Below are 56,862 nucleotides of genomic sequence, written 5' to 3'. Positions count from 1 at the left end.
ATCGAGCTGCGCTATTAAACCGAGTCGCGCAGATGCTGGTTAAATAAAACCTGAGAGAATGATACATGTCCGAGCATAAACTGCTGATACTGGATGATGATGAGCTGACTGGAGAAACCATCCGCAATGTCGCCGAATATGCAGGTATGTCGGTTCAGGTAACGACCACGGCCAAGGATTTTTTTGTTTCACTGCAAGCGTGGCAACCCTCTCACATTGCGCTTGATTTAATCATGCCTGATATGGATGGTGTAGAAGTCCTGGGCGCATTAGGTGAACAGCAGATCACTGCCAAAATCATTATTACCAGCGGTGTCGGGCATCAGGTTTTACAAGCTGCTGCTCGCTCTGCTGCAGCGCATGGATTAAATATAGTCGGAATTTTACCCAAACCGTTTAACCCCAAAGCGTTCCGTGAACTGATCGATTTGCCTCCACCAAACCTCATGGATTTACTCGATGGGCAACAATTGCAAGCCAGATCCAACGAACCGGCCATTACATCCGATGATGTATCTCAGGCCATTAAAAACCGGGAAATCACGCTGGCTTACCAACCTAAAGTCAGTTGTACCAGCGGCGCTTTAATGGGATTTGAGGTATTGGCTCGCTGGCATCATGCAGAATACGGTTTTATTGCTCCCGACGTATTTATTGCGATTGCCGAACAGAAAAACCTGATTGATGACTTAACTCTTTTGGTTTTCGAGCAAGCTCTCCCCTGGTTTAATCAGTTTTGCCTGCAACAGCGACAGAACCCAGTGACTGCCCAAACCAGTCAATTACTTTGTTCCATCAATATTTCTGCCTTATCGTTACCCAATATCAATTTGTTCAACCAGATTGAGGAATTGTGTCATTTACATAATGTGAAACTTCACAGCATCATGCTTGAGCTCACCGAAACCGGTGCCATGGATGATCCGGTCGCTTCACTGGATATCCTGACCAGATTGCGGATGAAGGGCTTTCAACTTTCCATCGATGATTTTGGTACGGGATTTTCATCCATGTTGCAGCTGGTGCGCATGCCATTTTCCGAAGTAAAAGTGGATAAATCCTTTGTGATGACGGCACAGCAGTCACGTGAATCAAGGCTGGTCATTCAGGCCATCATTGAATTAGCACATAGCCTGGATATGAAAGTGATTGCTGAAGGCATCGAAGACTACGCCACGTTACAGTATCTGCAACAGCAGGGATGTGATAAAGCGCAGGGTTATTTCATAGGCAGACCGCTTCCGGCGGATCAGATTGATCAATGGCTACAGCAACGCAAACTGGCTTTGGAGCAACAACGCTTAAAAGCGCTTGAGTCTATTAATATTATGGATACCCCGGCAGAACAACGTTTTGATCGGATAACACGCCTGGCAAAACGCATGTTTGATGTGCCGGTTGCACTGATTACCTTTCTGGATGATGAGAGACAGTGGTTCAAATCAAAAATAGGTTTGGACGTCAGTGAAACACCCCGAGAGTATGCCTTTTGTAATTACACCATCGAACAAGAAAATAGTTTTATTGTGAACGATGCGACGATTGACCCACGATTTTCTGATAATCCACTGGTCACAGATCCCCCGAATATCCAATTCTATGCGGGTTATCCTTTCAAAGCCCCCAGTGGCGAAAGGCTTGGCGCTATTTGTTTGATCGACCAGAAACCGCGTTATATGAGTGAACGGGATTCCCGCCTGTTACGGGAACTGGCCAAAATGATTGAAGATGAGATCGCCACCAACCAGTTACTTTGTGAGGATCATTTAACCGGGTTACTTAATCGGAAAGGCTTCGAGTTTCGGGCAAGCCATATTTTGCAAATGTGTCGTTCTCAGAATTATGAAGCCTCATTGATATATTTTGATCTGGATAATTTCAAACAGATCAATGATCTCCATGGTCATCAGGCTGGTGATAATGCACTGCTGCAGTTTTCGCAATTGTTAAGCAGTACTTTTCGCGATTCCGATTTAATTGGCCGAATTGGTGGTGATGAGTTTGTCGTCTTAATGGTCAATCAGAATGACACCGATCAATCGGTGATTCTGCAGCGGCTTTCCAGCACTGTGGCGACTTACAATGAATCGATACCTAGCGATATTGATTTACTCTATAGTTTCGGTATTACCACGACAAAATCGTTAAGTGACTATGATCTGCAGCAGCTATACACGCTTGCTGACGAAGCGCTCTACAGTAACAAACGCAACGGACAACAGTTGAATATGGCCATTAATATTAATAGCCAGCCATCTTAATAATCGTTTTTTACGATTAAAACAATCTAAACAAGTTGTTTTATTAATCAATTCCATTTCGTTACACTGCTCGCAACTGAATTATTGTTCAGGTCACATTAACCCTTCAAAGGAGATTAACAATATGACTCAACGTGTCCCTAATGTTGTATTTAAAACCCGTGTCCGTGATGAAAGCATTGGCGGTGATAATCCGTTCCGCTGGCAGGATGTCACTACTGATGACATTTTTAAAGGGAAAAGCGTCATCGTTTTTGCACTGCCCGGCGCTTTCACACCCACCTGTTCAAGCACTCACTTGCCAGGCTACGAAGAACACTACGATGAACTGAAAGCCAAAGGCATTGATGAAGTTTACTGCCTGTCGGTCAACGATGCGTTCACCATGTTCCAATGGGGAAAACGTCAGGAAGTAAACAAGGTCAAATTGCTTCCGGATGGTAACGGTGAATTTACCCGCGGCATGAACATGTTGGTGAAAAAGGAAAATCTGGGCTTTGGTGAGCGTTCATGGCGTTATTCCATGCATGTGGTAGACGGTGAAATCAAACAACTTTTTGCTGAGCCAGGTCAGATGGATAATTGTCCTGATGATCCGTTTGAAGTCAGCGGTGTGGATACCATGCTGGAATATTTGAACAAACAGTAATTGAATACGTCAGCCATGCTTCACCGGACCTGCAGCCATTCAGGTCCGGTGTTTTTTTGCGACATTCAGTGACGAACAGGAGTTTTTCTAGATGCAATATGATTACGATTTATTTGTTATTGGTGCCGGCTCCGGTGGTGTCAGAGCCAGCCGAATGGCGGCATCTTATGGTGCAAAAGTCGCTGTGTGCGAAGATCGTTATCTGGGTGGCACCTGTGTCAATGTAGGCTGCGTGCCTAAAAAACTCTATGTATATGCCTCTGAATACTCAGCTCACTTTACTGATGCCAAAGGCTTTGGCTGGCAGATCGGTAAACCGGCTTTTGACTGGTCAACTCTACGGGATAACAAAACTCAGGAAATCAGTCGTTTAAATGGTGTCTATGAAGGCATTCTGGATCGAGCCAGCGTCGAAATCATTGATGGCAGAGGTAAAATCCTGGATGCTCACACGGTTGAAGTCGATGGTAAAAAATTTACCACTGAACGCATTTTAATTGCGACCGGTGGCTGGCCGTATGTTCCGGAGATTCCGGGTAAAGAACATGCGGTGGATTCAAACGGCATCTTTGATTTAGCTGAGTTTCCAAACCGGTTGGCTGTAGTAGGTGGTGGTTATATTGCCGTGGAGTTTGCCGGTATTTTTCATGGTCTTGGCTCACAGGTCACACAGATCGTCCGTGGTGGCGGGTTATTAAATGGATTTGACAAGGAAATCGCAGAGTTTGCGGCCGAGCAAATACAGCAAAATGGTGTGCATATCCGTTTCAACACTGAAGTCACAGCCATTGAAAAACAATCGGATGGCAGCCTGTATTTAACTATGAGTGATGGTCAGCATCTCACGGTTGATGCGGTATTGTTTGCCACGGGCAGGAAGCCTCATCTTGAAGGTTTGGGGCTGGAAAATGTTAAGGTTAATATTGCTAAAAGTGGTCATATTGAAGTGAATGAGACTTTCCAGACCTCTGAACCGAGTATTTATGCTCTGGGCGATGTAACGGGTGGCATGGAATTAACACCGGTGGCGTTGGCAGAAGGTATGGCATTAGCAGGTTATCTGTTTGATGAACAGCCATGCAAAATGGATTACAGCAATATTGCCACGACCGTATTTTGCCAGCCGAATATTGGCACCGTTGGTATGACCGAAGAGCAGGCTCGCAAGGAATATTCAAATGTGTTGAAATTCCGCTCAAACTTTCGCGCGATGAAAAATACATTAGGCGGTTCGCAGGAACGTACTTTAATGAAGATATTAGTGAATGGTGATAACGATAAGGTTTTGGGCGCGCATATGGTTGGCGAGTCAGCCGGAGAGATCATGCAGGGCATTGCGATTGCAATTAAATGTGGTGCCACCAAGGCTGACTTTGACGCCACCATCGGCATACACCCGACGGCTGCTGAAGAGTTTGTCACCATGCGTACGCCGGTCAGCGATTAATCAGGAAAATCCTGAGTGCTATCGGGTGTTTCACTGATGTTTTAGTTGTCTGATAACGATAATCTACACCTAAGTCAGCAAACGCTGATACTAAATAAGAGGAGAAATATTATGTGGACTAAACCAGAATATTCAGACATGCGTTTCGGTTTCGAAGTAACAATGTACATCTGCAACCGTTAATACGCAGTAGCTAAATCAAAAAGCCTCAATCTTCGGATTGGGGCTTTTTTTTGCCTGCAGGAAACCCCGCCTCATCACATTGGTCAGATTGCCAAATTCATTTCACAACGGATCACCATGAGCAAAATCGCCATCATTGGCAGCGGATTAGCCGGCCTGACTCTGGCCCACCAGCTGCAGCCATTTGCCGAGATCCAACTATTCGATAAAGCTGGACATGCTGGTGGCAGATTAGCCTCCCGTTCAGTTGACCAATTTAGTTTTGATTCCGGGGCTCAATTTTTCACTGTTAAAACCGGGCGTTTTGCTGACTTTATTCAGCCGTTAATCAAACAGCGGGTGATACAACGCTGGGATGCCAATTTTGTGGAGTTCTCCGGTAGCAAACAGATTTCCCGACGCACATGGAATGCAGATTATCCACACTATGTGGGTAGCTCCGATATGCAGGCGATCGGACAGACTCTTGCAGCAAGCTTAAATATTCAGTTTAACTGCAAGGTTACTCGTCTTGAACAATACAATGAGAAATGGCAGCTATTCAGTGACGATCAACTTGTTGCAGAGAATTTAGACTGGGTGATCTGCTGCCTTCCGGCTAAACAAACCGCAGATATGCTACCAGACAATTTTCAGAATCTTAATGTCATTCAGCAAACACAGATGCAGGCGTGTTACGCGCTGATGCTGGGATTTGATGACGCGCCAGAACTCAATTGGCAAGCCGCCCTGGTCAGTGATGCCATCATCAGCTGGATGTCGGTGAATAGCAGCAAGCCATCGCGTCCTGAAGGATTCTCCATGGTGATTCAGGCAAATAATGCTTGGGCCGAAAAACATCTGCAACAGGCAAATGAAATTATTCAGCAATTGATGCTCGCAGAGGTTCAGCGTGTCAGTGGTATCAATACTGCCGAAGCCAGCCATGTGGACTTGAAGCGCTGGGTCTACGCTAACCTTCCCCCCCAAACCGGTCAACCGGCCTACCTTGACACCCAATTAAAACTGGCGGCTTGCGGTGACTGGTGTATTCAGGGTCGTGTTGAAGCAGCTTTCAGCAGTGCAGATGCTTTGGCAGAAAAGCTTATTCCACGATTAATTTAGTTTCTGTTGCTCTTTCATAGCCGCCCTCCGTTGTGAAGGTGGAAAATTAACAACGCTGTCACCGATGCTTCTCAACAAAGTTGACGATAGGCCTAAGTAGCGCCCCATCGCCACGCAACGGTTTTGCCAGTTTGGCAACCATCGCGACATGACCGTAATTGTTAAACTCGACCAATTCGACTGAATTGCCATGTTTTTTCAGCTTCTCAGCCAGCCGATAACTGTTACGTGGCAGCACCGTACGATCATTTTTGCCCACCAGCAGTAATGTCGGTGGATGATCTTCGCGGATGAAATTGACCGGCTGACTTTGCCATTGACTGGCATCATCACCAAAGATCTGCTTTAACGTATTACTTTTTAACGGTAAAAAATCATAGGGGCCGGCCAGACCAAACATGCCACGTAGTTGCCGGGGCTGAAGACCAACTTGCTGTAAATATTCTGGATTAACGGATAACATCGCCGCAATATGTGCCCCTGCCGAATGCCCGCCGATAAACAGCTGGTCGGGATCTCCTCCAAACTCAGCAATATGCTTTATAGTCCAGGCGACAGCCTTGGCAGCATCCTCAATAAATACCGGAAACAGCACTTCAGGGAAGACCCGATAATCTGGAATAACCACGATAATGCCCTGCGATGTGAGCGCTTCTGCCACAAATTTATAGTCTGCTTTTTCCCCGGCCTCCCAGCCACCTCCATAAAAGAAAACGACCGTAGCGGGGTTTTGAGTATCCATCAAGCCGACTGGCTGATAAATATCCAGTTTGAGCCGTTCATGATCGCCATAAATGATATCAGCCTGATGTTGATAACCTGACTCTGGCACCATTGCATTTAACATCGTCACCGGTGCACAGGCGCTGAATGAGAGTGCTGACAGACTACCTAATAAGGTTTTAGTAAATTGGCGAAGCACACACTATTCCTGAAGTTAACCGCCTATCCAGACTGAATCAGCCCGTCAGAGGTTCCTTTAATCGGATCGCTACGCATGGAAACGAAGTTTATTGCAGACCTTTTCTGCATCGCTCAGATTCCGTTTGGCTTTTTGAACACGCTTGTCTTCAATCATCGCGATCATGCCAATCACACCGACGATACTGGCAATCGCTCCGGCAATGCCTCCGGACAACCAGGCTATAAACATTGCCAGACTGATTAGGCCAAACACCTGAACCACCATAAATTGTGAAGCCAGTTTTTCTTTTTGACAGGTGACTAATTTTTGCTCCCAAAGCTGAATCAGTTCGCCCAGCTCATCCTCGGTCAACACATTAAAATTAACATAGTATTCAAGACCAATAATCTCATCGTTATCATTGCGTGAACTCAGATCAATGGTTTCAGCCATTATTTTCAGCGCACTATAGGTATCTTCGTCCTTTTCCATAGTTTCTCCATCAACATTGTTAATTCACTATTACCCAAGCTCCTGTGCGGCTTCCAGAGCGATTTTTCCCAAAATAAGTTTTCACGATATTTTCACCATCGCGGGAACAGACTTATGATTGAATTAACACGTCAAAGGTGATTGTGGTTATGTACCAAAATCGTTATATAACATTGGGATATATACTGTCAGCGCTGACATTGATGTTTACCGGCGTCACTGCCAGTAATGCCTACCAGCCTACCATGGCTTATGTTGAAAATCTGAAGATTGATCTGATATTTGATGATGCCGGCAGTTTTAAAAATGGCCGTGCGGCGGTAATGATTGCCAATCAGGGACGAGCACAATTTGCCATGATCAATTCTGATGGTGACATTCTTTTCACTGCCGATGAAATCAATGATTTAGACAGTGGCGTGACTGCCTACCGGAAAGATAGCTTGTGGGGCGTCGTTGATCGTGATGGACGTATCATTCTGCAGCCAACTTATCCCAGAATTCAATCCTTCAAACAGGGATATGCCGCCTTTATCAAAGACGGTAAATGGGGATTTCTTAATGATGCCGGAGAGGAAATGATTCCAGCTCATTATGACAAAGTCGGCGTATTTTCCGAGGGATTGGCCGCCTTTCAGCAAGATGGGAAATGGGGTTACCTGAATAACCAGGGGCAAGAGGTCATTGCGGCACAATTTGATGAAATTCATATCTTCAGCGAACAACGTGCCGCTGTCAGAATTGATGAAAAATGGGGTTATATTGATAATGAAGGCAAGCTGCTGATTGATATGCAGTTTTCTCAGGTCAGAGTATTTCGTGAAGGGTTTGCTGCGGTGTTGGACAACGGGAAATGGGGCTACATCGATAAAAACGGAGACTGGCTGATAAACGCACAGTTTGAAGAAGCCAAAGCGTTTGGCGAAGGTTTTGCGGTCATCAAACAGAATGGACTTTACGGTTTTATTAATCGTAGCGGTGAAATTGTTATTAAACCCTATTTTGATGATGCCTGGAATTTCAGTGAAGGACTTTCCAGAGTGGAAAAAAACGCCAAGGTGGGTTATATCAATACTACTGGCAAGATGGAAATTGCACCGGAATATGTCTGGGCCTATTCATTTTCAAATGGATTGGCCGTTATCACCCATAACTACCGACAATATGGCTTTATCAACCGGCAGGGTGACGTCGTGATCGAACCACAGTTTGAGCACGCCCATCCGTTTAATGAGGGTTTGGCCGCGATAAAAATCCGCGACAAATGGGGTTATATTTCCAAGGATTAAGCTGACTCTTCCGTTTCGTCACTTTCCTCATCCAGCCAACGATATAAAGTACGGCGGCCAATACCCAGTAACGCCGCAGCGCGGCGTTTATTACCATCGGCTTCTTGTAATACCATGCGGACATACCGTTTTTGCAGCTGTTCCAGAGTAGGTAAAACGGCGCCCGACAATAATGTTTCGTTTCGCGGATCATCCACCGGGTTTGTCACTGACGGCGCAGTTGCAGATTGATTTTCCAGTAGTCTTGCCGGTAAATGTTGTGGCTGCACCCAGTCTTCCGTACAGAAAGCAAACGCTCTTTCCACTACATTCTGCAATTCTCTGACATTCCCCGGAAAAGCATACTGACGAATGATCTCCAAAGCTTTGTCACTGAAACCTTTAATGTTTCGACCTTGTGTTACCTCTAATTGCTGTAAAAACTGTTGGGCCAGAATTTCCCTGTCTTCTTCACGATCCCGCAGAGGTGGAACCGACAAAGCAAAGGTTTCCAGACGATAAAACAGATCCTCGCGGAAACTGCCTTCAACCACTTTTTGTTTTAAATCACGATGGGTTGCGGCGATGATTCGAACATCCACTTTCTCCTCAGTATCCTGCCCCACCGGGCGAATTGAGCCATCCTGCAAAGCCCGCAACAGTTTTGCCTGTAATGCCATTGGCATTTCACCAATTTCGTCCAGTAACAAACTCCCGCCATTGGCTTCCTGCAACAGGCCTTTACGGGATTTCTTGGCGCCGGTAAATGAGCCCGCTGAATGGCCAAAAAATTCGCTTTCTAACAATTCCTGCGGAATACCCGCACAGTTAACCGCTAAAAAAGGCCCGTCGGCACGATCACTTTCAGCATGCAGAGCTTTGGCAACCAGCTCTTTGCCCGTTCCACTTTCGCCGTTAATCAGCACCGGACCTTGCGCACGGCCAATCACTTTAATCTGTTCAAACAGATTACGCATCGCTTCGCTGCGACCAAACATCTGATGAAAACTGGGTTGACGGTTAAGTTTGCGAAACTGAAATAATTCATCATGCAATTTACGTGTCGCCACCACACGTTCAACCGCCAGCAGAAAATGCTCTAAATCCAAAGGCTTGGTAAGAAAATCATCCGCCCCCGCCTGCAACGCCTGAACTGCCTGGCGTACACTGCCAAATGCGGTAATCACAATCAGTCCTGGTCGCTGTTCTTCCGGCCAATGCCTGACCACCTGTTCAACCACGTTCATGCCATCGCCATCAGGTAGCCGCAGATCGGTGACAATCAATGCAGGCTGGTTGATATTAAGCCAGTCAATAGCGGATTGAACCTGGTGATGAACTGCCAGACTCCAACCTTCCGCTTCCAGTTCATCACTAATCAGTCTTGCCAATGCCTGGTCATCTTCAATTAACAGGATTGGTAAGTTTTTGTTCTGCTTCATCTTCATGCTGTTGGTCCAGAATCGTTAGATGGGTTTAAGGGTAAAATCAGCGTGAATCGCGCGCCGCCCAGCGGACTGTTGCTTAATTTCACTTCTCCCTGATGCTCACGCATTATTCTCTGCACAATTGCCAGGCCCAGACCGCTGCCTTCCCCCGGAGCTTTAGTTGTGACAAAAGGCTCAAATACCTGATTCTGCTGATCATCGGTTATGCCTGACCCGGCATCATCAATATGAATATGAAGTTGTCCATCCTTTTGCCAGGAGAGTTCAACCGGCCCCTCAGGACAAGCCTGACAGGCATTACGTAATAAATTGATTAAGGCTTGTTCCAGACTTAACGAATCGCCATTAATTTTAGCCTGCGGTCCTTTGATAAGACTGATTCGATAACCCTGGTCAGCTAACAGGGATTCAGATCTTTCGATCAATGAAGTCACATCCAAATCGCGCATTTGTGCACGAGATGAACGACCAAAGCTGAGTAATTGCTGAATAATCGAGGTCATTCTGGCCGCTTGCTGGCGTATTTCATTTAATTCAGCAATGTCTTTTTCATTCTCCATACGTCTTAATAAACGATTGGCCCGTCCATCGACTACGGTTAACGGCGCACCGAGTTCATGTGCGACGCCTGCAGATAATTGTCCCAGCGCAGCCATCGTTTCAGTCTGTCGCAGTCTTTCAGCCATTTTTTCCCGGGCAGATCGCTGTTGAGCCTCACTGTTTTCTGCCTGTTCAATCGCATCAAGCATTCCATTGAGTCCCTTAGCCAGTTGGCTGATTTCAATAGGTCCTCGTTCTGCTGCCCGATGATGACGATCACCTCGACTGACCCGTCGCATACTCTCAACCAATCGTTGCAGTGGCGTTTCGATCGCCCGCTGATGCGAATAGCTGATGACCCCTAAAATAATTAAAGAAACCAAACCAAAGCCACCCCAGGCCCAATATTTTAATTCGGTCAATTCGCGATCAATATCACTGCGTCGCCGGGTCACTTGCAGCAATCCATTTGGCTGACCGGTGGCATCAAATAACGGCATAAAAAAGGAATACACATGGCGACCACGAATCCGTTCATACTGTGCAAACTCACCCTGCACAATCTGTTCAAGTGCATCGGTAGCCTGTTCCTGAGTGGGATTCACCACACCAAAGCTGCTTAAGCGTTTTCCTTCAGCATCAAATAGGTACGCACCATACACTTCGGTTATTCCAAATACCGAAGCCATACTGTTTTGAAGCTGATCCAGATCCTGCCGCTCCAAAGCTTGCGACACCGGCAGATGAATTGTTCTGGCGACTTGTTGCAAATCCCGTTGCATCCGTTCTTCAATAAACTGGCCCACCATGGATAAACCTATCACCAGAATAACGGCCAATACGATGAGTACTGGTAAAGCAACCTGCATAATCAACACTAAACGCAGGTTGTTGAAAATTGAGGGAAATCGCATTGTTAATGCCTCTCAATGGATGGCTTTATGACACATGAGCCAAAATGACACATGTTATGGCACCGGTCAAGAGAACTCTCTGTTCATCAGGCACTATGAAAAAAAATAAATATATTTAAAATCATACACTTAATTTTTAAGTTCGTTCTGGCATAGAACTCGCAGTGGTCACAGTGTGTTTCACAACCAATAAAGGAAAACACCATGAAAAAAACAGCTACGTTAGTTTCAATCTTAATGGCATTAGGTCTAAGTAGTTCTGCGATGGCAGAACAGGGGTACGGCTCACCGGAGCAGGCTACACCTCAAGCGCCTATGCCTGAAACTGCTCCAGCTGCTGATTTCAGTGATGCAGATCTGCAAAAATTTGCTGATGTACAGGATGATCTTGAAGGAATCCGCAGCGAATATTCTGGTCGTCTGGAAAGCACAGAAGATCCAGATCAAGCAGCTCAGTTACAACAAGAAGCGAGCCAGAAAATGGTTCAGACCGTTCAGGAAACGGGCTTAGATGTTGAAACTTACAGCAATATTGCATTGGCTATTCAAAGCGATCCTGAATTGCGTGATAAAGTGCAATCCATGCTGAACTAAGGTTGTTTTAGCGTCATCTATTGTGAAAAAGCCGGGGTTACCCGGCTTTTTCATTTCTGCTCTACCTGGTTTTGAACCGATAGGCCAGGAGGTACAAAGCAGGCAACACTAATAGCGTTAATAACGTTGATGAGACAATGCCGCCAACCACCACCGTGGCTAATGGTCGTTGTACTTCTGCACCGGTCCCCGTATTCAAAGCCATCGGCAGAAAACCTAAACCTGCCACCAAGGCCGTCATCATTACCGGTCGTAATCGCTGCATCGCTCCCTGAAAAACCGATTCCATAAGCGCTAAGCCCTGTTCACGCAACTGTCGTATAAACGTCAACATCACCACACCGTTTAATACCGCGATGCCTGATAAAGCAATAAATCCCACCGCCGCAGATATGGATAACGGCATATCCCGCAGCATTAATGCAATCAAGCCGCCGGTTAAGGCCATTGGCACACCGGTAAAGATCAATAACGCATCTCGCAGTGAATTAAAGACACTGAACAATAACAGCAGAATCAGTAATAGCGTCACAGGTACCACAACCATCAGACGCTTACTGGCTGACTGCAATTGTTCAAATGTGCCGCCGTATTCCAGCCAATACCCGGCGGGCAAATCAAGTTGTTGTGCGTTCTGCTGAACATCAGCGATAAATGATCCCAAATCTCTGTCGACCACATTGGCACTGACAATCACATGTCTTTTACCGCTTTCACGATTTATCTGATTGGGACCACTGATTTCATGAATATCAGCAATTTCACCCAGTGGAACATACGACAGTTCCGGATCATCGCTATCCGGCAAAGCAATGGGTAATTTTGCCAGCAACTGTGGATTTTTACGTATCTCATCGTCCAGACGAACAACAATGCGGAAGCGTTTATCACCTTCATAAATCAGCCCGGCAGATGTACCACCAATCGCAGTCTGAATATTTTGTTGCAAACTGGCTATATCCAACCCTAATAACGCAAGATGATCACGCTGCGGCTCAATCGACAACATCGGCAAACCGGTAAGTTGTTCCATTCTGACATCTGTGGCACCAGCAACTTCTGACAACAGTTGCTCAGCTCGTTCCCCCAGTTGGTAAAGCGTATCCAGATTATCGCCATATATCCTCAGGGCAACGTCTGCACGCACGCCAGCAATCAATTCATTGAAACGCATTTCAATCGGTTGGGTAAATTCATAAAGATTTCCCGGCACCGCTTCAACACTGTCGCGTAATTTTGACAGGAATTCCGCTTTGCTCAATTGAGGATCAGGCCATTGCTCGATGGGTTGCATAATCACAAATGTATCGGCAACACTCGGTGGCATCGGATCGGTAGCAATATCCGGCGTACCAATTTTTGAATAAACATGCTTAACCTGTGGAAACTCCGCAATTACTGACTCCAGCTGGTTTTGCATCGCCACCGATTGTTCAAGCCCCGTGCCGGTAACCCGTAAGGCATGCAGCGCAATATCCCCTTCATCAAGTTGTGGCAGAAACTCGCTGCCTAAACGCGAACCATAATAAACCGTGATACTGACCATCAGCGTCGCCAATACCACGATTAAAATGGGCAGACGCAAAGACAGACTTAACACCGGACGGTAAATCCAGCGAGCCATTCGCATGAGGAGGTTTTCACGCTCGGCAACTTTGCCTGTAATCAAAATGGCCACCGCGGCAGGGACAAAGGTCACGGCAAACACCAAAGCACCGATTAATGCCGCCACCACTGTAAACGCCATGGGGTGGAACATTTTCCCCTCAACACCACTCAGTGCAAAAATCGGCAGATACACCAGCATGATAATGAACATGCCAAATACCGCCGGATTAAAGACTTCACGCGTGCTTTCAATTACCTCTGCCAAACGTTCCTGCACACTTAACATCCGGCCCAGACGCTGTTGCGCAAGACCCAGTCGTCGCAAAGCGTTTTCCACGACAATGACGGCACCATCAACAATCAGACCAAAATCAATCGCTCCCAGGCTCATCAAATTTCCCGATACCCGATTGCTTACCATGCCGGTAACGGCAAATAACATGCTTAACGGTATAACCAAGGCGGTTATCAGTGCTGCCCGAATATTGCCCAACATTAAAAACAACACCACGACAACCAGTAAAGCGCCCTCAAACAAGTTTTTCTGCACCGTTTTAAGGGTTCTTTCCACAAGTGTGGTTCGGTCGTAAACCGCTTCAGCCAGGATACCTTCGGGCAAACTCTGGTTCACCTGTTCCAATCGCTCGGCAACCGCTTTCGCGACCACTCGACTGTTTTCGCCGATCAACATAAAAGCCGTGCCTAACACTGTTTCCTTACCATCCCGGGTGGCTGCGCCAGTACGCAACTGTTTTCCATAAAATACCTTGGCCACATCCGCCACCCGAATCGGTGTGTCATCACGTTTGGTAATAACCACATTACGAATATCTTCAAGTGAGGATAATTGTCCGGGAGAACGTACCAGCCATTGCTCGCCATTGCGTTCGATATAACCAGCACCCGTGTTCTGGTTGTTGCGGATTAATGCCTCACCCAGCTCGGACAGGCTGACCTTGTAGGCCAGTAATTTAGCAGGATCGGGGGCCACCTGATATTCACGCTCATAGCCACCAATGCTATTAATTTCGGTGACTCCCGGTACTTTCACCAATTGGGGCCGGATAATCCAGTCCTGTATGGTACGTAAGTCTTCTGCCGAATAAGGTTTGCCATCTGCCTTCAACGCATCCGCTCTGGCAGTGACACTGTAGGTAAACACTTCTCCAAGACCGGTTGCTATAGGCCCCATCTGGGGTTCTATTTTCGCGGGTAACTCAGAGCGAACACCTTGAAGACGTTTATTTATCAACTGCCTGGCGAGATATATATCAGTATCTTCTTCAAACACCACCGTGACCTGAGATAAACCATATCGCGATAACGAACGGGTATAGTCCAGATTGGGTAACCCAGCCATCGCATTTTCAACACTATAGGTAATCCGTTGTTCAACCTCTAATGGTGAATACCCCTCTGCCTCGGTATTAATCTGCACCTGGATATTGGTAATATCCGGTACGGCATCAATATTAAGCTGAAAAACATTGTAAGCGCCCACTCCAGCTATAAGCACTGTTAATAAAAGCACCAGCCATCGGCGCTCGACAGAAAATCGTACAATAAAATTAATCATCTTCTGCTCCAAAGGTCTTAGTGATCATGGGTGGCGCCGGACTTGAGCACCTCCGCCTTGAGCAGAAAACTATTTGTTGTCACGTATTCACTGCCGGGTTTCAGGCCTGAAAGCACCTCGATATAGTCCTTATCCGGCTTGCCCAGTTGAAGCATTCTGACTTCAAAGGTATTTCCATAACGGACAAACACCACCGGCATATCACGATAAAGTTGAATGGCATTGCGTTTTACCGCTAATTCAGCAGGATATTGCTCCACGGTCACTTCAGCATTGATATGCATGCCGGGCCGCCAATGTCCTTCAGCATTAGTAATTTCAGCACGGGCGCGAGCAATATGTCCGCCTGTCATTTTGGGCGAGATATAGCTGATCTTTCCCTCAGCCGATTCATGTTGGTGTAAGTCCTTGACGACAACCGGCATACCGACACGTAACTGTTCGATATCCGCTGGAAACATCGACAACTCTATCCAGACCCGTGATAAATCACTGATTTCCAGCAAACTGCCCATATCACTGTGATCGCCTACATTGGCCATACGCTCGGTTATCTCACCGTTTGCAGGACTACGGATAGAATAACTTTGTAAAGTGGTTTGATTACGAACGGTCACTAACACCTGGTCTTTTTTGACCTTGTCGCCAGTGTTGACCAGCACTGATTCAATAATGCCGGGATAGGGAGCATGCACCCGATACTGGCGATCCTCCGCAACACTGACTACACCATAAAGAGCGTTGGTTATTGATAAGGTATGAGGCCCAGCCAGCTCTGTTTCTATTCCTGATAGTGTTATCATGCGATCCGTTATCGTGCTGCGACCTTCAAAACTGTCAAAATGCCAGTGATGTGAATTGCCCTGGTATTCTGCTTCCACAACCACTTCAAACGAATGGGGCTCTTCAATAACCGTATCCCCCAGCAGATAGTCTGCTTCGGCGATAAAGTCGATAAGATTCTGTTCATCATCCAGACGAGTTAACGTCACGGTTAAATTGATCTGCCCGGGATCGACCGGCTTTCCCTGTTGATAGGCATAAACCCGCATTTCTGGCGGCACGCCTTGTTCATAAATGGTTATTTCCAAGGCAAAATCGTCGTTTTCCAATAACCGTCCGCCATGTGGCCCTTCGATAGGTTCTTCATGATCATGTTGTTCGTTGTGATCATGCTCAGTTGCCGCTAGAACCACCGAACTCATCAGTGCCAGCAGGCTAAAACATAATGTGATTAATTTCATGAAGCTATTCCTGATAACTGGCAGTAAAGATTGAACGACTCAAGGGCATCCCGGTTAACCGCTCCAACTCAAGTAGCTGGAGATGCACTGCAGTTTGTGCCTCGATCAGGTCGCGCTCTACGCTGAATGATTCGATCTGTGCATCAATCCATTGCAACACGTTGTATTGGCCTGTTTGATAACCGGTTTCAGTCTGTTTCAACAATTCTTGGGTCAACGGAACAAGTTTTTCTTGCAACCTATCGATTTGTTGATGGTTATTCAGCATGGCCTGATAGATTTCCAGTAAAGCCATTCGCAATTCAGTCTGAGTCAGCTGTTGCTGCAGAATTCCAGCTTCATAGTCTGCATGGGCTGCAGCGATATTGCCCTGATTGCGATCGTATAACTGCAACGGCATCGAAAAACTGAACACCAGAGCGTTGTCATTTTGTCCTTCCAAACGCCGAATACCGGCACCAAAGCTGAAATCAGCTGTGGATTTTGCCTCACTCAGCCGTAATTGCGCTTCACGTAAGCGAATTAAAGAATGAGTTTGTAAAAAAGCGGGGGAACTTAGAATGGCCTGTTCCAGTGTTTCCTGTTCCGGCAATGATGGCAATTGCTGCAATTGCCCTTCCAACTGAGCAAAATCAACCTCATCTCCCCAGCTAGCGGCTAATTGCTGGTAGGCCAGTTTACGTTCTCCATTGAGCTGCTGCTGTCTGGACTCTGACCGTTCAAGCAAAAGCTGCATCCGTAATACATCAGCCTGTCCAACAGCACCGGCAGACGCGCGTTGTTGTATCACCGCCAGGGCCTGCTGCTCAATTTGAATACGCCGTTGATTCCAGGTTAATAACGCATCGACTCGTAATGCCTGCAGATACCTGGCGGCCACATCAGACAAAGTATCCAGGCGTTGCCGCTCAAAATCCTGTTGCAACTGACTGGACCGGGCGTCGACCAGATCAACGCGCTTCAAACGTTTATCGCCCATTTCAATCAGCTGACTTAACGATAGCGTTAGTTCTGCACCGGAAAGACCACGGCTCTGCCCCGTACCCAATACATTTTCCAAATCAGCCTGCAGTTGTGGATTAGGCGGCAAGCCGGCCTGCCGTTTCTGCGCTTCCAGTGCCCGCTGTTGATAGGGAAATTGTTGCAGTTGTGGGCTTTGCAGTAAGGTGCGTTCGATCGCCGTTGTCAGATTAAGACTCGGCTGGTTTTCTGCTCGTGCGGGCATGGCCCATAAAGTCAAAGCTAAGAGTAACGGGCAGATCAATAGCCTGTTAGCGAACAAATTCGATTGATAATTCATGATGAACTCCATAACACCACCCGCTGAGAAGCCGGCAGTAAAACATTAAGTTGTTTAAAACGTTATGGAATTAAGCGTTGGGGGGTGGTAACAGGGGCGAATAATACAAGGTAACCAGCTGACTGCTACTGGTTCGGCTGACAGCGTCCGCTGTCAGAGTATGAAGAATCATAGTGAAACTGACTAAATCAGCAATCAGATGCAGGTGCAACTGATGATCATGATCGACATTATCGTGATGCTGTCCATGATCTGCATGACTATGAACGATGCTCAAATGCGCTGAATAATGATCATCCGGCTGATGAGCGACAGACGCAGTCACACCACTGACCATCAATAAATTGATGATAACAAATACCGCAGTCAGCATACGCAGTCGTAAAGTCATCGATAAATCTTAGCTTAAAAACATGATAAAAGTCAGCCTTTTAACAGTACGGCATTCTCAGGTACATTCTGCTTGAGCTTGTCACAGTCACCCTGAGCAGGTTGCTGCTCAGGAGTACGGTTTTTATACCAGATGCGACAAAATCCCGGTGAAGGAATATATTCGGCAGGTACCGCACTGGATGAGCCGGAATACCGGTCAGTATTGACCACGCTATAGGCAGCACAGCTAGTCAATGCAACGAATATCGGCAAAGGCAGCAGTCGATAAAATCGCGGTGTCAATATTCTCATCGGTTTATCCTCACATATTGATTATCGAGAGATAATCAAACACCCATTAATTATGAGCGATCTTGGCGCTATTTGCAGCAGCTTTATCAACACTGGTAAAGGCAATCAGATTAGCAAAAAAACCAATCACTAATGCATCAATTTGCCACGGTTGCTGCAACATGACATTCCAGATTATGGCTGAACCGATACCTGCTACTACACCGGCAATAAACCGTTTACGACTCACATAACAGCCAAGAATCGCCATCATCAGAGGTACCAAAACCGTCGGAGCCCAGAAGTTATAGGCGTATATCAAAATATCAATCACGCTATCAATCGACAGGGCAAAAACCATCGACGCAATACCCACCAGCAATGTGACCACACGAGCGAGCATTAATTCTGCTTTGGCTGTTAATGGGATTTTACGCAAAGGCGTGACAATATCGTTACTGAAAGCAATCGAAGCTGAGTTTAAAAATGAATCTGCAGAAGACATGATAATCGAGACAATCGCAGCGGCCACAATACCCTGCATAATGGGCGGAACGGCCTGCTGAATGACATAAGGCATCGCTAAATTAGCATCTAAGGTCGGCTGCATGGCTAATGCCACCAGACCGATTAAACCGGTAACAGCAAAAAATGGAATTGAAAACAAGCCGCTCAATAAAGAACCACGGATAACATTTTTACTGCTTTTGCCAATTAATAAACGCTGCAGGTAAGGCGGCACTAATGTTTCACCCAGCATAAACGTCATAAATAATGATAATAACGCGATAATCGCTAATGGCTCCGTCGGCAGCGTCAGATGCGCTTCGGGTAAATTAGTTTGCATGGCCTGCCAGCCACCGACATGCTGCAAACCAAAATACAGTGTCATCGGAATGCCGACGGCAAGCACAATAAACTGAATAATATCGGTCCAGACCACCGAGCGCATACCGCCGACTGTTGCATACGCAATAACAATACCGCAGCCAATCAACACTCCCCAGACACGATCTACATCGAGAAACAGATTAAACACATAGCCCATCGCACCGATTTGTGCGCCGAGAATACCTGCGCATAAGGCCAGAGAAAATACGCCACTGAACAGACGTGCTCCCTTGCCATAATGCTCATCCATAATGTCACCGACCGAAATGGCATTGGGATAACGCATCATTTGTGGCGCAATATATTTTGCAACCAATATTTCTTTTACGCTGAAACCCCATAAGGCCACAATATTACTGATACCGACCAGAAATACTTTTTCGGCATTACCCATTGAAAATCCACCGCCGATAAATGAGGCTGATAACGTGGCAAAAATCACCAGTGTGCCGAAGGATTTACCAGCCAGAGCATAATCACGCATGTTTTTTATGCCACGTCCCGCCCATAAACCAATAAGCAAAACAAAAAACAGGTAGACAATTACAACCAAAGTTTCCATATTCAGTTTGTTCCATTGAGTGAGGTCTGGAATGAAGCTTACGTGGTTTTCAGGCATTAAAAAACCACCCGAGCACATTGGACTGGGGTGGTTTGAATGATTCTTCCGTAAAAGCGTTAATTAAGCCATTAAACTTTTACATTAACGATGTTACCCAAGTTGCCCTGTGGCATCGGAACAGCATCGAGTAGCTTTAATACTGCCTGACCCTGAGCTTCAATCTGATCATTGCTTAATTTAAGCGTTGCGACCATTTGTTGCTGGGCAGATTGCTGTACGGACAACTGGGTTGCCATTGCAGCAACGTTCGTTGTTTCCATAATCGACTCCCTTGTGAACTAAAACTGTTATCGGCAGCTTACTTCAAAACTTTATCGGCAACTTGTTCAATAACAAATCCCAATGTCTGCCGTATTTCGTTTCTCGGTTGCTCTTCAAATTCAGCAATTTCAGCAGCAGAATGGCCTTCAGACCAATGCTGTCGCGCGATACGCATTTGATCTATCGTTAATGAACTGAGGACTTCGGCTGTCATTTTATCTTCAATAAACTCAGGATCAACTTCGCTTATTTCCAATTCAAACGGCGCTGGCACTCTTTCCTGCTGCCCCCATCTTTCAAGCAATAGCCCTGCTTTTGTGAGCCGTTCCTTACGTTGATTTTGTAAGGTTTCTATCCGCATTTTACCTGCGGTACGGTTCAGTTTTTTCCCCACAGCACACCTACCTGATATCAACGAACTGAAAGCGAATGTTAATTCACGACAAACTATTATGCTGGATATCAAAAAGCTTTATTTTTCGTCAAAAAAACGTTTAAAAACGTTCTTTGCAGCATTACGCGTCTCTTCATTGTAACCGACAAACAGCCCGGCAAGTAAAGTAGCCATAACGGATTTTCCTGGATGTTGATGAATCATCTTACTTACCGCTGGGGTTATTACGGCTTGCAGAATATTTTCAATATCATCCACATTCGGTGTTTTATCTTTGGGTATGGCTGGCGAAGCTATTTTGGTTCGATAAACAGCAAATTTCGCTATTAATATCACCAAAATAGCTGCCAAGGCATATCCTCCTGCTGTGATAACTGCAGCGATATTGGGAGGGTAGTGAACCAACAATGCCAGATAAACTGCAAAGCCTGCGAACCCGAGCGCAAATATGCCTAACAGCGTTGCCAATGATAATGCCACGGTATTAATTTGTACTCTAGAACGCCAGCTCATGCTTATCTCCTGCTACTCATTTCCACATATATTTTAAGCCAGCTTAACGATCCAGAATTTTTCCAAGAACCAAACCAATACCAAAAGCAACAGCCATGCTGCTATATGGATGGCTTTCAACTTCACCTTGAACTTTGGTAAAAGACTCTTTTACTTGATCCTGCGCCTGTCCTGCAGCGACTTTGACACGATCCTGACTTTCCTTGGCGTAAGCCGTCGTCATTTCTCGTAATGTTTTTGTCACTTCTGCAAAATCTTTACGCAATGTATCCAGTTGTTCCTGAAGTTCCTGATTAGTAGCTTGAGTTGTTGCCATTGAACTATCTCCTTGTAATAAAGTTATCTGCCACAAAAGAAGGCAGTTACAAATCTGACAGCTTAGTTAAGCTGATTACTTCAATCGATTAATCTGTTGCATCCTCAATAGCATCACCTGCTTCTTCAACACTCTCATCTATCGCTTCACCCGCTTCTTCCGCAGGGCCCTGGTTATCACAAGCCGTAATAAAACCAACACTTGAGAGAGCAAAAGTCATCAGTAAAATTTTAGCTAAAATCCGAAAAGAATTAGAATCCGTATTGTTTAACATAATTATGTTCCTCATTTAATAGCGTTTATGGATGTTATTTTACGGAAACGCTGTTAAATATTAATCAGCGTTTGAAAAATGTATATTTTGTCACTTTGACTAGTGTACTCCCAAGCTAACTTTTTAAGTTAAATTTTGCTTTAACCTGTGTTAAGGAGCTTTTTTTATAATCGTCCTATCGTGTAAATCCATTCAACATTAAACAAGGACATACCATGATTAGTTGGGCGTTAACATTTCTAATTGTTGCAATCATTGCAGGTGCTTTAGGACTATCGGGTGTTGCCGGTACAGCAAGTAGCATTGCCTGGATTTTATTTGTTGTTGGGTTAGTCCTTGCACTGATATTTTTTATAACTGGACGCCGACCTCCTCTCTAAAATAATTCAATCTGAATAAATAAAAATACTAACCCATAAATAACTTTTTCGGGTCTGTTTATAAATTTAACACGTATATTGTTACCAGATTGAAATGAAATAACTGTCACCCCAATCATTTAATATTATTTTGAAACGGGTCCCGTTCAAATTAATTTAAATGATTTCCTTTGACACTGCCCGTTTAATGGGTGGTGTCTTTTTTTTGAATCATGCTTAAACCTATATAGATTGACTTAAGCTGGTTCAGGGGTATATTTCACTTCCATCATAAATTCTTAGTGGATATAAGGGACGCTTATGAGTTCATCTTTGCCTGGCAGTTGTATTGTTCATCAGTTTCAAAAGTTTGCAGATCTTAATGAACACGAAATCAGCTTATTAATGGCATTGGAAAAAGATCCTCGGGAGTTCACCGCTGATCAGCCCATGGCAATTGAAGGAGGCAAAGCAGAACGTTTTTTTACCCTTCAGTCAGGCTGGGCCTGTGCGACACGAACACTTGCAGATGGTCAGCGACAGGTTCTGGATATTTTTCTGCCAGGACAGATCCTTGGCCTGCGTGAAATCAGTTTTGATCGCAATCTTTCCGAGTTTCGGACATTAACCGAAGTAAAAGCCTGCCCGTTTCCTCGCCAGCGTTTAACCGAAATTTTTGATCAGGCGCCTCGTTTAACCGATCTGTTTTTCCTGATTCTTGCCCGTGAACAATCCATGCTGATTGAACGGGTAATCAATATTGGTCGTCGCAGTGCAGTTGAGAGACTGGCGCATTTTATTGTGGAAATGAAAGTCAGGCTGAATGTCGATACCGACCAGTTTGAACTGCCAATGAACCAAACGGTTATCGGTGACACGTTAAGTCTTTCATCAGTACATGTCAGCCGCACATTTAAAGTATTACGGGATGAAGGTTTACTCGAATCCCATAATGGCAATATTCAAATCCTGGATCTGGAAGGCCTCATTGAAATATCCGGTTTTGACCGAAATTACCTGGACAGCCACTCTAACTGGGCCAGACAGGATTAAGATTTACTGAAGCGCTCAATCATACTCACATCATTCACATAATCAATATCAGCTAACACACCCTGATAATCCGTTTTGATTTTGTGAATCTTTTCAATATCCCTTTCTAGCAGTTTTTTGGCACCGGAATCTCCCTTCAGTGCCAACAACTCATCCTTATAACAAGCTTTAAAGCCAACAGGATGGCCTCGCCTATGCTCAAAATAAGGTGCTGTAATATCGGCACCCAATATTAAATTCTGATGAACCTGCGTTAATACCGATCTCGGGATTAATGGCATATCTGCCAGACCAATCACCCAGCCATCAGCATTTACATTAGCTGCAATTGCGGCGCTCAGGCTATGCCCCATGCCCAACGTCGCGGTTTGGCATTCAATCACGTTAATTTCAGTATTATGAAATTCAGCAACGTTCTGAATAGTTTGTCTCAATAACGGTGTATCCGTTCTGATAACAACTGATAATGTATCTAACGCTGAAATCCAGGCTGACAAAGTGTGCTGAATTAAAGGCTGTCGTATACCGGCAATGGTTAACTCATATAACAGTTTGTCTGGGCCAAAACGGGATGACTTTCCGGCGGCTAACAGGATTCCTGAGATTTTCGACATCTAAGGCTCGGTTAACTGCAAACTGATTGTGTTTTCGGCAAAAGCTCTGTGGACTTAGCAGGATGATTCCGTCGCAACGCTATTAGCTCGGCCAAAATGGCAATGGCAATTTCCGGTGGTGTACGACTGCCAATCGGCAAACCCACCGGTCCATGTAAACGTTCAATTTCTGTTGCTGATAAATCAAACATCGCCAGGCGTTTACGGCGGTTGGCATTATTTTTTTTGCTACCCAGCGCTCCAACATAAAAAGCAGCTGATTTGAGGGCTTCGAGTAAGGCCATATCATCAAGCTTCGGATCGTGGGTTAACGCCACAATGGCAGTATGCGCATCAGGTTGCATTGCCAAAACGGCATCATCGGGCATCATATTAAGCAGCACTACATCATCAGTATCCCAACTTTCACACATGGCTTCTCTCGGCTCACAAACGGAGACCTGATAATCCAGCGCCTGTGCCATATTGGCCAGGTAAGCCGAAGTCTGTCCGGCACCAATAATCAACAGCCGCCACCTTGGTCCATACACAACCGAAAGTTGCTTTTCGTTTATTTGTACAACCACATCCGTCGCATTGGCATCAGTACAATGACTCACCAATGTAGAAAGCTGTAAATCACGTTTAATCAAACGATGACTGTTTATCGCATGGCGTACTTGATCGACCCAGAGGGTGTCGGTAACCGGTTCAACAACCAGTTCCAGTGTACCGCCACAGGGTAAATTAAATCGCTGTGCCTCTTCCCGGGTCACACCATAGACCATTAATTCGGCTTGATTGCGAGGTAATTCGCCAGACTGAGCCTTGCTAACCAGATCATCTTCAATACAACCGCCTGATACCGAACCAACTAACACGCCGTCTTCGCGTAAAACCAGCATCGCTCCAGGTTGACGTGGACTGGAACCGAAGGTTTTCACAACGGTCACCAGCCATAGAGTTAAATCGGCTTCCAGCCATTTCTGCATTGCTTTAAAAACCGATAAATCAACACTGTCCATGCTCAGCTTTCCAATTGATAACGGATCGGTAAATCGCGGATGCGCTTACCGGTGGCAGCAAAAATGGCATTACATAAAGCAGGTGCAATTGGCGGCAGTCCCGGCTCTCCAACCCCGCCTAGCGGCGTATTGAAATCTTCGGCCGGTAACAAATGCACATGAACTTCGCGAGGCGACTCATTCATTCTGGAGACTTGATAACTATCAAAATTATCTTGCTGAACCGCACCATCTTTAAAACTGATTTCACCTACCATCGCCAGGCTGATACCCATGATGCAGGCACCTTCCATTTGTGAACGTATTCGCTCCGGATTTACTTGTGGCCCACAATCTACAGCAATATCGATTCGTGGAATGGTTAAGTCGCCATCCTCAGAGACTTCTACTTCAACAATTGCCGCAGTATAGGTGACAAAACTGTAATGGGTCGCCAGTCCAAGGCCTCTGCCTGCAGGTAAATCACGTCCCCAGTTGGCCTTTTCACAAACCGCCTCCACAACACGGCGTAATCTTCCCGTATCCAGCGGATACTCCTCTGGTGATTCGCCGTAGTTCCACTCATCTTTTAATTCAACCGGATCAATTTTTCGAGCAGGGCCAATCAGATCCAATAAAAAGGCTTTATGGTCTTGTCCTAATTCATCAGCCATTTCCGCAATAAACGATTGGATAGCAAAGGCGCGCGGAATATTGGCCACCGATCGGAACCAGCCAATACGGGTATGCGCTTTAGCGGCAGGATTTTCCAGTTGAATATTATCAATGGCAAAGGGAATATTCATCACCCCCATGCCCAGCTCAATGGGCATCTGATGCACGGAAGACGCATCAAAAGTCGAAGAAATTGACGGCGCCACAGTGCGATGTAACCAACCTGTGGTTTTACCATCAGCATTTACTGCCGCTTCAAGATGTTCAATCGAAACCGTGTGCAGGTAGCCATTATGTAAATCGTCTTCGCGACTCCAGGTGACCTGTACAGCACGCCCATCCATTGCTTTGGAAAGCAAGGCCGCTTCGACCAGATAATCGGGCTTGGATTTACGGCCAAAACCACCACCCAGCAATGTGACATGAACGGTGACATCATCAGAAGATATATCCAGCCATTTAGCGACTGTGTCTTTACTGGCTTGGGGCGCCTGAGTCGGGGCCCAGACTTCACATTTTCCATTCTGAATTCTTGCAGTGGCAACCGGTGGCTCCATCGGTGCCTGCGATAAATGCGGGATGTAATAATCTGCCTTGAAGGTTTTATCAGCGGTTTCTAATGCTTTGCTCACATCACCACTGCTGCGCAACACTTTGCCGCCGGAAGATGAAGCGGATTTAAGCATCTGCTGACGGTATTCATCAGTGTTATAGCTGGCATTTTCGCCATGTTCCCACTCGATTTTCAGTTTTTCACGGCCCTGCATGGCTGCCCAAGTATTTGCAGCAATGACGGCAATGCCACCAAGAGGATTAAAAACTGCTGGCGGTGGACTGCCTTCCAGTGTCACTACCTTAATAACGCCCGGGACTTTCATCGTCTCAGAGTCATCAAATGACTTTACCTTGCCACCATAGACGGGAGGGCGGGCAATCACCGCATGCACCATACCGTCAACCTGAACATCAATACCGTATATAGCCTTGCCAGTAACAATATCTTCACCGTCAATCAACTTGGTGGATTGCTTACCGATATAGCGAAACTTATCCGCTGGTTTTAACTGCAGTTTTTCACGTTCAGGCACATCCAACGCCGCTGCCGCTTTGGCAAGTTCACCGTAACCGATAGTTTTGCCAGAGGATTGATGTTTGATCTGATGATTTTCAGCAAATACTTCATCTACCCCAACCCCCCAATGTGCGGCGGCGGCAGCTTCCAGCATCATTCTGGCGGCGGCTCCGACATTTCGCATCGGCATAAAGAAGTGTCTGACGCTGCGGGAGCCATCCGTATCCTGATTACCATAGCGTTCCTCATCACCGGGCGCCTGGATGACCTTTACCCGATCCCAGTCGGCTTCCAGTTCATCAGCCACCACCATCGGTAAGCTGGTCCGCACGCCCTGCCCCATTTCTGCACGATGACAGACGATCGTGACCGTACCGTCCTCCGCAATTGCCACAAATACCAAGGGATTATCCACCCAGCCATTTGGCATCGCATCACGACCATATTTGGGCGTTTCTTCATCTTCTGCAAAACCGGAAAAAGGCATACCGACAGCCAGCACAAAGCCTGTCAGGGCAAATCCTTTTAACAGATTGCGACGACTGATATTGGTGATTTCAGTTTGCAGACTTTCGTTTTTAAGTGGCTTGTTCATTGTGCACCTCCGCTTTTTGTGGCGGCTAATTTAATGGCATCACGTATTCGGTTATAGGTGCCACAACGACAGATGTTGCCACTCATCGCATTATCAATATCGTCATCACTGGGGTTGGAATTGTTCTGTAGTAATGCTGTTGCGGAGACCACTTGACCCGACTGACAGTAACCACATTGCGGTACCCCAAGCTCAACCCAGGCCTGTTGAATGGCCCGGCCGATTTTATCTTCACTTACCGCTTCAATGGTAACGATCTGTTTGTCTTGTGCAGCACTGATCGGTGTAGAGCAAGAACGGATGGGCTGGCCATCCAGCATTACTGTACAGGCACCGCATAATGCTTTGCCGCAACCGAATTTAGTACCTGTCATGCCCAGCACATCTCGTAAAGTCCAAAGAATCGGCATTTCTTCAGGCAAATTGACTTCATGACTTGCGCCATTGATCGATAATTTCATGGTGAATTTCCTGTTGTGATCTGAAACTGGAGGTCCTTCGCAGACCATTTATAACTGACAACGCTATCAGCTAAAGATTATCGTTTGATTAAGGACTTTTTCCTGTCTGAAAAAAGACAACAAACACCTGATTTTAATCGTTAAGATTTGTTTACCATCGACTCAACCATCCCATTCACAATCCGGGCCGCTTCATCTGTCTTGGTTCCACGGAACGTTGAAACCAGAAGTTTGGCTTCATTATAGGCAGTATCAATTTCCTGCCGGAACAATTCACGAAAACGTTTTCCGCCCATAATAAAAGAACCCTGCTGCTGAGCAATCTGATCGAAAATCTGGCTTTCTGTGGCATTGTGACTTTGTACAATTAACTGGCCAGCCAGGCGACTGAAAACGGGAACCGCCATAACAAAAGTAATCAGTTTATTCACTTCTCGAGGGTTTCGCTGTTTCCAGTATTGTGCATAGGATGCGATCTTACGAAAGGTTCGCCAATCCACTTCCGTCAGATGCGCTATTGGCCCTGATGGCTGGGCACCATTAAACAAATGATCCAGATCGACGCAAAATGCGTGATAGTCAGGTAAAGCCGCGGAAGCTAACTGAGTAGCAATATTGGCAATATCAGCCTCAAGCTCTTCGCGTGGTTCTAATGTTCTTTCATAGAAGATAACTGCTGAGTGATATTGCTGGGTTATGCCATCCTGCCAAAAACGAATAGCCTTGAGCTTCGGATGAAATTCAGCAATAACCGCCACGGATGCAAAAAGTTGATCTAACTTGTCCATATCACCCAATCATCGTCAGAGTTAATGTCATCATTATCCTTTGAGACTAATCATGGCAAACAATGTTCAGATTACATATAAAAAATCCCGATGGAAACCACCGGGATTTAAGGAGCTTTCAAGCAGTTTTTTTTAGTTTAAAGCACTTAAGGCGGCTTCATAATCGGGCTCATCCGCGGTTTCTGCAACCTGTTCGGTATAGATGACTTTTCCGTTTTCATCGATAACAACAACAGCACGGGATAACAAACCTTTCAGCGGACCAGTTTTGGCTGTCACACCATAGTCTTCCCCAAAGCTGGAACGAAATGCTGAGCCAACCTCCACATTATTAAGACCTTCAGCACCACAAAAACGGGCAAGAGCAAAAGGCAAATCTTTCGAAATACAAACAACTTTGGTGTTATCAAGCGCTGTGGCTTTTTGATTAAATTGACGCACTGACATCGCACAAGTGTCTGTGTCTATCGATGGAAAAATATTCAGCACAATTCGACCATTCAGATCGGATAAATTCAAATCCGACAGGTCATCTTTTACCACTGAAAAGCCGGGAGCCTTGTCACCCACTTTTGGCAGATTTCCAACGGTTTCAAACGGATTGCCTTTCAAAGTTACGGTTGCCATGTTGTTTCTCCTTTTTTTGTTATCAAACAGATCGGCGAGCCTACACCCAAGCCGAGAGAAGTCAAATTAACCAGGGCTTGTTGATCTTTCATAGCCGCCTCTGTTGTGACTGAAAATGCACCAATCAAGGCGCAAGGAGTGTAGTTTGTGAGATACATCCGTGTATCTCACCCCTTCGGGGCTGACGCTCAAAAACGTTTATCTCCATGGATGGAGTGTATGCAAAAGCAATGTCTGGAACATTGCTTGTCCCGGCGGTTTTGTAGTCGTTCTAAATAAACGACGAGCAACACAGGCCGGCGCGCGCCTCCCTGGCGCGCCGGCATACAGTCCATCCGTGGACATAAGTGTTGCATTTTCAGCCACAACAGAGGCGGCTATGAAAGATCAACAAGCCTTCGGGTGAAGCTAACATATTCCTATGAATGATTGATTAATACAGGATAAAGACCAAAAAACCGAGTATAAACAATGTTATATATTTTTATATTTTGGCTAAATAGCGGGCAAAATTCCCGTTCCAGACTGATGTATAGTCATAAAACTTGTTGCAGATGATTTCGGGAGGCAAATTGTTATGGCCAGTGTATTGAAAACCACTCATCACGGCGGTTGTCCACATGATTGCCCTGATACCTGTTCGATGGTCTATGAAGTTGAAAATGGTCAGTTAATCTCTGTCCGGGGTAATGCTGACCATCCAATGACCCGTGGCGGCTTGTGCGTCAAACTCAAAGACTACGAAAAACGTCATTACCATCCCGAACGTGTTTTACATCCCATGCGTCGAACCGGCCCCAAGGGCAGTGGCCAGTTTGAACAAATCAGCTGGGATGAAGCACTCACCGAAATCACCGATCGCTGGAAAGCGATTATTGATGAATATGGGCCTCAGGCCATCATTCCTTATAGTTATCTTGGTAATCAGGGACTGGTTCATGGCCTGAATGGCGGCGATGCTTTCTTTAATAAAATGGGCGCGACCGTTTGTGAACGTACCTTTTGTGGTGAAGGCTCGTGTACCGCCTGGCTGTTAACCGTTGGTCCAACTGCTGGCGTGGATCCGGAAAGCTTTATTCATTCTAAATACATCATTATCTGGGGCTGCAATTCCGTCAGCACTAATCTGCATCACTGGCATATCGTTAAAGATGCTCAGAAACGCGGTGCCAAAGTCATTGTTATTGATCCTTACAAATCCAAAACAGCCAAAGAAGCCGATTGGCATATTGCCCCCAAACCGGGCACTGATGGTGCGCTTGCTATGGCAATGATGCACACCATCATTGAGGAAGGATTAGTCGATCAGGATTATGTAGATAACTATACTGTTGGATATGCCGAACTGGCTGAACGCGCTAAACAACGAACACCAGAATGGGCTGAAGATATTACCGGAGTAAGCGCTCACGATATTCGACAGCTTGCTCGCGAATTTGCCACCACTCAACCTGCAGCCATTCGTCTGGGGGTTGCCTTGGAACGTAATTATGGTGGAGGTCAGGCCATTCGGGCTATCAGCTCCTTACCGGCATTAGTCGGCGCATGGCGACATGTTGGGGGTGGCGCTTTACAATTCCCGGTATGGGAACACCCCTATAAATTTGATGTTATCTGTCGTCCCGATTTAATTCCGGAAGGCACTCGGGTGATTAATGCGATTCAGATTGGCCGGGCCTTAACCAATGAAATGAATCTTGATATTCCGATCAAATCGATGATGTGCTGGAATGCCAATCCTGTTACTCAGGCGGCTGAAACAGACAAAATCGTGGCGGGACTCATGCGGGAAGATTTATTTCTGGTATCGGCGGAACATTTTCTATCTGACACCGCTTCATTTGCCGATATCGTTTTGCCTGCATCAATGGGTGCTGAAATGGAAGATATGGTGTTGTCATGGGGTCATCTCTATCTCACCTACAATGAAAAATGTGTTGATTCGCCCGGTGAAGCCATTCCGAACAATGAAATCTTCCGCCGCCTTGCTGCCAAAATGGGCTATGAAGAAGAAAATTTCAAATGGAACGATAGTGAATGTCTGGAAAACTATGTGGACTGGGACTCTCCAGCCTGTGAAGGCATTGATTTAGCCTATCTGCGTGAACATGGTTTTGCACGACTTAATGTGGGTACCAGAGACAATCGGGCACCACATAAGGTCGGAAATTTTCCAACAGCTTCCGGCAAATGTCATTTCCGTATTGATGATGCCACCAACTTTGTTGCCGGCCCGTTCAGACAGATGTATGACGGCTTTCAACCTGGTGAACCGCTGGATAGCCTACCTGACTACGTGGCTTCAAGAGAAACGCCTCAGTCTAATCCTGAACTGGCTAAACGTTTCCCGCTGAATATCATTTCTCCGAAGAGTCATGGCTTCTTGAATTCCTGTTACGCCAATATGGATAATAAACTCAAAGCACAAGGCGATCAGTTTGTGATGATAAGTGCTGTAGATGCCGATCTGCGGCAGATCCAGCAGGGAGATACTGTTCGGGTATTTAACGACCGGGGTGGTTTTGATGCCAAGGCACAAATCACTGAAGATGTCGGCCCGGGAATTGTTGTAGCAACCCTTGGGTACTGGCGGCAACGAAATAACGGTACGGTAAACTGCGTCAGCTCAGCTGAGTTTGTTGATATGGGGCATGCACCCACCTTTACCGATAACCTAGTGCAGGTAGAGGCAATTAGATAAACCTCACCCTAGAAGTTCAGCGGATGTCCTGATTAGGATATCCGCTTTTATTTATTCTGTATCAGCATCCTGATTGGCTACTGTAATCGCTTCTTCACGTTGTTCGATAGCCATTGTTTCCAGCAGTTTTCCCATTGATTGCATCAGCCAGTAACAGGCATAAATCCGGTCATAATAGACTTCGGTATAGTCAATTCCGGCGCTAAGCAATTCATTCTCACTATCCAATAAATCCAGTAAGGTTCGTTGTCCTACGCGAAATTGAAGCGCATAAGCCTCACGGGTTTTTTCTGCAGCTTCAACACGCTGTTCTAATCCGGGTAACCGGCGTTCCGCGTTTTCAAGTGCATTCCATGCAAGACGAACATCCAGTTCAATTTCCCGTTTTGCCCGGTTAATCAGTTCTTTCTGCTGTTCACTTAAATGTTCAATTTGCTCAACCCGAGCCTTGTCCGCACCACCATTCAGCAAATTATATTGCAGCCGGAACATCGCATAGAGGCCTTTATCCTGGCCAGATACGCCATCAAGATTATTGTCTGCAGAAGCACCCAAGTCCAGATCTATTCGCGGATGAAACGCCGACTTTGCAGCGTTTTCCTGTGCCAGAGAAGCCTCATGATTCGCCAGCGCCGTCCGCAAGGTAGGATGTTGGTTAAAAGCAATATTAACCGCATCATCCAAAGTGGCTGGTGCTTTGTCACAGCAGTCATCACCCGGATTGGTAATATTTTCGGGCATCACGCCAACAACTCGCTGAAAGTTGGTTCTGGCATCTTCGATATTACCAAGCTGTGATTCGAGATTGGACTTTGACAGAGCCAATCGTGCCTGAGCCTGATCAACATCTGCCCGACGGCCTACACCACTCTCGGAACGCTGTTGAATTTGTGAAAAAATCGTTTCATGTGATTGCAGATTGGTTTGCGTCAGTTCCAATAGATCCTGCCGACGCAATACATCCAGATAGGCCCCAATCGCCTGCAAACTGGTTCGTTCGGAAATATCGGTTACCGCAAAACCCGCTGAATCAGCAGAAGCGGTAGTACGGTCAACTTCGCTTTTGGTATAAAACCCATCGTACAACATTTGCTTAGCTGTAATGCCAGCCTCACCACGAGTCAGTGTTTCGCTTCCCGGGCGTGTAGCAGGATTTTTGGTATATTCACGCCCATACCCCAAATTCAGGTCAACTTGCGGAGCGTAACCGGCACGGGCTTGATCAATCGTTTTATCAACACTCAGTCGTCGATTGGCTTCGGCCAGAATTTCCGGATTACTCTGTATCGTCTGCTCAACTGCCTGAACCAAAGTCTGTGCCATAAGTGGCGCGTGAAATACCGTCAAGCCGGTAAAGAAGGAAGTACAAAGCGCCAGTAATTTAAAGTTTTTGTTCATTTATCCAACACTCCATCAGCGAACGTCGATTTCAACACGTCGATTCCTTGCCTCAGCAACTTCATCGGCTGTTTCAATGAACAACTCTGATTCGCCCATGCCTTTAGTGGTAATAATATTTTCGGGTATACCCCGACGGATAAGCTCTTGCTGAACTCGTTGCGCGCGACGTTCTGACAAACCTATATTGTATTTTTCAGCGCCCATAGTATCAGTATGTCCGATTACAATCGCCTCAGCAATTTGGCGGGATTTTATTTCATCAAACACTTTTTGAGCAGCTCTTTCTGATTCCGGGGTAAACGTGCTCGTATCAAAAATAAAATATAAACGAGCTCGATATGGTTCTGCGGGTAAGGCCGCCATCGCTGGCGCCATAACAGGATCTGGTTCAACCGGTTTGGCGCAGAAAGGTGATTCTCCCTCTGCCAGCTCCAGTGGCGCTTCAATCTGCTGTCGAATTTCAGAGGTGGGCGTTTCAGGCCCAAATGTATTGACCGCACTACTGTATACGCTACACCCTGAAATCATTGCGTAAATGAACAGTAAACATAAGGTTCGAAATATATTTGTCAGCATCATGGCGCTTCTTTAATGAGTTGATTAACTTTTACGGATAATGTTGAACATGAAGCCGCCAGCATCGTGGTTGGAGTATGCACTTTAATGGCATCAAGGTTTTTTGCCGTTAATTTCCCTCCCACTAATGCGAGTGTTCCATTTTCTACAGATAAATCTGCCAGTCCCCTTTGGGTGACGTTATCAAACTGATAAACATCAATTGAGAACAGGGTATTTGGACCTGCACCCAGGCGGGTATCGTCGCTAAACAAAATCCCCACACTACTATCGCTGTCCGTTTGCAGTTTGTCAGCAATGTGGATTTCATCGCCCAAAACAACCTTAACCGGTTCACCCGCTCGGATCAGTTGTACGTTTCCCACTAATGTCTTTACGACTCCTACACTTTGCGCGTGCAATGCCGACGAAAATAGCAGTGAGCATGATAATAGAGTTAACGCTATTTTTTTTGACAACATCATTCTTTAACCATCCATTGGTCAAACCAGTTTGAGTTTTCAGCTAAAGCTTATGGCGAAACAAATCCCATTAATTTTATTGCTCAGCCTTGTATGAGGCCTATGGCTCGAAAGGCTATCGCCAACACTATGTGAACTCTGTCACATTTTTTAAGATTTGAACACATTCTAACAACAAAAATTAGCTTTGGATTTACTTGTTAATTTTGCGGCATCTTCTTATCTAGCAAAAAATAACTCTTTTGATTTGACTGCAACCAAATTGATCGGCATTAATAGACGCAGGGTGAAGAAAATACAATAAACAAATGTAGCTATAACGTTGGGAATGACTGAAAGCGATGTCCCACCGCTCGATCTATACATTAAAGATTGAACTTTGCTTCAGTCTTTTTTCAACTCCATTTCAATTGAATTAAGGAAATATGTATGAAAATTACAGCAGCATTTTTATCGTTATTTTTTATCTTCGGCTTATCGGCCTGCAACACCATCGAAGGTGCAGGTAAAGATGTAGAGGCAGCAGGCAGTGCAGTAGAAGAATCAGCAAGAGAAAATAAAAACTACTAGGTTTTGTATAATGATAAAGCCCGGCTGACACTTAAAGTTAGCCGGGCTTTTTTTATGATTGCTGATTAATGCTTCAGAATAACGTACAGGGCGTGAATAATGCCTGGAATGAACCCCAGCAGTGTGAGCAAGATACTTAACCAGAAATGCCCTTTAAAGCCAACTTCCAGAAATACCCCTAAAGGCGGAAGTAAAATAGCAAACAGAATTTTGATTGGATCGGTCGCGGTAAAAGCCATTGTGTTTCCTTTGATTTGCTTTGTTGATTACTCCATTGGGTTTAATTATAGACACACTTCAGTAATCCACCTTAACCTGTGTTTAATCAAAGCATAAATGACTTCCCACCTGGCTGTTGCTTAACCTATCATGATCAGATTTGTATCTGACAAATAAATGAAGGATTACCCCGTGGATAAACCTGAAGAAACACAAAAGCCTTCACTAGATGATGAAACTCTGGCACTGGCGCAACAGCTGTTTGACCTCGCCCGCCAGGGTAATGTCGAAGCATTAAGAAAACCGCTGGAACTGGGCTTGGCTCCCAATATTCGTGACAGAAATGGCAACAGCCTGTTAATGCTGGCCGCCTATAATGGGCATGAAACGATGACCCGACTTTTACTACAACACGGTGCCGATCCGGAACTGGCTAATTTACGCCACCAATCACCGCTGGCAGGTGTCGCTTTTAAAGGATATGTAAATATTGCTCGAATACTGATAGAACATGGTGCTGATGTTAATGCCACCACCCCAGATGGAAAAACATCTCTGATGTTTGCAGCTATGTTCAATCAAACAGCAATGATGGAATTATTACTCTCTCATGGTGCTAATGCTGATTTTCAGGCGGCCGATGGCATGACGGCCATGAGTCTGGCTCAATCAATGAATGCTCAGGACAGTATTCAGCTATTGTCCAATCGTTAGTCATTGTCCATAAGCATAACTTTTTCTTATACGCTTCATAAAAATATCTAACTTCTTTTTATCAAAAAAATATGCCTAAACTGCCTATGGTTTTATTCAGACAAGGTCGATGCTGACTTAAATTCAGTTTCAGCTCCAGTCCTCTTTAAGAAACCATCAGATTTGCAAAGATAAAAAGGTAGGCTTATGGCGTTAATATCAATGCGACAACTGTTGGATTATGCTGCTGAACAACAGTTTGCGATTCCAGCTTTTAATGTCAGTAATATGGAACAGGTCCAGGCTATTATGCAGGCAGCCGACGCCGTCGACAGTCCTGTCATTCTGCAGGGATCGGCTGGTTCACGTTCTTATGCCGGCGAACCCTTTCTGCGTCATCTGATTCTGGCTGCGATAGAACAATATCCACATTTGCCTGTGGTGATGCATCAGGATCATGGATCCGAGCCTGCAGTCTGTGCACGCTCTATCCAATCCGGCTTTAGCTCAGTGATGATGGATGGCTCTTTGATGAGCGATATGAAAACACCTTCGTCTTTTGACTATAACGTCGATGTTACCCGAAGAGTGGTTGAAATGGCGCATGCCTGTGGTGTTTCTGTGGAAGGCGAACTTGGCTGTCTGGGTTCCCTGGAAACCGGAATGATGGGTGAAGAAGATGGCCATGGTTCTGATGACAAACTGGATCACAGTCAGTTATTGACTGATCCGGATGAAGCTGTTGAATTCATCAGACAAACGCATGTCGATGCGCTGGCTGTTGCCATCGGTACCAGCCATGGTGCCTATAAATTCAGCAAGCCACCAACAGCTGATGTTTTAGCCATCAGTCATCTGCAAAAGCTTCAACAACGCCTGCCAAATACGCATTTTGTCATGCATGGTTCCAGTTCAGTCCCGCAGGACTGGCTGCAAATCATTAATAATTATGGTGGTGATATTGCTCAAACCTATGGTGTGCCGGTTGAAGAGATCGTCTCAGGCATTAAATTTGGCGTACGCAAAGTCAATATTGATACCGATTTACGTATGGCCACCACTGGTGCAATTCGACAGTATCTGGGCCAGCCGGAACATGCCAGCGATTTTGACCCCCGTAAATTCTATAAAGCCGCTACCACGGCAATGCAGGCTATCTGCCAATCCCGCTATGAAGCTTTCGGTAGTGCCGGGCATGCCAGCAAAATCAAAGTGATTTCACTGGAAAAAATGGTGAAACGTTATGCCTCCGGAGAGCTTTCCCCAAAAGGTATCTGATTTCTCTCGGTAACAAATCTCTGCCTTTTTACTTTGGCATTGGCAGTAAATGGCGTAACCGTTTTTTAAGGATAACAACCATGAAGCCACATATCAGCTTGACCCAATTTATCATTGAGCAACAACGCAGCATTCCCAACGCATCTGGTGATTTCACCATGTTACTGAGTGATATTGCCAGTGCTTGCAAGCGTATTGCACATGCCGTCAGCCGTGGTGCAATGACGGGTCAGCTTGGCAGTGCCGAGAGTGAAAATGTGCAAGGTGAAACTCAAAAACAATTGGACATTATTACCAACGACATCATGGTTGATGCGCTGGAGTGGACCGGCCACCTGAGTGGCATGGTCTCTGAAGAAATCGATGAGCCGATTGCCATACCCGGGCATTTCCCCAAGGGAAAATATCTTGCTCTGTTTGATCCGTTGGATGGATCCTCGAATATTGATATCAACCTGACAGTGGGCACTATCTTTTCAATATTAAAGGGTCGCGAAGGCTGTAATGCCAGCCTGGAAGATTTTCTCCAATCAGGCAGCCAGCAGGTGTGTGCGGGTTTTGTATTATATGGTCCTTCAACCCTGATGATTCTGACTACTGGACATGGCGTTAATGGCTTTACGCTGGATCCGGATATCGGGGAATTCGTGCTGACCCATCGCAATATGACCATTCCCGAAGATTCGCAGGAATTTGCCATCAATATGTCCAACCAGCGTTTCTGGGAAGCATCTGTGCAACGTTACATTGATGAATGCATGCAAGGCCGGCAAGGTCCCCGCGGCAAGGATTTTAATATGCGCTGGGTCGCTTCCATGGTCGCTGAGGCTTATCGAATTCTGACCCGTGGCGGCATCTTCCTTTACCCGCTTGATCAGCGTGAGCCAGATAAAGGCGGCAAATTGCGGTTGATGTATGAAGCCAATCCCATTGGCTTTATTATTGAGCAGGCCGGAGGTCTTTGCTCAACGGGTCGACAACGTATTCTGGATATTCAGCCTGAGAGTATTCATCAACGTGTACCAGTCATTCTCGGCTCAAAAAATGAAGTTGAACGGGTGATTGATTACCATCTGCAAAAGTAAACAGAACCATTGTTCAAAATCGTTTTATCTAAGGTGTAAACATTATGCGTAAACCACTGGTGGCCGGAAATTGGAAAATGAACAATCCAACCGAAAGCCCGCGAACATTACTCCAGAATATTTTACACAGCGCCCATATGCTCGACAGCATCCTGTCCAGCAGTGAGAACGCTTTACCAATAGATATCGCTCTGTTTCCGCCATCGGTGTATCTCAGAGAAGCACAGGAAGTCCTGTCCGGTTCCAGACTTCAATGGGGCACCCAAAATGTCTCAGCCTACGATGAAGGGCCTTATACCGGTGAGATTTCGGCTTCAATGATTAAAGGCTTTGGTTGTCACTACGTTTTAATTGGCCACTCGGAACGTCGTTGCCTGTATGAAAAGTTGGAACTCGATCAGTATGTTTTAGATCAGATCGTCGCTGAAAAGTATGCCCAGGCAATCAACAATGATCTCACCCCGATTATCTGTATTGGCGAAACCGAAGATGACTATGAGTCAGGCAAAACAGAAGAAGTGATTGCTCGCTTACTGGATGTTTTAATTGCTCATAAAGGTCCAAAAGCATTAGCCAATGTTGTGCTGGCCTATGAACCTGTCTGGGCTATCGGCTCCGGCAAATCCGCTACCCCGGAATGGGCTCAGAGTGTACACAGCTTTATGCGCCAACGAATTGCCAGACATGATGTAGCCAGCAGTGAAACTGTTCGAATTATTTATGGTGGTAGCGTTAAAGCCCATAATGCTGCAGCAATCTTCTGCCAAGCAGATGTTGACGGAGGCCTTATCGGTGGCGCCTCACTCGACGCTGAGCAATTTATTCAAATCTGCTTTGCCGCGACTCAATCCTACACTTGCCAGCCCGGCCATATTAGCATCCAATCAATAAAAAAGCCTTAGCGCTAAAATTAACGCTAAGGCTTTGATTTAATTGGTGGGCCCACCAGGACTCGAACCTGGGACCAAGGGATTATGAGAATTATGGGCCTAAACTTGAAATTCTTTGATAGTCTTTTAATATCATTCACTTAACTCATTTTCGCACGTAATCGAGTTTGACATTTTTTGCATAAAATCGCTATTATTTGAGCGCTACTGTCTACATAGTGTCTACATGGGGCCCAAAGGGATTTTTTACAAAGACTAGGATTCAAACACGTGCAAAAACCTTCATACACAAGCCATATCATATTGTTTTTAAATACAAATATCTCATGTAGACACACATGAGGATCACAAAATCATTTGTAGACAAGACGCTTCCACCCACACCAAAACCTGGTCAAGTGTCTACACAGAGCTTCTATCGAGACGATTCTATTCCTGGCTTTGCTCTGAGAATTACCAGTAATGGGGCTAAATCCTTCATCGTTGAAAAACGCATTAATGGCCGTGTTAAACGCATTACGTTGGGTCGCTACGGTAATTTAACCGTTGAACAAGCACGTACCCAAGCGATGAACATTTTAGGGCAAGTCGCCACAGGCAGAGATCCCCTATCAGAAAAAAGAGAAAAGAATGCTCGTTCCATTACCTTGATAGAAGTCTTTCGAGATTACTTAGCCACTCGTAAAGATCTCAGTGATAGCACTATTCATGATTACACCCGACACATAAATGCATCATTTGCTGATTGGCAGACAAAACCCATTGCTGAAATTACTAAAGATATGGTGGAAAAACGGCATAGAGAGTTAGGCAAAAAAAGCCATGCTAGAGCTGACGGATCTATGAGAGTTTTAAAAGCTTTTATCAACCATGCCAAAAACAAATTTGAAGATGCGAATGGTAACCCGATCATTTTGGTTAATCCGGTTGAACGTCTGAGCCAAATTCGAGCCTGGTACAAAGTTGAGAGACGTAAAACGCTTATTAAAGCTCATCAGCTATCGGCCTGGTATCAAGCCACGCTTCAACTAAACTATGAAACAACCAGAGATTATCTGCATTTTCTGTTGTTTACTGGCCTAAGACGCTCAGAAGCAGCAAAACTACAATGGCATCAAATTGATTTTGAAGACCTGACATTCACCATTGAAGAAACGAAGAATGGAGAAGCTCACACGCTCCCCTTATCTGATTTTTTAGAGGCATTACTTCGAAGAAGATACGAATCCAGACAAGGTTATTATGTATTTCCAAGTGACTCGAAAACTGGTTACATTCAAGATCCGCGTAAGTCTTTACTTCGCGTTTCTGAATTGTCAGGAGTAGACTTTACACTTCACGACCTTAGAAGAACGTTCCTTACGATTGCAGAAAGTATCGATATTCCTGCCTATGCTTTGAAACGATTAGTCAATCATAAAGATCCAAGAGATGTTACAGCAGGCTATATAATCAGTAATGTTGATAGACTAAGAGAGCCAATGCAAAAAATAACTGACTCACTCTTATCATTCATGAATAATAACCAGAATGGAAACCAAAAAAGAGGGATCTCTGATGACTTTTGATATTGCTTTTTACTCACTTCTAATTGGAATTGTTGGTTCGGTATTGGCTAAATATATTTCCCCGCCTATAGAGAAGCTATTGAGTAACCAATTTAAAAAGCTCAGAGGTAGGTTTATTGCTAAAAAGGAATTGAGAACACGACTAATTGAAGAAATTGCTTCTGATGGCACGCTTCTCCAATTGGCAGCCATGCGATCCTACTTCATAGATATGTTTTTTATGCTCGCATTCATCGCATATCTAGCACTCCCTCCGCTTAGTTTGGCTAACATGGTTGGCTCTCTTGGTTTTGGATTTATGGCTATGGCTGCGGCATATAAGGGTGGGAAATTACGCAAATTAGTAAATGAAGCAAAAAAACAATACCAAAAAAACCTTCAGGAAAGTAAGCAAGCTAATACAAATCTACAATCATGAATCCTTCATTAGAAGATCCTTTCCTAAACATTTTGTTCTTCTAAATTTTTGAGTGTTCTTCCAGAATCATCACACCAGTGATTTCGACCATTAATAGAATAGCCAACAATGACTGCCGCAGCTTGTGAAGGGCTAGTAAAAAGTTGATTCGAAGTAAAAATTAGTTTTCCGCCGTGTTCAGTAATTATTCCCGAAGAAACTAGCTCATCTCTAAGTTTTTTATAGCCATTACCAAGACTTTCTCTGGTATTACTGGATAACTGCGACCCTTTTAAGACAACAATTCCCTCATCACTAATTTCTGCGAAAGCTAATATTCCAGAAACATTCAATCTAAGTTTTAAATTCAAAATATCTTGCTCAGGCTTGGGAATAACAACTTGCTGAGCTTCATTTTCATGTCCTGCGGGAGCTTCGAGGACTTTGTGGCCAACCACTCCAAGCAGTGTTCGTAAATTACCGATAAATTCTTCCATCGAATCCCTATCACCACGAGGTAAAACTGGCAGTTGTGGGCCGTTTCCATTTTGAAGCACATATCGATTCGCTGATTTCGCAAGACTAAGCAACCTTGATTCGAGGTATTTCACATGAGCCTTAGTCAGATTTTCATCTTTGCTCGTGAAAAAAACTATTTCGTTCCAGAAGTCTTTATTAAGCGCATGGTTTTGTAGCCTGTCGTATACATTTTCAGCTTCTCCAATATATGCAGCCTGTCTACCTGATTCTTCGTCCACACCGAATAAGAAATAAACACCAGGCTTTTTAGATTCAGGCCACTCACTAAGCGTTTTAATTTGCGTTCTAGGAGATGAAATCGCTTGTCCTGTCCAATTCACAATCTCAGCATGCTTTATCCCCGTGATCGCACCATCGTCCAAATAAATTCTGATAGTACGTCCAATACCCATATTTTCTTCCTAGTGTCGAATTACTGCATATTATGCATTGTGCTAGTAGATCCCATTTTGCGCAAAAACATTTTCAAAATGGTCAAAAATTAACCAAAAATAAAAATAATTCCCTTATAAGAGATTTGAAAAATAACTGTTGGATCTAGTTGTTTTTCGATTGAGGATGTTTCCGTCAGTTTAATTCACACGGAGATAACCAGATGACAAATGAACAACTTTTAAATTCACAACAAGCAGCAGACTATTTAGGTGTTAGTAGAGCATTCTTAGAAAGGGATAGATGGGCAGGAGCAAAAATACCGTTTATTAAAATTGGAAGTAGAGCTGTTAGGTATCGTCAAAGCGATCTTGAAAGCTACGTTGAACAACAAGTTCGTTTATCTACCTCTCATCAAGGAGGTAAATAACTGTGCAGACCATGTTTCTTCATGAAATGAATGAAAGCCTGTTTAAGAAAGCTATAAACAAGCTACTTTGCTCATTTTTTCGAGTTGCTTATAAGCAAAATTTTCTTATAAGGGATTATTCCTCTCTAAAAGGGGGTATTTGTTATGCATTCCTTTAAAGAAAAGTCAGATGAATTTCCTTATATGGACTGGGGTGAACCTAATCCTATAGTGACCACGACACCCAGCGTGATGAGCATGACGGAAGAGCTTATGCCTGACGCTTTGAAAGATTGGTTAGTCGATGTGAGTCACAGAATGCAGACGCCTGCAGATTTTTCAACAATATCAGCCTTAGTTATTTTTAGTTCAGTAATTGGTTCCGGCTGCGGCATTAGACCAAAACAAGAGGATGATTGGGAGGTGATCCCAAATCTATGGGGTACATGTATTGGACAGCCTTCTGTTGTGCTCAAAACACCAAGTATGCAAGAAGCCTTGCGGATGCTTGAAAACCTACAAGCTAAACATGGTGAAAAATTTGAAAATGAGAAAGGCTTTTATAAGGCTGAAGAACTACAGAGGGAATTTGAAATAAAAGATATTGAAAAAAGAATTCAGAAGCTTTCTAAGGGAAACGGCGTCACCGGTACGGTAGATGCTGATGCAATGGCTGTATTAAAACATGATTATGCTGAAATTTATAAACAGTCTCAAGAACCACCTAAGAGGCGACTATTTAAGGCAAATGAAACCACCATTCAGGGCATGACCCTTATTCAGAAGCAAAATGAACGCGGTTTACTGGTTTTTAGAGATGAATTAACTGCTCTGCTTGTAAGATGGGATCGCGAAGAGCATGCAGATGAAAGGGCATATTTTCTAGAAGGCTGGAACGGAAATGGCAGTTACACCGACGTGAAAATTTCCAGGGGACTTACTGAGGTAAGCAATATTTGTATTAGCTTACTCGGAGGCATTCAGCCTGACAAACTTAAACGATACCTGTATCAAGCAACCCAAGGGAATAATGATGGGCTTTTACAGCGCCTTCAGCTAGCAGTATGGCCGGAATTACCTAAAACATGGATACTTGTCGATAGAAAACCTTATAAAGCAGCTAAGGATAAAGTACAGAACATTCTTGAAAAACTTTCTGAAATCAATTTTAGAGACCTTGGAGCATGGGCTGACGATGATGAAAGTAGACCGTATTTTCGTTTTGATATAGAGGCACAATCTGTATTTAACAAATGGTTAACTCGCTTACAAACAGAAAAAATTGCTAATGAAGATAATCCTTTAATGCAAGAGCATTTTGGAAAATACCGTTCTTTAATGCCCGCCTTAGCTCTTGTATTTCATTGCATAGATTGCATCGATAAGGGGTTTAAGGGCTCTATCAAATCAGCCACAGCTGAACTTGCTATTAATGTGTGTGAGTATTTAGAAACTCATGCAAGAAAAATATATGCAGTAGCTGAAAAGCCTGAAGTAGCTGCAGCAATTAAGTTGTGTGGCAAGATCAAAGATAAAGCTTTACCCAGCCCATTTACTGCAAAAAATGTATATAACAAAGGTTGGTTTGGATTAAAAGACAGAGAAGAGGTTGAAGGTGCTTGCCAGATATTAATAGAAAATAACTGGATTGCGATTGAAGTTCGTGAAACGAGTCAGCAAGGTGGCAGACGACCTCTACCATATTACAAAATTAATCCTGTATTTTTATAACCGACTCGAACGGGCCATCTAAACCATCAATACTTATTTAGGAGGTTTAGATGGTTTTTTTTGTCATCTTAGAGAATATTTTGTTCGATTTTCTTAACAACTAATTTCAATGAATCATTAAATTCACGAAAATCCTTCGCATGGTGTGCTCTCCTATGACAATTAGGGCAGAGTCCAATGACGTTAATAGGATGATCTGGTCCTCCATCAGCGAGCCTATGCAGGTGATGACATTCAATATATGGACCTTTTTTGGTATGGAAAGGAGATGGCATAGTACACCCTTCACAGAAGCCTTTTGACCTTCTACTAATATACAGCTTTAAAGCTTTTGCACGGTAATATGCTGATTGCCGCTTTTCTGATTTACTCGCTGATCTAGATGGCTTTTGAAGTGCTGCCTCCCTGAGCTCTTTAATAGACTTTTCTCTTAGGTCGCTTGGAGACCATTCCTTTTTAGAAACTGCTTTTCCAGGGATTTCGTTAAGAGATGAGTCAATATCTAGATGAAAAATTATGGCCATCCTGTCCTGGCCAAATTTATCTGGCCTAGTTTCTTCGTGGTAGCCTAAGCACTCTGCTTGCCCCAAGAACCTCACATATGCTTTTCTAGTGTACTCGAATGCATAAATGATTTTTCCGTCTTCTTTATGTTTTAATATTGCTCGATTACCACTTTTCATCTGCATATCCCCAACCTGTCCTTCGCCGGTATACCAAAATGTACCGTCAGGTCGATATTCATCCATGTAGCCGTTTTCTTCGCCCTCGGATGTAAAGATGAAAAGCAATCTATGATCTTTAGGGGTTGAAATTCCACCTTGAGCTTGCCCCTTGAACCGTTCATGGATTTCAGATTTTCGGTGATACTCTTTGCCTATCTCAAACATCAAACTTCTACATCTATATCAATAAGTTGTTCAAAAAATATTAGTTTAATTGTTCCCTCATATGGCTTGTTAGTTGTCACTCGAATTGAAGTACCATCCGATACTATGTTTAGGCCTACTGGAGAGCTTGTAATAAATGTGCAGATAGGATTATCGATTAAGTCATCCAGATTAACGATATATTCCGTTAAACCAGCATCAGTTACTGAACTACATCCCTCACTTTCAAGTATTGCGACGGTACCCGCAGTATCAAAGGTAATAAAGCCTCCAACTTGGTGAGCCCTGAAGCTTTCAGTCTGATCGACATAAACCTTATTTTCGTATAGATTAGGGGTGTCACCATAATAATTAGAGGTCCTGTTCAACTCACTGATAACAGATTGAGTGCTTAGCTGATTTATACCACTCATTGTGACTTGATATGAGACTGCTAATTCTGAAGCTGTCATTATGGATAAACCGATAATTGTTGAGAGTTTCGTGGGGTCAAGTTTCATAACAGGTAGCTCATCTATTTATTCAGCCTACTCAAAATAAGTACATCAACAAAGTAAGCCACTATTTGGCTGGTTCAGCTTAAAAAGCGTTCTCTACACTTTGTACAAGCTCCAGTATTTGTTAAGTAATTGCCGCATATTACACATTGGCCGTGCTCTTTTGATACGGTGAAGTTGTTTATCTCTTTCTTCGCTGCATCTAAAATACCAAGCTGACTCAATGCTAACTCGACGGCTCTGGAGGCCTCTGATACTGAACAACAAAATACTTCTCCAATAGGAGCAAGCTTATCGAGGCTCTCAGCTAGTATTTGATGAGTCTCTGACTCAACCTGTTCAGGGCGCTCAGTGTAATAAGCAGTGCTGAATTGCCACATACCTTTAGGCTGAATGTAATGTCTATAAAGACTAACTCGCTTCTCAAGAGAATTAATTTTTCTAGAGACTGACCCTTTTTCATTACCAGTAACTTTATTAATAAGTTTTTTGAGATCCCCCAGATACTTTTCAGCAAGCCTTACATCTCTCTCAATCGGAAGCCTATCGCCCCCGGGACATCCAACGCCACTTACTGCATGTTGAGGAACAAGCCCTTTGGAGTTGATGAAACGTCGACCTCCACAAACCTGACAAGTGACTTTTCTCCCCAGCCACATGTTATTGACATCCCTGAGTCGATCTAGAACATTTGTCGTGCTTAGAATTGTCATACCCACTTTTACACGCCGAGCTTTAGCGTTTTCAAAAATATATACAGCCCCGCGAGGATAACTTAATTCATGCATCCGTAGCATAACCGATGGTTGCTTTAGCTGGCCAATAAACAAACACAACCTTTCGAATAATAATGATGTTTATCTTTGAAATTAACCGTTTCTGTAGGGCCATGACTTGGAGTTCTTTCAATAACTGTACGAAAATGTTCAACCTAGAAAATGAGTGGTTCTTAAGATAATGATGTGAATAAACTTTTTTATATTCAAAGCAAACGATCGCTGATGGGCCGAAGAAGTGAATGTAGATTAGCTCTATCAACTTCACTATCTAACAACATTTTTCTTACCGCCTGCTCATAGTGAGACTTCGACTGAAAACACAATGCTCTGGAGACAGCTTCAAGTGCTGGTGTCTCTCGAACTGGATACCTAGAAATCAGCTTTGCGAGATCTTTTTCTAATATCAAGCTTTCGATATATTGGGCTTCTTCTTCATATATTTGTGCTGTTGAAAAGCCTATCTCAACGTTTCCAGATTTGATTTTTTGCCAGTTTGGCGCTTCAAATAGAAGCCGATCCCTAACCTTCCTCTCTACAATTCGTGCAGCCATTCTCTCTTTGTGTACGTCGATTGCTCCCACCGCTGCTTCAGTCAGGGCTTCCATTGTTGCGGCTGCATCTAAACCGTGTATTTCTGACACACGACTCAATACCCCCGATATAACAACTGGATGATAGTAAATCGATTCAACGGAATATTGTTCGATCGCTATGATTCCCTGAGCAGCAAGCATCTCACACTCATCCTGATCTCGGTTATCTCTATCGATTAAACCTATAGCGGTCAGCCAGTGCCCTCCTTCTGATAGGCATACCCCCTTCACTATCCGTTCAACATCTACACAACTACCTACGGGCTTAATTGATATTGAAGGAAATAAGATTTGATATATCTGCAAATCTAGGCTTGTTGGAGCCCCCTCAATAAATAATATTTTCTTTCTTGAGCCCAGAATTGCTTCAGCAATTTCCTCATCAATTTGATCAATGTCATGTAGGTAATCTATCTCCCAAAAGCGAGGATTGTGCCTGTAATTTCTTACTAAGAGTACCGATGCATTATCTTGATCTAAAGGTAAAAGGACATCATGAGTTGAAATTACGAATGCACAATCTGATCTATTTGCCAAGAGCGTGCTTATAAGTGGGGAAACAATTGATCTATGAAGGTGCCGCTCTGGCTCATCAAGCAAAATCAAGCTATCTTGTGGAGCTGTTAAGACACTTGCAATTATAAGTATTGCGTTTCTCTCACCATCTGAAAGCTCAGCTATACTATATTCAGGAACTCCATCCCTGGTAGCCATTAACTTTGTACCAGATGAAACTCGTATTTGAATCCCCAAGTTAGCTATTCTCAATATTTCATTAAGCTTTGAGAGTGGTGACTGGAGCATAGCTAGTCTTTCAACTCTCTCCATATCTCCAGCACGAGCAGCATTTGCTATCTCTCTTGCTTCAACATTTTCTGAGTCAATGAGATCAAATATTGTTATTTGTGACCGTGTGCTTGCGTTGTCATCCCTATAGCGTGCATCTTCTCTCTGCTCACTGGCGATCATGCTTCGTTCATGGTCATGCCTTCCCTGTGGGGTCAGGTCCATCGTGTTTGAATGAAACCACACTTGCCTGTGGGCAGTAATTCGACGGAATTTGCCTTGGTTAAGGGTCGCGAATCTATGCATCAGTGTTGACTTGCCAGTGCCGTTGGCACCAACCAAAAATGTCAGTTCACCAGAACTTATTGTCTTCGCTTCATGTTGTCCTTCAGCTACAGGGTAAGTCAAATTGAAGTCGCTCATACAAATCCTTTTAACGCTTTAAGAAATCTCATACAGATGATGAGAATGAAGACCTTTTCCATGAGAATCAATACTGCGTAATATTTTTGATGCGAGAATATAGCAGTCCTTATAGGCATCTCCGCTATTTTTTGTCTACATAGTGTCTACATGAGATAAAAACAAAAAAGCCTCAGCGCTAAAATTAGCGCTAAGGCTTTGATTTATATGGTGGGCCCACCAGGACTCGAACCTGGGACCAAGGGATTATGAGTCCCCTGCTCTAACCAACTGAGCTATAGGCCCGATTTTGTAATCAGCTATCTGAGTCGAGGAAGCTTCTCAGTTGATCCGAGCGTGATGGGTGACGCAGTTTACGTAACGCCTTGGCTTCGATCTGACGGATACGCTCACGGGTAACATCAAATTGTTTACCGACTTCTTCCAGTGTGTGGTCGGTATTCATATCAATACCAAACCGCATACGCAATACTTTGGCTTCTCGCTCGGTCAGACCGTTCAGAACGCCCTGAGTGGCTTCTCTGAGGCCTTCGATGATAGCGGAGTCTGCTGGTGACATCACGTTGATATCTTCAACGAAATCGCCCAGATGTGAATCTTCATCATCACCAATTGGTGTTTCCATCGAAATCGGTTCTTTGGAGATCTTCAGCACTTTACGGACTTTGTCTTCCGGCATTTCCACGCGTTCTGCCAGCTCATCAGGAGTTGGCTCACGTCCCATTTCCTGCAACATCTGACGGGCAACACGATTGAGTTTGTTGATAGTTTCAATCATGTGTACCGGAATACGAATAGTACGCGCCTGGTCGGCAATAGAACGGGTAATTGCCTGACGAATCCACCATGTTGCATAGGTAGAGAATTTGTAACCACGCTGATATTCAAACTTATCGACTGCTTTCATCAGACCGATATTGCCTTCCTGAATCAAATCGAGGAATTGCAGACCACGGTTAGTGTATTTTTTGGCAATAGAGATAACTAAACGCAAGTTGGCTTCGACCATTTCCTTCTTGGCACGACGCGCTTTGGCTTCAGCAATCGACATTTGACGGCTGATTTCTTTTATCTCTGAAATATCCAAGCCACGTTGTTCTGAAATTTCGGCCAATTTTGTTTGTGCCGCCAGAATTTCATCCAGATTTTTCTTAATGGTGGACGAATAATGTTTTTTGGCCCGAACAAATTTATCTGACCATTCGAGGTTGCTCTCATTACCCTGGAAGGCATCGATGAAATCACGGCGATTCATTCCTGCCTGCTGAACGACGATGTCCATGATAATTTTTTCTTGTTTACGTACTTCGGCAATGGTTTCTGCCATTAAATCGTTCAGGAAAATCAGCGTTTTTGGTGTTAACTTGAATTCCATGAACAGGTTACTGGCCTGTTCACGCGCTTCAATCATGGCATCGCCTTCGGCTACCAGGACATTATTGTAGGCTTCACGTAACGCGGTAAAACGGGCACGGGCTTCTTCCGGGTCAATTTCACCAGAATCATCTTCGTCATCGCTTACACCATCAACATCATCGTCGTCATCGCTATCACTGTCAGAGTCATCAGTATCTGTGCTGCTGGTCACATCATCGTCATCGTCATCCTCGGCAACGAGTTCTTCAGGAGCCACGAAACCACGAATCAGCTCATTCAGTCGCATTTCGCCCGCTTCTACAGCATCATAAAATTCAAGGAATGATGAAATAACGGGTGGATAGGTGGACAGCATTAACAGGCTTTCGCGCAAGCCAGCTTCAATGCGTTTTGCAATGACAATTTCACCTTCGCGGGTTAATAACTCAACAGAGCCCATTTCGCGCATGTACATGCGTACAGGGTCAGTAGTACGACCAAACTCTCCATCTGAACTTGCCAGAACGGCAGCCGCTTCATCATCAGAGACTTCATCATTTGATGAAACTGCCTCGGCAAGGCGCTCCATCTCATCGGTATCCATGCCATCTTCATGGACCATGATACCCAGATCACTAAACATACTGACGATGTCTTCGACCTGATCCGCATCGACCAAATCTTCTGGAAGGTGGTCATTGATCTCGCCGTAAGTGAGATAACCGCGCTCCTTTCCAAGGGCGATAAGTTCTTTAACGCGTGATTGCTGATCTTTCATTCGGCCTCTTTATGCATGGTGACGCTGTTTTTGGCGGTAACACTATATTATAGTGAAAGCACTTCGTTATTGCATCATTTTTGATTACAGAACACTTACTTAAAGGATTTTACTTCCATTTTTTCGGCCTCAGTTAATTGACTGAGCGGCTTACTCATCAGATAAGTTAAACGTTCATCTCTTGCTTGCTTGTTTAGACGACTCACAATCCCAATGAGTTCATGCTCCAGTTGTTCTGGCGACAAATTCAGCGGTTGCATTGCAAGTTTTTCCAGATATGGGGCTTGTTGAGTTTCTCGCCAACGCTCCAAAAGCTGTGCGGTTTTAAGATGGGGATGCTCACGCATGGTTTCAAGTAGCTGAATTAAAATCGCCAAACCTGGCATATCCAGCTGATGCAAATTATCTGTATCCGGAACAGCCTCATACAACTGTGGATGCTGTAACAGAATCATCACGGCCATACGCACAGGCGTCATATTGGCCATTGCATTTTGCTTGGCGTTTTTTGCTCGTGGTGGTGACGCAGGCTTTTCCAAGTGTTTGTTTAACGTGACAATATTGGTTTTAGCATGGTCTGCCAGCTGCTGCTCCAGCATATCGCGATACAAGCCTGCAGGGATATGTCTTAGATAGGGTTTGGCAATTTCAACCAGCCTGGCGCGGCCATCCATCGATTGACTATCCACCCGGGAAAGCAAGGTGGCAAAGAAAAATTCAGAATAACTTTGTGCCCGATCGACTAACTGATTAAAACCAGCGGCCCCCTGCTCCCTCACCATGGTATCGGGATCCTGCCCTTCAGGCAGAAACATAAATTTCAGCTCAAAATTGCCACCCAGTATTGGCATCGCATTTTCAGCCGCTCGCCAGGCGGCTTCTTTACCGGCACGATCGCCATCAAAACAAAAAACAATTTCCGGCGCGCTGCGCGTCAAAAGTCTTAAATGTTCGGATGTTGTCGCAGTACCTAATGTGGCCACCGCATTGTTAATACCAAACTGCGCCAGCGCGATCACATCCATATACCCTTCTACTATCAGGATCTTTTCCAATCGACGATTGGCTTTACGGGCCTGATACAAGCCATACAGTTCCTGGCCTTTATGAAAGATGGGCGTTTCGGGTGAGTTCAGATATTTTGGCGTGCCGTCGGCATCAATAACGCGACCACCGAAAGCGATAACGCGGCCCCGACGGTCACGGATAGGAAACATTAGTCGATCACGAAAACGATCGTAAGTACGCCCCTTGTCATTTTTAATCAGCATTCCGGCTTCGAACAGTTGATCCTGGGATTGCTGATTATTGCCAAAAGTGCGTAATACATTGTCCCAGCCGTCTGGTGCCATACCAATGTCAAAAGCGGCTACGGTTTCGGGACTGAGACCACGTTGTTGAATATAGTCCTGAAAGGGTTGGCGCTGCGGATGATTTTGCAGTTGATGAACGTAATAACGACTGACCTTATCCATCAGGTCATAAAGGTTTTGTCTGGCGGGGGTTAGTGCAGCTTGTTGTGTGACCGGGACTTGCATACCAACGGTATCGGCAAGCTCCTGAATGGCTTCCGGAAAGCTGAGTTGATCGTACTCCATCAAAAAGCCAATCGCCGTGCCGTGCGCACCACAGCCAAAACAGTGATAAAACTGTTTATCAGGACTGACTGTAAATGAGGGGGTTTTCTCGTTGTGAAAAGGACAACAGGCGTGCAGATTTTTACCGGCTTTTTTCAGCGGTACACGCGCATCGATAATATCAACGATATCGACTCGTGAGAGCAATTCGTCAATAAACTGTGGAGGGATTTGTCCGGCCATAAATCAATTATGGCCGAAGTCTGTCTTGAATGTTAACCACGTCTGAAAAAAGACCTGGTATGCTGGCTTAGGAACTGAGCGCGGCCTTGACTTGGCTGCTCACTGCGCCCATATCAGCACGTCCCTGAACTTTCGGACGCAACACATTCATCACCGCACCCATGTCTTTCTGGCTACTAGCGCCTGTCTCTTGAATTGCATCTGCGATAGCTGACTGCAATTCTGCTTCACTCAAAGCTGTTGGCAAAAATTCTTCAATAATAGCCAATTCAGCTTTTTCGATGACCGCCAGGTCATCACGGCCAGCTTGCTCAAACTGCGACAAGGCATCTTTGCGCTGCTTAGTCATTTTGGTCAGCACAACGATAATGTCATCGTCTGACATATCCTGGCGATTATCGACTTCAACTTGCTTGATGGCAGCGGTGATTTGGCGCAAGGTGCCAAGACGATCTCTGTCTTTGGCGCGCATTGCGTCTTTTACGCTATCTTGAATTCGAGCTTTGAGTGGACTGGCTTCTTGAGGCATTAGAATGAGATTCTAATCAGCAATTAGTACATGCGAACGCGGCTAGCGTTTTCACGAGACAGTTTCTTTTGGTGACGTTTAACAGCGGCAGCTGCAGCACGTTTACGAACAGTTGTTGGTTTTTCATAAGCTTCGCGAGCGCGAGCTTCAGCAACCGTACCGGCTTTTTCACAAGCACGTTTGAAACGACGTAAAGCTACGTCAAATGGTTCGTTTTCTTTAACCTTAACAGATGGCATTCAATACATTCCTAAACAGACAATTACGGAAAAGCCCTTAATTGTACGAGATCTATTTCGGAAAGAAAATACTAAATGCGAATTAGTTGGATGAGACCACCCCCAGCAAGGCATAATAATTGGCATTAATTTAATGCAGTCAGAATAAATTTATGCGTGTTTTAGGAATTGAATCATCTTGCGACGAAACCGGTATTGCACTTTATGATACTGAAAAAGGATTGTTAGCTCACGCACTTTTCAGTCAGATAGATATGCATGCCGAATATGGCGGTGTGGTGCCGGAACTGGCTTCCCGTGATCATATTCAGAAGGCGTTACCCTTAATGCAACAGGTTCTGGATGAAGCGGGTCTGCAACGTAAAGATATTGATGCAGTGGCTTATACCGCGGGTCCGGGTCTGGTAGGGGCTTTACTGGTGGGCGCGGCAATTGGCCGCAGTCTGGCCTGGGCGTTAAATATTCCAGCCTTGCCAATCAATCATATGGAAGGGCACCTTTTATCGCCGTTACTGGAAGCGAATCCACCGGCATTTCCATTTGTATCTTTATTAATTTCCGGCGGCCATACCTTACTGGTTGATGTTAAGGGCGTGGGGGAATATGAATTAATGGGCGAATCCATTGATGATGCGGTGGGTGAAGCGTTTGATAAAACCGCCAAAATGTTGGGGCTGGGTTATCCGGGCGGCCCGGCCTTAGCGGCTTTAGCGGAAAAAGGACAAGAGGGCGCCCATATCTTTCCCAGACCGATGACCAATCGTCCGGGTTTGGATTTCAGTTTCAGTGGTTTGAAAACATTTGCTTTAAACACCTGGCATAACAGTGATCAGAGTGAACAGGCCAAAGCCGATATTGCGCTGGCGTTTCAAACAGCGGCGGTGGAAACCCTGGTGATTAAATGTCGCCGTGCATTAAAACAAAGTGGTCATAAGCGTTTGGTCGTGGCCGGTGGCGTCAGTGCCAATAAATCTTTGCGCGCGGCTTTAGATGCATTACCGAAAGTGCAGGTTTATTACCCGCAATTACAATTCTGTAGCGATAACGGAGCGATGATTGCATTTGCCGGTGCTATGCGCCATCAGGCGATGCTACTTGAAACCGATGCTACGTTTAATGTGCGTTCGCGTTGGCCATTAGATGAGTTAACGCCGCCAGCTTCAGCCTGACTTCTTCTCTTCACCGGCCAGCAAACGCTGGATATTGCTACGATGCCGCCATAGCAACAATAAGGCAATGAACAGAATAACCGTACGTGCAAACACCGTATCAATAAGCCATAAGCTATAAACCGGTGTCATTGCCGCAGCGGCAATGGCGGATAAAGACGAAATCCGGCTAATGGCAAAAACCAGAATCCAAGTCAGTAACGCCGCTCCAGCCAACGCAGGTGACAACGCCAGAAATGCACCTAATGCTGTTGCGACACCTTTGCCACCTTTAAACTGGAAAAAGACAGGGTATAAGTGCCCAAGAAATGCAAAGAAAGCGATTAAAGCCAGGATATCAATATCAAAGCCTAACATTCGTCCGATTAATACCGGGATGACGCCCTTTAATACATCAATAAGCAGAACCAGTGCTGCGAGCTTTTTGCTGCCCATCCGCAACACATTGGTCGCGCCGGGATTGCCTGAGCCCTGAGTTCTGGGGTCAGGTAAACCTGAGACCTTGCAAAGCATGACAGCGCTCGATAATGAGCCTATAAGGTAGGCGCCGAGCAATGCAAGCAGCGCGATGGCAGTTAATTCAGGCATGTTATGATGCGACCTTTGAAAATGTAGCGGTATTATTCAGTACCATTACCACTTTTGCCAACATTGAAGCGACATCATGGATAAAATTTTTCTAAATGATTTGAAAATTGACACGATTATCGGCATCTATGATTGGGAGCGCGAAACACTACAAACATTGCGCTTTGATTTTGAAATGGATTGGGATATCCGTAAAGCCGCTGCATCAGATGATATAACCAATACATTGGATTATGGTGCGGTTGCCAATGTCGTTGTCGAGTTTGTCAGCAATAGTCGATATCTGTTAATTGAAAGCCTGGCTGAAGAGGTCGCGCAACTTTTACTCAAGACCTTTGCCATTCCGCGACTCAAACTCACCTTAACCAAACCTGTTCAATTGCATGGTAAAAACCAGGCACAAATTGTGATTGAGCGCTCCAGCGAATGAAACAGCGACAAGGTTATCTGCTTGGTTTAGGCAGCAACATAAATCCTCAGCAAAATACCGAAAAAATGGTCATTGCGCTGCTGCAAGAGTTTAAAGAACTAAAACTAAGCCGAGTATTAAAAATCCCGCCGGTGGGCATGAATAGTCATCGGGATTTCCTCAATGCCATCGTCTTCGTTGAAACCGATTTGTCCGAGATAGAATTAAAGCGCTTCTGCAATCAAATTGAAATTAGTTTAGGTCGGGATCGGGATGATCCGTTAAGCAAAACCAAAGATCGACCAGCCGATATCGATATTCTGAAAAAGCTGAGTTTGCCAGAAGAAGCTGATATCCCGGTCAGCAGTATTACTGATGAGTATTTTCTTTACCCCATTATTCGAGAGCTGCTCAGTTATCTAACTGACACTGCAGAAGTCACGCCTCCTGCAGGCGTTTTGATACAAACGTCTGACTTACGCTTTGGAGAGACGGCGACCACCATCTACCGGGATAGTCGCACCGGTAATAAAGGGGTTCTCTAGCAAGCTTTTTATGGCGAGATAAACTGGCTCGGCACCACCTTCACGAGCAAGCGGGGTTTCAGACAACATCTTCTGTCTAGCTTCCTGTGTATGTGACTCGGTGAATAAAACGGGTCCCGGAGCCACTGAATTCACCTTGATCTGCGGAGCAAGTTTTTTTGCCGACACCAGCGTCAGGTTATGCAATCCCGCTTTGGTTGTGCCATAAATATCAAAACGTGGGGTAGGGTTTTCAACATTGATATCGGTGATATGAATAATATCGGCCGGATCATTGCCTGGTCCCTTTAACAGCTTTGATAACGCCTGATTGATCAGAAACGGCGCTAACATATGTATGTTAAAAAAATGTTGATATTGCTCCGCAGCCTCAATCAAATCATCTGCTGTCGGTGTAAATGCTGAGGCATTATGCACAATGCCTCGATAAGCGGGACTGAATTGCTGCAGTTTGTCGATAAACCCCATAATGCTGGCAGTATCCTGCAAATCCGCCTGAACAGTCTGTATGCCTAATTGTTTTAGTTTTTGGACATCATCCGTTTCAGTACGGTAATGTGCCAATACCTCATAACCATCCTGCTTTAGCCTGGAAGCGATATGAAATCCGACTCGCTTTCCGGCACCTGTTACTAAAATGGGATTATTCACTGATATTACCGACTAAATGAAACATACCGCCAAGTTACCTGCACCTGACCCCATTGCGCAACAGCATAGCGATCAACTGTTGCAACTGATTTTTCAGACCATAGAAGACCGTAATGGTTGGCTGAGCTTTGCTGAATTTATGCAGATGGCTTTATACCAACCTGGACTCGGTTATTACAGCAGTGGATTAAGCAAGATCGGCGAAGCAGGGGATTTTATTACTGCTCCCGAAATAAGCCCGTTATTTTCACAGGCGCTGGGCATTCATATTGCTGATGTGCTCAGACAAATACCGGGGGCAGATTGCCTGGAATTTGGTGCTGGCAGTGGCCAGATGGCCGTGGATCTGTTGCTCTATCTGAGTGAGATCGACTGCCTGCCAAAACATTACTACATTATTGAAGCAAGTGCTCACTTACGTGAAGTACAGCGTCAAAAAATAAATAAAATTTTTGGTGTCCAGCAAAACCGGGTTGTCTGGCTGGATCAGCTTCCCAACAAGTTTACCGGCGTTATCGTTGCCAATGAAGTCTGTGACGCGATGCCGATACATCAGGTTCTGTTTGAAAAAGATCAGCTGCATGAGATCGGAGTAGGGCTCAAAAATGCAAAGCTTGATTGGCAGACACAACCCTTAACCAATACCCATTTAAAGTCTCGTTGTGAACAAATTCATCCTTTACTGGAACAATTCCCCTATCAGACTGAAATAGCGATGCAAGCAACTGCCTGGCTTGCAACTATTGCCGATATGCTTGAACAGGGTGGCATTTATATAATTGATTATGGTTATGAGGCCAGTGATTATTTTCATCCACTGCGTCATCAGGGCATGTTGCGCTGTCACTACCATCATCAGGCACATAATGATCCGCTGATTTTAGTGGGTTTACAGGATATCACTGCTCATGTTGATTTCACTGCGCTGGCTGAAACTGCTTATGAAAAAGGACTTCAGCTAGAAGGTTATCAAAGACAGAGTGATTTCCTGCTGGCAGGTGATATTCTTAATCTTAGTCAGGATAATGCAAATCCAGCCTTTCATCAGATGCAGCAGGCTGCAGCATTAAAACGCTTATTGTTGCCAGAACAGATGGGGGAATTGTTTAAAGTGCTCAGCATGGCAAAAAATATTGAAATGCTCCGTTCAAAATCCGCTGATCTGCGTTATCGGCTTTAGGGCTTATTGATTTATTCATAGCAGATGTCTTGTCCTGAAATAAGTT

60 protein-coding genes and 1 tRNA gene (1 of these 61 only partly in view) are annotated in these 56,862 nt (G+C 44.9%); 24 read left to right on the top strand and 37 right to left on the bottom strand.

Translation table 11 applies throughout. The features are described 5' to 3' along the window. The 6 genes from B2W60_RS10130 to B2W60_RS10105 form a co-directional block, all read left to right on the top strand. On the top strand, positions 1-47 hold the final stretch of the coding sequence (locus tag B2W60_RS10130; RefSeq protein ID WP_292360925.1) for a hybrid sensor histidine kinase/response regulator. It extends 2,917 nt beyond the left edge of the window; 47 of the gene's 2,964 nt are visible here — the last part of the coding sequence; its start codon lies off the left edge, out of view; its stop codon occupies positions 45-47. 18 nt (positions 48-65) lie between these two features. Next, positions 66-2,261: an EAL domain-containing protein gene (locus tag B2W60_RS10125; protein ID WP_292360927.1), complete on the top strand. Its 2,196-nt coding sequence runs from the start codon at positions 66-68 to the stop codon at positions 2,259-2,261. A gap of 124 nt (positions 2,262-2,385) precedes the next feature. Further along, entirely contained in the window at positions 2,386-2,910 is a 525-nt protein-coding gene (locus B2W60_RS10120) for a peroxiredoxin (RefSeq protein ID WP_292360928.1), read from the top strand. Between the two features lie 91 nt (positions 2,911-3,001). After that, positions 3,002-4,357: a glutathione-disulfide reductase gene (gene gorA / locus B2W60_RS10115; protein ID WP_292360930.1), complete on the top strand. Its 1,356-nt coding sequence runs from the start codon at positions 3,002-3,004 to the stop codon at positions 4,355-4,357. Between the two features lie 111 nt (positions 4,358-4,468). Then, the gene (gene pqqA / locus B2W60_RS10110) at positions 4,469-4,540 is read left to right on the top strand and encodes a pyrroloquinoline quinone precursor peptide PqqA (RefSeq protein WP_081443609.1); all 72 of its coding nucleotides are present in this window, start codon (positions 4,469-4,471) and stop codon (positions 4,538-4,540) included. 117 nt (positions 4,541-4,657) lie between these two features. Further along, entirely contained in the window at positions 4,658-5,644 is a 987-nt protein-coding gene (locus tag B2W60_RS10105) for an NAD(P)/FAD-dependent oxidoreductase (protein WP_292360932.1), read from the top strand. 58 nt (positions 5,645-5,702) lie between these two features. On the opposite strand, the gene B2W60_RS10100 is transcribed toward B2W60_RS10105, so the two are convergent. Both B2W60_RS10100 and B2W60_RS10095 read right to left on the bottom strand, forming a co-directional pair. Beyond that, the gene (locus B2W60_RS10100; RefSeq protein WP_292360934.1) at positions 5,703-6,566 is read right to left on the bottom strand and encodes an alpha/beta hydrolase; all 864 of its coding nucleotides are present in this window, start codon (positions 6,564-6,566) and stop codon (positions 5,703-5,705) included. Between the two features lie 69 nt (positions 6,567-6,635). After that, the gene (locus B2W60_RS10095; RefSeq protein WP_292360936.1) at positions 6,636-7,040 is read right to left on the bottom strand and encodes a hypothetical protein; all 405 of its coding nucleotides are present in this window, start codon (positions 7,038-7,040) and stop codon (positions 6,636-6,638) included. Between the two features lie 149 nt (positions 7,041-7,189). Between B2W60_RS10095 and B2W60_RS10090 the strand changes: the two genes are divergently transcribed. Further along, positions 7,190-8,329, top strand: a complete 1,140-nt coding sequence (locus tag B2W60_RS10090) for a WG repeat-containing protein (RefSeq protein WP_292360938.1) — start codon at positions 7,190-7,192, stop codon at positions 8,327-8,329. On the opposite strand, the gene B2W60_RS10085 is transcribed toward B2W60_RS10090, so the two are convergent. Next, the gene (locus B2W60_RS10085) at positions 8,326-9,756 is read right to left on the bottom strand and encodes a sigma-54-dependent transcriptional regulator (protein ID WP_292360940.1); all 1,431 of its coding nucleotides are present in this window, start codon (positions 9,754-9,756) and stop codon (positions 8,326-8,328) included. The genes B2W60_RS10090 and B2W60_RS10085 overlap by 4 nt on opposite strands. Further along, positions 9,753-11,210, bottom strand: coding sequence for a sensor histidine kinase (locus tag B2W60_RS10080; protein ID WP_292360942.1), 1,458 nt, complete (start codon positions 11,208-11,210; stop codon positions 9,753-9,755). The genes B2W60_RS10085 and B2W60_RS10080 overlap by 4 nt, the downstream gene beginning before the upstream one ends. A gap of 204 nt (positions 11,211-11,414) precedes the next feature. Here B2W60_RS10080 and B2W60_RS10075 point away from each other — a divergent pair, with 204 nt between their 5' ends. Next, positions 11,415-11,804, top strand: a complete 390-nt coding sequence (locus B2W60_RS10075) for a DUF4168 domain-containing protein (protein ID WP_292360944.1) — start codon at positions 11,415-11,417, stop codon at positions 11,802-11,804. 61 nt (positions 11,805-11,865) lie between these two features. Here B2W60_RS10075 and B2W60_RS10070 read toward each other — a convergent pair whose 3' ends face one another. The 11 genes from B2W60_RS10070 to B2W60_RS10020 form a co-directional block, all read right to left on the bottom strand. Beyond that, positions 11,866-14,988 carry an efflux RND transporter permease subunit gene (locus tag B2W60_RS10070; RefSeq protein ID WP_292360946.1) on the bottom strand — a complete coding sequence of 1,041 codons (3,123 nt, stop codon included), beginning with the start codon at positions 14,986-14,988 and terminating at the stop codon, positions 11,866-11,868. Positions 14,989-15,005: 17 nt separating this feature from the next. Beyond that, positions 15,006-16,232, bottom strand: coding sequence for an efflux RND transporter periplasmic adaptor subunit (locus B2W60_RS10065; protein WP_292360948.1), 1,227 nt, complete (start codon positions 16,230-16,232; stop codon positions 15,006-15,008). 4 nt (positions 16,233-16,236) lie between these two features. Beyond that, positions 16,237-17,532, bottom strand: coding sequence for a TolC family protein (locus tag B2W60_RS10060; RefSeq protein WP_292360950.1), 1,296 nt, complete (start codon positions 17,530-17,532; stop codon positions 16,237-16,239). 70 nt (positions 17,533-17,602) lie between these two features. Next, positions 17,603-17,923 (bottom strand): hypothetical protein, encoded by a 321-nt coding sequence (locus B2W60_RS10055; protein ID WP_292360952.1) that lies wholly within the window; start codon positions 17,921-17,923, stop codon positions 17,603-17,605. A 32-nt stretch (positions 17,924-17,955) separates the two neighbouring features. Next, complete coding sequence (locus B2W60_RS10050) at positions 17,956-18,216, bottom strand: hypothetical protein (protein ID WP_292360954.1); 261 nt, start codon at positions 18,214-18,216, stop codon at positions 17,956-17,958. A gap of 46 nt (positions 18,217-18,262) precedes the next feature. After that, the gene (locus tag B2W60_RS10045; RefSeq protein WP_292360955.1) at positions 18,263-19,648 is read right to left on the bottom strand and encodes a sodium:solute symporter family protein; all 1,386 of its coding nucleotides are present in this window, start codon (positions 19,646-19,648) and stop codon (positions 18,263-18,265) included. 128 nt (positions 19,649-19,776) lie between these two features. Next, positions 19,777-19,968 (bottom strand): hypothetical protein, encoded by a 192-nt coding sequence (locus B2W60_RS10040; RefSeq protein ID WP_292360957.1) that lies wholly within the window; start codon positions 19,966-19,968, stop codon positions 19,777-19,779. 38 nt (positions 19,969-20,006) lie between these two features. After that, entirely contained in the window at positions 20,007-20,363 is a 357-nt protein-coding gene (locus B2W60_RS10035; RefSeq protein WP_292360959.1) for a hypothetical protein, read from the bottom strand. A gap of 78 nt (positions 20,364-20,441) precedes the next feature. Next, a complete protein-coding gene (locus tag B2W60_RS10030; protein ID WP_292360961.1) occupies positions 20,442-20,876 on the bottom strand; it encodes a phage holin family protein in 435 nt (144 codons plus the stop codon). Between the two features lie 43 nt (positions 20,877-20,919). Next, the gene (locus B2W60_RS10025) at positions 20,920-21,192 is read right to left on the bottom strand and encodes a DUF883 family protein (protein ID WP_292360963.1); all 273 of its coding nucleotides are present in this window, start codon (positions 21,190-21,192) and stop codon (positions 20,920-20,922) included. An 88-nt stretch (positions 21,193-21,280) separates the two neighbouring features. Further along, positions 21,281-21,466: a hypothetical protein gene (locus B2W60_RS10020; protein ID WP_292360965.1), complete on the bottom strand. Its 186-nt coding sequence runs from the start codon at positions 21,464-21,466 to the stop codon at positions 21,281-21,283. A 215-nt stretch (positions 21,467-21,681) separates the two neighbouring features. Here B2W60_RS10020 and B2W60_RS10015 point away from each other — a divergent pair, with 215 nt between their 5' ends. Together B2W60_RS10015 and B2W60_RS10010 are read left to right on the top strand one after the other, a co-directional pair. Next, positions 21,682-21,846 carry a DUF1328 domain-containing protein gene (locus B2W60_RS10015; RefSeq protein WP_292360967.1) on the top strand — a complete coding sequence of 55 codons (165 nt, stop codon included), beginning with the start codon at positions 21,682-21,684 and terminating at the stop codon, positions 21,844-21,846. Positions 21,847-22,146: 300 nt separating this feature from the next. Then, positions 22,147-22,878 (top strand): Crp/Fnr family transcriptional regulator, encoded by a 732-nt coding sequence (locus B2W60_RS10010; protein ID WP_292360969.1) that lies wholly within the window; start codon positions 22,147-22,149, stop codon positions 22,876-22,878. On the opposite strand, the gene B2W60_RS10005 is transcribed toward B2W60_RS10010, so the two are convergent. The 6 genes from B2W60_RS10005 to tpx all read right to left on the bottom strand — a co-directional run bounded on the left by B2W60_RS10005 (position 22,875) and on the right by tpx (position 28,693). Beyond that, positions 22,875-23,492 (bottom strand): nucleotidyltransferase family protein, encoded by a 618-nt coding sequence (locus B2W60_RS10005; protein WP_292360971.1) that lies wholly within the window; start codon positions 23,490-23,492, stop codon positions 22,875-22,877. The two genes, B2W60_RS10010 and B2W60_RS10005, sit on opposite strands and share 4 nt — an antisense overlap. Positions 23,493-23,503: 11 nt before the next feature. Beyond that, on the bottom strand, positions 23,504-24,496 hold the full coding sequence (locus B2W60_RS10000) for an XdhC family protein (RefSeq protein WP_292360973.1): 993 nt from the start codon (positions 24,494-24,496) through the stop codon (positions 23,504-23,506). A 2-nt stretch (positions 24,497-24,498) separates the two neighbouring features. Then, positions 24,499-26,817 carry a xanthine dehydrogenase family protein molybdopterin-binding subunit gene (locus B2W60_RS09995; protein WP_292360974.1) on the bottom strand — a complete coding sequence of 773 codons (2,319 nt, stop codon included), beginning with the start codon at positions 26,815-26,817 and terminating at the stop codon, positions 24,499-24,501. Continuing rightward, positions 26,814-27,278 carry a (2Fe-2S)-binding protein gene (locus B2W60_RS09990; RefSeq protein WP_292360976.1) on the bottom strand — a complete coding sequence of 155 codons (465 nt, stop codon included), beginning with the start codon at positions 27,276-27,278 and terminating at the stop codon, positions 26,814-26,816. The genes B2W60_RS09995 and B2W60_RS09990 overlap by 4 nt, the downstream gene beginning before the upstream one ends. A 140-nt stretch (positions 27,279-27,418) precedes the next feature. Then, entirely contained in the window at positions 27,419-28,066 is a 648-nt protein-coding gene (locus B2W60_RS09985) for a hypothetical protein (protein WP_292360978.1), read from the bottom strand. Positions 28,067-28,198: 132 nt separating this feature from the next. Further along, the gene (gene tpx / locus B2W60_RS09980; protein ID WP_292360980.1) at positions 28,199-28,693 is read right to left on the bottom strand and encodes a thiol peroxidase; all 495 of its coding nucleotides are present in this window, start codon (positions 28,691-28,693) and stop codon (positions 28,199-28,201) included. 577 nt (positions 28,694-29,270) lie between these two features. Between tpx and B2W60_RS09975 the strand changes: the two genes are divergently transcribed. Then, positions 29,271-31,394, top strand: a complete 2,124-nt coding sequence (locus B2W60_RS09975) for a molybdopterin-containing oxidoreductase family protein (RefSeq protein ID WP_292360982.1) — start codon at positions 29,271-29,273, stop codon at positions 31,392-31,394. Between the two features lie 51 nt (positions 31,395-31,445). Here the strand turns inward: B2W60_RS09975 and B2W60_RS09970 are convergent, their stop codons facing one another. From B2W60_RS09970 to B2W60_RS09960, 3 genes are read right to left on the bottom strand one after another with little or no spacing between them, the layout of a single operon-like run. Continuing rightward, positions 31,446-32,792 carry a TolC family outer membrane protein gene (locus B2W60_RS09970; protein WP_292360984.1) on the bottom strand — a complete coding sequence of 449 codons (1,347 nt, stop codon included), beginning with the start codon at positions 32,790-32,792 and terminating at the stop codon, positions 31,446-31,448. 15 nt (positions 32,793-32,807) lie between these two features. After that, complete coding sequence (locus B2W60_RS09965) at positions 32,808-33,374, bottom strand: OmpA family protein (protein ID WP_292360986.1); 567 nt, start codon at positions 33,372-33,374, stop codon at positions 32,808-32,810. Beyond that, positions 33,371-33,835 (bottom strand): iron dicitrate transport regulator FecR, encoded by a 465-nt coding sequence (locus B2W60_RS09960; protein WP_292360987.1) that lies wholly within the window; start codon positions 33,833-33,835, stop codon positions 33,371-33,373. Before B2W60_RS09960 ends, B2W60_RS09965 begins: the two co-directional genes overlap by 4 nt. A gap of 426 nt (positions 33,836-34,261) precedes the next feature. On the opposite strand from B2W60_RS09960, the gene B2W60_RS09955 reads away from it, so the two are divergent. Beyond that, a complete protein-coding gene (locus B2W60_RS09955; protein WP_292360989.1) occupies positions 34,262-34,402 on the top strand; it encodes an entericidin A/B family lipoprotein in 141 nt (46 codons plus the stop codon). A gap of 65 nt (positions 34,403-34,467) precedes the next feature. Here the strand turns inward: B2W60_RS09955 and B2W60_RS09950 are convergent, their stop codons facing one another. Next, positions 34,468-34,641, bottom strand: coding sequence for a YqaE/Pmp3 family membrane protein (locus tag B2W60_RS09950; protein ID WP_014705602.1), 174 nt, complete (start codon positions 34,639-34,641; stop codon positions 34,468-34,470). A 172-nt stretch (positions 34,642-34,813) separates the two neighbouring features. Between B2W60_RS09950 and B2W60_RS09945 the strand changes: the two genes are divergently transcribed. From B2W60_RS09945 to B2W60_RS09920, 6 genes are all read left to right on the top strand, one after another. After that, entirely contained in the window at positions 34,814-35,335 is a 522-nt protein-coding gene (locus B2W60_RS09945; RefSeq protein WP_292360991.1) for an ankyrin repeat domain-containing protein, read from the top strand. A gap of 186 nt (positions 35,336-35,521) precedes the next feature. Beyond that, complete coding sequence (fba, locus tag B2W60_RS09940) at positions 35,522-36,592, top strand: class II fructose-bisphosphate aldolase (protein ID WP_292360993.1); 1,071 nt, start codon at positions 35,522-35,524, stop codon at positions 36,590-36,592. Positions 36,593-36,672: 80 nt separating this feature from the next. Then, the gene (locus B2W60_RS09935) at positions 36,673-37,677 is read left to right on the top strand and encodes a class 1 fructose-bisphosphatase (RefSeq protein ID WP_292360995.1); all 1,005 of its coding nucleotides are present in this window, start codon (positions 36,673-36,675) and stop codon (positions 37,675-37,677) included. 44 nt (positions 37,678-37,721) lie between these two features. Further along, positions 37,722-38,579 (top strand): triose-phosphate isomerase, encoded by an 858-nt coding sequence (gene tpiA / locus B2W60_RS09930; protein WP_292360997.1) that lies wholly within the window; start codon positions 37,722-37,724, stop codon positions 38,577-38,579. A 326-nt stretch (positions 38,580-38,905) separates the two neighbouring features. Next, positions 38,906-40,135, top strand: a complete 1,230-nt coding sequence (locus B2W60_RS09925; RefSeq protein WP_292360999.1) for a tyrosine-type recombinase/integrase — start codon at positions 38,906-38,908, stop codon at positions 40,133-40,135. Next, positions 40,125-40,553 (top strand): hypothetical protein, encoded by a 429-nt coding sequence (locus tag B2W60_RS09920; RefSeq protein ID WP_292361000.1) that lies wholly within the window; start codon positions 40,125-40,127, stop codon positions 40,551-40,553. Before B2W60_RS09925 ends, B2W60_RS09920 begins: the two co-directional genes overlap by 11 nt. A gap of 23 nt (positions 40,554-40,576) precedes the next feature. Here the strand turns inward: B2W60_RS09920 and B2W60_RS09915 are convergent, their stop codons facing one another. Next, positions 40,577-41,464, bottom strand: coding sequence for a GIY-YIG nuclease family protein (locus tag B2W60_RS09915; protein ID WP_292361002.1), 888 nt, complete (start codon positions 41,462-41,464; stop codon positions 40,577-40,579). 203 nt (positions 41,465-41,667) lie between these two features. Between B2W60_RS09915 and B2W60_RS09910 the strand changes: the two genes are divergently transcribed. Together B2W60_RS09910 and B2W60_RS09905 are read left to right on the top strand one after the other, a co-directional pair. After that, entirely contained in the window at positions 41,668-41,874 is a 207-nt protein-coding gene (locus B2W60_RS09910; protein WP_292361004.1) for a helix-turn-helix transcriptional regulator, read from the top strand. A 144-nt stretch (positions 41,875-42,018) separates the two neighbouring features. After that, positions 42,019-43,584 (top strand): YfjI family protein, encoded by a 1,566-nt coding sequence (locus tag B2W60_RS09905; RefSeq protein ID WP_292361005.1) that lies wholly within the window; start codon positions 42,019-42,021, stop codon positions 43,582-43,584. Between the two features lie 68 nt (positions 43,585-43,652). Here the strand turns inward: B2W60_RS09905 and B2W60_RS09900 are convergent, their stop codons facing one another. From B2W60_RS09900 to rpsU, 9 genes are all read right to left on the bottom strand, one after another. Next, the gene (locus B2W60_RS09900; RefSeq protein ID WP_292361007.1) at positions 43,653-44,474 is read right to left on the bottom strand and encodes an HNH endonuclease signature motif containing protein; all 822 of its coding nucleotides are present in this window, start codon (positions 44,472-44,474) and stop codon (positions 43,653-43,655) included. Further along, on the bottom strand, positions 44,474-44,974 hold the full coding sequence (locus B2W60_RS09895) for a hypothetical protein (RefSeq protein WP_292361009.1): 501 nt from the start codon (positions 44,972-44,974) through the stop codon (positions 44,474-44,476). Before B2W60_RS09895 ends, B2W60_RS09900 begins: the two co-directional genes overlap by 1 nt. 74 nt (positions 44,975-45,048) lie before the next feature. Next, positions 45,049-45,759 carry a hypothetical protein gene (locus B2W60_RS09890; protein ID WP_292361011.1) on the bottom strand — a complete coding sequence of 237 codons (711 nt, stop codon included), beginning with the start codon at positions 45,757-45,759 and terminating at the stop codon, positions 45,049-45,051. 194 nt (positions 45,760-45,953) lie between these two features. After that, positions 45,954-47,552: an AAA family ATPase gene (locus tag B2W60_RS09885; protein ID WP_292361013.1), complete on the bottom strand. Its 1,599-nt coding sequence runs from the start codon at positions 47,550-47,552 to the stop codon at positions 45,954-45,956. 208 nt (positions 47,553-47,760) lie between these two features. Further along, positions 47,761-47,837, bottom strand: a tRNA-Ile gene (locus tag B2W60_RS09880). 10 nt (positions 47,838-47,847) lie between these two features. Beyond that, positions 47,848-49,686: an RNA polymerase sigma factor RpoD gene (rpoD, locus tag B2W60_RS09875; RefSeq protein WP_292361014.1), complete on the bottom strand. Its 1,839-nt coding sequence runs from the start codon at positions 49,684-49,686 to the stop codon at positions 47,848-47,850. 95 nt (positions 49,687-49,781) lie between these two features. Next, entirely contained in the window at positions 49,782-51,506 is a 1,725-nt protein-coding gene (gene dnaG, locus B2W60_RS09870; protein ID WP_292361015.1) for a DNA primase, read from the bottom strand. A 67-nt stretch (positions 51,507-51,573) separates the two neighbouring features. Continuing rightward, complete coding sequence (locus B2W60_RS09865; RefSeq protein ID WP_292361016.1) at positions 51,574-52,035, bottom strand: GatB/YqeY domain-containing protein; 462 nt, start codon at positions 52,033-52,035, stop codon at positions 51,574-51,576. A gap of 23 nt (positions 52,036-52,058) precedes the next feature. Next, on the bottom strand, positions 52,059-52,274 hold the full coding sequence (rpsU, locus tag B2W60_RS09860) for a 30S ribosomal protein S21 (RefSeq protein ID WP_014705573.1): 216 nt from the start codon (positions 52,272-52,274) through the stop codon (positions 52,059-52,061). Positions 52,275-52,426: 152 nt separating this feature from the next. Between rpsU and tsaD the strand changes: the two genes are divergently transcribed. Further along, on the top strand, positions 52,427-53,443 hold the full coding sequence (gene tsaD, locus B2W60_RS09855; RefSeq protein ID WP_292361017.1) for a tRNA (adenosine(37)-N6)-threonylcarbamoyltransferase complex transferase subunit TsaD: 1,017 nt from the start codon (positions 52,427-52,429) through the stop codon (positions 53,441-53,443). Here the strand turns inward: tsaD and plsY are convergent. Beyond that, positions 53,435-54,031 (bottom strand): glycerol-3-phosphate 1-O-acyltransferase PlsY, encoded by a 597-nt coding sequence (plsY, locus tag B2W60_RS09850; RefSeq protein ID WP_292361018.1) that lies wholly within the window; start codon positions 54,029-54,031, stop codon positions 53,435-53,437. The genes tsaD and plsY overlap by 9 nt on opposite strands. Before the next feature lie 76 nt (positions 54,032-54,107). On the opposite strand from plsY, the gene folB reads away from it, so the two are divergent. Beyond that, positions 54,108-54,461, top strand: coding sequence for a dihydroneopterin aldolase (gene folB, locus B2W60_RS09845; RefSeq protein ID WP_292361019.1), 354 nt, complete (start codon positions 54,108-54,110; stop codon positions 54,459-54,461). Continuing rightward, positions 54,458-54,985, top strand: coding sequence for a 2-amino-4-hydroxy-6-hydroxymethyldihydropteridine diphosphokinase (folK, locus tag B2W60_RS09840; protein ID WP_292361020.1), 528 nt, complete (start codon positions 54,458-54,460; stop codon positions 54,983-54,985). Before folB ends, folK begins: the two co-directional genes overlap by 4 nt. Here the strand turns inward: folK and B2W60_RS09835 are convergent. Further along, positions 54,917-55,636: an SDR family oxidoreductase gene (locus B2W60_RS09835; RefSeq protein ID WP_292361021.1), complete on the bottom strand. Its 720-nt coding sequence runs from the start codon at positions 55,634-55,636 to the stop codon at positions 54,917-54,919. The two genes, folK and B2W60_RS09835, sit on opposite strands and share 69 nt — an antisense overlap. Before the next feature lie 16 nt (positions 55,637-55,652). Between B2W60_RS09835 and B2W60_RS09830 the strand changes: the two genes are divergently transcribed. Further along, entirely contained in the window at positions 55,653-56,816 is a 1,164-nt protein-coding gene (locus B2W60_RS09830) for a class I SAM-dependent methyltransferase (protein WP_292361022.1), read from the top strand. Positions 56,817-56,862: the final 46 nt, after the last annotated feature.

The organism is Methylophaga sp. UBA2496 (genome assembly GCF_002341635.1).
Lineage (GTDB): Bacteria > Pseudomonadota > Gammaproteobacteria > Nitrosococcales > Methylophagaceae > Methylophaga.
Note: the sequence above shows the minus strand (reverse complement) of the source record. Positions and strands in the feature narration are given on the sequence as shown.

What these genes read in the sequence shown, in the direction of transcription:
- B2W60_RS10125 (WP_292360927.1), top strand. Translation starts at nt 66, where the DNA reads ATGTCCGAGCATAAACTGCTGATACTGGATGATGATGAGCTGACTGGA.
- B2W60_RS10120 (WP_292360928.1), top strand. Translation starts at nt 2,386, where the DNA reads ATGACTCAACGTGTCCCTAATGTTGTATTTAAAACCCGTGTCCGTGAT.
- gorA (WP_292360930.1), top strand. Translation starts at nt 3,002, where the DNA reads ATGCAATATGATTACGATTTATTTGTTATTGGTGCCGGCTCCGGTGGT.
- B2W60_RS10105 (WP_292360932.1), top strand. Translation starts at nt 4,658, where the DNA reads ATGAGCAAAATCGCCATCATTGGCAGCGGATTAGCCGGCCTGACTCTG.
- B2W60_RS10095 (WP_292360936.1), bottom strand. Translation starts at nt 7,040, where the DNA reads ATGGAAAAGGACGAAGATACCTATAGTGCGCTGAAAATAATGGCTGAA.
- B2W60_RS10090 (WP_292360938.1), top strand. Translation starts at nt 7,190, where the DNA reads ATGTACCAAAATCGTTATATAACATTGGGATATATACTGTCAGCGCTG.
- B2W60_RS10085 (WP_292360940.1), bottom strand. Translation starts at nt 9,756, where the DNA reads ATGAAGATGAAGCAGAACAAAAACTTACCAATCCTGTTAATTGAAGAT.
- B2W60_RS10080 (WP_292360942.1), bottom strand. Translation starts at nt 11,210, where the DNA reads ATGCGATTTCCCTCAATTTTCAACAACCTGCGTTTAGTGTTGATTATG.
- B2W60_RS10075 (WP_292360944.1), top strand. Translation starts at nt 11,415, where the DNA reads ATGAAAAAAACAGCTACGTTAGTTTCAATCTTAATGGCATTAGGTCTA.
- B2W60_RS10070 (WP_292360946.1), bottom strand. Translation starts at nt 14,988, where the DNA reads ATGATTAATTTTATTGTACGATTTTCTGTCGAGCGCCGATGGCTGGTG.
- B2W60_RS10065 (WP_292360948.1), bottom strand. Translation starts at nt 16,232, where the DNA reads ATGAAATTAATCACATTATGTTTTAGCCTGCTGGCACTGATGAGTTCG.
- B2W60_RS10060 (WP_292360950.1), bottom strand. Translation starts at nt 17,532, where the DNA reads ATGAATTATCAATCGAATTTGTTCGCTAACAGGCTATTGATCTGCCCG.
- B2W60_RS10055 (WP_292360952.1), bottom strand. Translation starts at nt 17,923, where the DNA reads ATGACTTTACGACTGCGTATGCTGACTGCGGTATTTGTTATCATCAAT.
- B2W60_RS10050 (WP_292360954.1), bottom strand. Translation starts at nt 18,216, where the DNA reads ATGAGAATATTGACACCGCGATTTTATCGACTGCTGCCTTTGCCGATA.
- B2W60_RS10045 (WP_292360955.1), bottom strand. Translation starts at nt 19,648, where the DNA reads ATGGAAACTTTGGTTGTAATTGTCTACCTGTTTTTTGTTTTGCTTATT.
- B2W60_RS10040 (WP_292360957.1), bottom strand. Translation starts at nt 19,968, where the DNA reads ATGGAAACAACGAACGTTGCTGCAATGGCAACCCAGTTGTCCGTACAG.
- B2W60_RS10030 (WP_292360961.1), bottom strand. Translation starts at nt 20,876, where the DNA reads ATGAGCTGGCGTTCTAGAGTACAAATTAATACCGTGGCATTATCATTG.
- B2W60_RS10025 (WP_292360963.1), bottom strand. Translation starts at nt 21,192, where the DNA reads ATGGCAACAACTCAAGCTACTAATCAGGAACTTCAGGAACAACTGGAT.
- B2W60_RS10020 (WP_292360965.1), bottom strand. Translation starts at nt 21,466, where the DNA reads ATGTTAAACAATACGGATTCTAATTCTTTTCGGATTTTAGCTAAAATT.
- B2W60_RS10015 (WP_292360967.1), top strand. Translation starts at nt 21,682, where the DNA reads ATGATTAGTTGGGCGTTAACATTTCTAATTGTTGCAATCATTGCAGGT.
- B2W60_RS10010 (WP_292360969.1), top strand. Translation starts at nt 22,147, where the DNA reads ATGAGTTCATCTTTGCCTGGCAGTTGTATTGTTCATCAGTTTCAAAAG.
- B2W60_RS10005 (WP_292360971.1), bottom strand. Translation starts at nt 23,492, where the DNA reads ATGTCGAAAATCTCAGGAATCCTGTTAGCCGCCGGAAAGTCATCCCGT.
- B2W60_RS10000 (WP_292360973.1), bottom strand. Translation starts at nt 24,496, where the DNA reads ATGGACAGTGTTGATTTATCGGTTTTTAAAGCAATGCAGAAATGGCTG.
- B2W60_RS09995 (WP_292360974.1), bottom strand. Translation starts at nt 26,817, where the DNA reads ATGAACAAGCCACTTAAAAACGAAAGTCTGCAAACTGAAATCACCAAT.
- B2W60_RS09990 (WP_292360976.1), bottom strand. Translation starts at nt 27,278, where the DNA reads ATGAAATTATCGATCAATGGCGCAAGTCATGAAGTCAATTTGCCTGAA.
- B2W60_RS09985 (WP_292360978.1), bottom strand. Translation starts at nt 28,066, where the DNA reads ATGGACAAGTTAGATCAACTTTTTGCATCCGTGGCGGTTATTGCTGAA.
- tpx (WP_292360980.1), bottom strand. Translation starts at nt 28,693, where the DNA reads ATGGCAACCGTAACTTTGAAAGGCAATCCGTTTGAAACCGTTGGAAAT.
- B2W60_RS09975 (WP_292360982.1), top strand. Translation starts at nt 29,271, where the DNA reads ATGGCCAGTGTATTGAAAACCACTCATCACGGCGGTTGTCCACATGAT.
- B2W60_RS09970 (WP_292360984.1), bottom strand. Translation starts at nt 32,792, where the DNA reads ATGAACAAAAACTTTAAATTACTGGCGCTTTGTACTTCCTTCTTTACC.
- B2W60_RS09965 (WP_292360986.1), bottom strand. Translation starts at nt 33,374, where the DNA reads ATGATGCTGACAAATATATTTCGAACCTTATGTTTACTGTTCATTTAC.
- B2W60_RS09960 (WP_292360987.1), bottom strand. Translation starts at nt 33,835, where the DNA reads ATGATGTTGTCAAAAAAAATAGCGTTAACTCTATTATCATGCTCACTG.
- B2W60_RS09955 (WP_292360989.1), top strand. Translation starts at nt 34,262, where the DNA reads ATGAAAATTACAGCAGCATTTTTATCGTTATTTTTTATCTTCGGCTTA.
- B2W60_RS09950 (WP_014705602.1), bottom strand. Translation starts at nt 34,641, where the DNA reads ATGGCTTTTACCGCGACCGATCCAATCAAAATTCTGTTTGCTATTTTA.
- fba (WP_292360993.1), top strand. Translation starts at nt 35,522, where the DNA reads ATGGCGTTAATATCAATGCGACAACTGTTGGATTATGCTGCTGAACAA.
- B2W60_RS09935 (WP_292360995.1), top strand. Translation starts at nt 36,673, where the DNA reads ATGAAGCCACATATCAGCTTGACCCAATTTATCATTGAGCAACAACGC.
- tpiA (WP_292360997.1), top strand. Translation starts at nt 37,722, where the DNA reads ATGCGTAAACCACTGGTGGCCGGAAATTGGAAAATGAACAATCCAACC.
- B2W60_RS09925 (WP_292360999.1), top strand. Translation starts at nt 38,906, where the DNA reads ATGAGGATCACAAAATCATTTGTAGACAAGACGCTTCCACCCACACCA.
- B2W60_RS09920 (WP_292361000.1), top strand. Translation starts at nt 40,125, where the DNA reads ATGACTTTTGATATTGCTTTTTACTCACTTCTAATTGGAATTGTTGGT.
- B2W60_RS09915 (WP_292361002.1), bottom strand. Translation starts at nt 41,464, where the DNA reads ATGGGTATTGGACGTACTATCAGAATTTATTTGGACGATGGTGCGATC.
- B2W60_RS09910 (WP_292361004.1), top strand. Translation starts at nt 41,668, where the DNA reads ATGACAAATGAACAACTTTTAAATTCACAACAAGCAGCAGACTATTTA.
- B2W60_RS09905 (WP_292361005.1), top strand. Translation starts at nt 42,019, where the DNA reads ATGCATTCCTTTAAAGAAAAGTCAGATGAATTTCCTTATATGGACTGG.
- B2W60_RS09900 (WP_292361007.1), bottom strand. Translation starts at nt 44,474, where the DNA reads ATGTTTGAGATAGGCAAAGAGTATCACCGAAAATCTGAAATCCATGAA.
- B2W60_RS09895 (WP_292361009.1), bottom strand. Translation starts at nt 44,974, where the DNA reads ATGAAACTTGACCCCACGAAACTCTCAACAATTATCGGTTTATCCATA.
- B2W60_RS09890 (WP_292361011.1), bottom strand. Translation starts at nt 45,759, where the DNA reads ATGCATGAATTAAGTTATCCTCGCGGGGCTGTATATATTTTTGAAAAC.
- B2W60_RS09885 (WP_292361013.1), bottom strand. Translation starts at nt 47,552, where the DNA reads ATGAGCGACTTCAATTTGACTTACCCTGTAGCTGAAGGACAACATGAA.
- rpoD (WP_292361014.1), bottom strand. Translation starts at nt 49,686, where the DNA reads ATGAAAGATCAGCAATCACGCGTTAAAGAACTTATCGCCCTTGGAAAG.
- dnaG (WP_292361015.1), bottom strand. Translation starts at nt 51,506, where the DNA reads ATGGCCGGACAAATCCCTCCACAGTTTATTGACGAATTGCTCTCACGA.
- B2W60_RS09865 (WP_292361016.1), bottom strand. Translation starts at nt 52,035, where the DNA reads ATGCCTCAAGAAGCCAGTCCACTCAAAGCTCGAATTCAAGATAGCGTA.
- rpsU (WP_014705573.1), bottom strand. Translation starts at nt 52,274, where the DNA reads ATGCCATCTGTTAAGGTTAAAGAAAACGAACCATTTGACGTAGCTTTA.
- tsaD (WP_292361017.1), top strand. Translation starts at nt 52,427, where the DNA reads ATGCGTGTTTTAGGAATTGAATCATCTTGCGACGAAACCGGTATTGCA.
- plsY (WP_292361018.1), bottom strand. Translation starts at nt 54,031, where the DNA reads ATGCCTGAATTAACTGCCATCGCGCTGCTTGCATTGCTCGGCGCCTAC.
- folB (WP_292361019.1), top strand. Translation starts at nt 54,108, where the DNA reads ATGGATAAAATTTTTCTAAATGATTTGAAAATTGACACGATTATCGGC.
- folK (WP_292361020.1), top strand. Translation starts at nt 54,458, where the DNA reads ATGAAACAGCGACAAGGTTATCTGCTTGGTTTAGGCAGCAACATAAAT.
- B2W60_RS09830 (WP_292361022.1), top strand. Translation starts at nt 55,653, where the DNA reads ATGAAACATACCGCCAAGTTACCTGCACCTGACCCCATTGCGCAACAG.